The sequence below is a fragment of the Streptomyces sp. NPDC054932 genome (assembly GCF_053610205.1).
The window spans coordinates 1-54,808 of sequence record NZ_JBSGXU010000005.1 but is presented as its reverse complement, the minus strand read 5'-3'; the positions used below and the strand labels follow the sequence as shown (position 1 = coordinate 54,808).

Annotated in this window: 56 protein-coding genes and 1 tRNA gene (1 of these 57 cut by a window edge); 25 read left to right on the top strand and 32 right to left on the bottom strand. The window is 69.9% G+C overall.

Annotated features, from left to right (window positions below):
- The 4 genes from ACWGE1_RS02585 to ACWGE1_RS02570 form a co-directional block, all read left to right on the top strand.
- Positions 1 to 916: the 3' portion of a 3-oxoacyl-ACP synthase III family protein gene (locus ACWGE1_RS02585; RefSeq protein WP_453418725.1), read on the top strand. Its footprint begins 110 nt before the window's first position; only the last 916 of its 1,026 coding nucleotides appear in the window; its start codon lies beyond the left edge, outside the window; the stop codon is at positions 914 to 916.
- Positions 917 to 1,079: 163 nt separating this feature from the next.
- A complete protein-coding gene (locus ACWGE1_RS02580) occupies positions 1,080 to 1,775 on the top strand; it encodes an alpha/beta fold hydrolase (RefSeq protein ID WP_453418724.1) in 696 nt (231 codons plus the stop codon).
- A gap of 11 nt (positions 1,776 to 1,786) precedes the next feature.
- Positions 1,787 to 2,551 carry a CPBP family intramembrane glutamic endopeptidase gene (locus ACWGE1_RS02575; protein WP_453418723.1) on the top strand — a complete coding sequence of 255 codons (765 nt, stop codon included), beginning with the start codon at positions 1,787 to 1,789 and terminating at the stop codon, positions 2,549 to 2,551.
- 245 nt (positions 2,552 to 2,796) lie between these two features.
- Positions 2,797 to 3,510, top strand: coding sequence for an FkbM family methyltransferase (locus ACWGE1_RS02570; RefSeq protein ID WP_453418722.1), 714 nt, complete (start codon positions 2,797 to 2,799; stop codon positions 3,508 to 3,510).
- Here ACWGE1_RS02570 and ACWGE1_RS02565 read toward each other — a convergent pair.
- Positions 3,479 to 4,969 carry a glycosyltransferase gene (locus tag ACWGE1_RS02565; protein ID WP_453418721.1) on the bottom strand — a complete coding sequence of 497 codons (1,491 nt, stop codon included), beginning with the start codon at positions 4,967 to 4,969 and terminating at the stop codon, positions 3,479 to 3,481. The genes ACWGE1_RS02570 and ACWGE1_RS02565 overlap by 32 nt on opposite strands.
- A gap of 198 nt (positions 4,970 to 5,167) precedes the next feature.
- Here ACWGE1_RS02565 and ACWGE1_RS02560 point away from each other — a divergent pair, with 198 nt between their 5' ends.
- Positions 5,168 to 6,070, top strand: a complete 903-nt coding sequence (locus ACWGE1_RS02560) for an SDR family NAD(P)-dependent oxidoreductase (protein WP_453418720.1) — start codon at positions 5,168 to 5,170, stop codon at positions 6,068 to 6,070.
- Positions 6,071 to 6,097: 27 nt separating this feature from the next.
- On the opposite strand, the gene ACWGE1_RS02555 is transcribed toward ACWGE1_RS02560, so the two are convergent.
- Entirely contained in the window at positions 6,098 to 7,090 is a 993-nt protein-coding gene (locus tag ACWGE1_RS02555; RefSeq protein ID WP_453418719.1) for a pyridoxal-phosphate dependent enzyme, read from the bottom strand.
- Positions 7,091 to 7,100: 10 nt separating this feature from the next.
- A complete protein-coding gene (locus ACWGE1_RS02550) occupies positions 7,101 to 7,523 on the bottom strand; it encodes a nitroreductase/quinone reductase family protein (protein ID WP_453418718.1) in 423 nt (140 codons plus the stop codon).
- Between the two features lie 632 nt (positions 7,524 to 8,155).
- On the opposite strand from ACWGE1_RS02550, the gene ACWGE1_RS02545 reads away from it, so the two are divergent.
- Positions 8,156 to 8,605 carry an SCO4225 family membrane protein gene (locus ACWGE1_RS02545; protein WP_453418717.1) on the top strand — a complete coding sequence of 150 codons (450 nt, stop codon included), beginning with the start codon at positions 8,156 to 8,158 and terminating at the stop codon, positions 8,603 to 8,605.
- 55 nt (positions 8,606 to 8,660) lie between these two features.
- Here the strand turns inward: ACWGE1_RS02545 and ACWGE1_RS02540 are convergent, their stop codons facing one another.
- On the bottom strand, positions 8,661 to 9,335 hold the full coding sequence (locus ACWGE1_RS02540; RefSeq protein ID WP_453418783.1) for a hypothetical protein: 675 nt from the start codon (positions 9,333 to 9,335) through the stop codon (positions 8,661 to 8,663).
- Between ACWGE1_RS02540 and ACWGE1_RS02535 the strand changes: the two genes are divergently transcribed.
- On the top strand, positions 9,241 to 9,867 hold the full coding sequence (locus ACWGE1_RS02535) for a DUF6193 family natural product biosynthesis protein (RefSeq protein WP_453418780.1): 627 nt from the start codon (positions 9,241 to 9,243) through the stop codon (positions 9,865 to 9,867). The two genes, ACWGE1_RS02540 and ACWGE1_RS02535, sit on opposite strands and share 95 nt — an antisense overlap.
- 21 nt (positions 9,868 to 9,888) lie before the next feature.
- On the opposite strand, the gene ACWGE1_RS02530 is transcribed toward ACWGE1_RS02535, so the two are convergent.
- A complete protein-coding gene (locus tag ACWGE1_RS02530) occupies positions 9,889 to 12,336 on the bottom strand; it encodes a hypothetical protein (protein WP_453418716.1) in 2,448 nt (815 codons plus the stop codon).
- Positions 12,337 to 12,709: 373 nt separating this feature from the next.
- Entirely contained in the window at positions 12,710 to 13,009 is a 300-nt protein-coding gene (locus ACWGE1_RS02525; RefSeq protein WP_453418715.1) for a hypothetical protein, read from the bottom strand.
- Between the two features lie 255 nt (positions 13,010 to 13,264).
- Here ACWGE1_RS02525 and ACWGE1_RS02520 point away from each other — a divergent pair, with 255 nt between their 5' ends.
- A complete protein-coding gene (locus ACWGE1_RS02520) occupies positions 13,265 to 14,494 on the top strand; it encodes a GNAT family N-acetyltransferase (protein ID WP_453418779.1) in 1,230 nt (409 codons plus the stop codon).
- Positions 14,495 to 14,670: 176 nt separating this feature from the next.
- On the opposite strand, the gene ACWGE1_RS02515 is transcribed toward ACWGE1_RS02520, so the two are convergent.
- Positions 14,671 to 15,417, bottom strand: a complete 747-nt coding sequence (locus tag ACWGE1_RS02515) for an AraC family transcriptional regulator (protein WP_453418714.1) — start codon at positions 15,415 to 15,417, stop codon at positions 14,671 to 14,673.
- Between the two features lie 54 nt (positions 15,418 to 15,471).
- On the opposite strand from ACWGE1_RS02515, the gene ACWGE1_RS02510 reads away from it, so the two are divergent.
- The gene (locus tag ACWGE1_RS02510) at positions 15,472 to 16,728 is read left to right on the top strand and encodes an MFS transporter (RefSeq protein WP_453418713.1); all 1,257 of its coding nucleotides are present in this window, start codon (positions 15,472 to 15,474) and stop codon (positions 16,726 to 16,728) included.
- 261 nt (positions 16,729 to 16,989) lie between these two features.
- Here the strand turns inward: ACWGE1_RS02510 and ACWGE1_RS02505 are convergent, their stop codons facing one another.
- A complete protein-coding gene (locus tag ACWGE1_RS02505; RefSeq protein ID WP_453418712.1) occupies positions 16,990 to 18,291 on the bottom strand; it encodes a hypothetical protein in 1,302 nt (433 codons plus the stop codon).
- 490 nt (positions 18,292 to 18,781) lie between these two features.
- Here ACWGE1_RS02505 and ACWGE1_RS02500 point away from each other — a divergent pair, with 490 nt between their 5' ends.
- On the top strand, positions 18,782 to 19,300 hold the full coding sequence (locus ACWGE1_RS02500; RefSeq protein WP_453418711.1) for a protease inhibitor I42 family protein: 519 nt from the start codon (positions 18,782 to 18,784) through the stop codon (positions 19,298 to 19,300).
- Positions 19,301 to 19,333: 33 nt separating this feature from the next.
- On the opposite strand, the gene ACWGE1_RS02495 is transcribed toward ACWGE1_RS02500, so the two are convergent.
- The 3 genes from ACWGE1_RS02495 to ACWGE1_RS02485 form a co-directional block, all read right to left on the bottom strand.
- Positions 19,334 to 20,977, bottom strand: coding sequence for a sensor histidine kinase (locus tag ACWGE1_RS02495; protein ID WP_453418710.1), 1,644 nt, complete (start codon positions 20,975 to 20,977; stop codon positions 19,334 to 19,336).
- Between the two features lie 144 nt (positions 20,978 to 21,121).
- The gene (locus tag ACWGE1_RS02490; RefSeq protein ID WP_453418709.1) at positions 21,122 to 21,913 is read right to left on the bottom strand and encodes an ABC transporter permease; all 792 of its coding nucleotides are present in this window, start codon (positions 21,911 to 21,913) and stop codon (positions 21,122 to 21,124) included.
- A 26-nt stretch (positions 21,914 to 21,939) separates the two neighbouring features.
- Positions 21,940 to 22,878: an ABC transporter ATP-binding protein gene (locus ACWGE1_RS02485; protein ID WP_453418708.1), complete on the bottom strand. Its 939-nt coding sequence runs from the start codon at positions 22,876 to 22,878 to the stop codon at positions 21,940 to 21,942.
- A 235-nt stretch (positions 22,879 to 23,113) separates the two neighbouring features.
- Between ACWGE1_RS02485 and ACWGE1_RS02480 the strand changes: the two genes are divergently transcribed.
- Both ACWGE1_RS02480 and lepB read left to right on the top strand, forming a co-directional pair.
- Positions 23,114 to 23,794 (top strand): response regulator, encoded by a 681-nt coding sequence (locus ACWGE1_RS02480; protein WP_453418707.1) that lies wholly within the window; start codon positions 23,114 to 23,116, stop codon positions 23,792 to 23,794.
- Positions 23,795 to 24,054: 260 nt separating this feature from the next.
- On the top strand, positions 24,055 to 24,636 hold the full coding sequence (lepB, locus tag ACWGE1_RS02475; RefSeq protein ID WP_453418706.1) for a signal peptidase I: 582 nt from the start codon (positions 24,055 to 24,057) through the stop codon (positions 24,634 to 24,636).
- A 135-nt stretch (positions 24,637 to 24,771) separates the two neighbouring features.
- Here the strand turns inward: lepB and pip are convergent, their stop codons facing one another.
- Positions 24,772 to 25,734 carry a prolyl aminopeptidase gene (pip, locus tag ACWGE1_RS02470; protein ID WP_453418705.1) on the bottom strand — a complete coding sequence of 321 codons (963 nt, stop codon included), beginning with the start codon at positions 25,732 to 25,734 and terminating at the stop codon, positions 24,772 to 24,774.
- A gap of 184 nt (positions 25,735 to 25,918) precedes the next feature.
- Positions 25,919 to 26,419, bottom strand: coding sequence for an SRPBCC family protein (locus tag ACWGE1_RS02465; RefSeq protein WP_453418704.1), 501 nt, complete (start codon positions 26,417 to 26,419; stop codon positions 25,919 to 25,921).
- A 140-nt stretch (positions 26,420 to 26,559) separates the two neighbouring features.
- Between ACWGE1_RS02465 and ACWGE1_RS02460 the strand changes: the two genes are divergently transcribed.
- The gene (locus tag ACWGE1_RS02460; protein ID WP_453418703.1) at positions 26,560 to 27,447 is read left to right on the top strand and encodes a helix-turn-helix domain-containing protein; all 888 of its coding nucleotides are present in this window, start codon (positions 26,560 to 26,562) and stop codon (positions 27,445 to 27,447) included.
- Between the two features lie 225 nt (positions 27,448 to 27,672).
- Positions 27,673 to 28,353 (top strand): 2-phosphosulfolactate phosphatase, encoded by a 681-nt coding sequence (locus ACWGE1_RS02455; RefSeq protein ID WP_453418702.1) that lies wholly within the window; start codon positions 27,673 to 27,675, stop codon positions 28,351 to 28,353.
- A 235-nt stretch (positions 28,354 to 28,588) separates the two neighbouring features.
- Here ACWGE1_RS02455 and ACWGE1_RS02450 read toward each other — a convergent pair whose 3' ends face one another.
- The 4 genes from ACWGE1_RS02450 to ACWGE1_RS02435 form a co-directional block, all read right to left on the bottom strand.
- Positions 28,589 to 29,116, bottom strand: coding sequence for a 2'-5' RNA ligase family protein (locus ACWGE1_RS02450; RefSeq protein ID WP_453418701.1), 528 nt, complete (start codon positions 29,114 to 29,116; stop codon positions 28,589 to 28,591).
- A 253-nt stretch (positions 29,117 to 29,369) separates the two neighbouring features.
- Positions 29,370 to 30,215 (bottom strand): hypothetical protein, encoded by an 846-nt coding sequence (locus ACWGE1_RS02445; protein WP_453418700.1) that lies wholly within the window; start codon positions 30,213 to 30,215, stop codon positions 29,370 to 29,372.
- A complete protein-coding gene (locus tag ACWGE1_RS02440; protein ID WP_453418778.1) occupies positions 30,212 to 30,580 on the bottom strand; it encodes a TraR/DksA family transcriptional regulator in 369 nt (122 codons plus the stop codon). The genes ACWGE1_RS02445 and ACWGE1_RS02440 overlap by 4 nt, the downstream gene beginning before the upstream one ends.
- Before the next feature lie 43 nt (positions 30,581 to 30,623).
- Positions 30,624 to 30,953: a TraR/DksA family transcriptional regulator gene (locus ACWGE1_RS02435; protein ID WP_453418699.1), complete on the bottom strand. Its 330-nt coding sequence runs from the start codon at positions 30,951 to 30,953 to the stop codon at positions 30,624 to 30,626.
- 291 nt (positions 30,954 to 31,244) lie between these two features.
- On the opposite strand from ACWGE1_RS02435, the gene ACWGE1_RS02430 reads away from it, so the two are divergent.
- Positions 31,245 to 32,210 (top strand): HAMP domain-containing sensor histidine kinase, encoded by a 966-nt coding sequence (locus ACWGE1_RS02430; protein ID WP_453418698.1) that lies wholly within the window; start codon positions 31,245 to 31,247, stop codon positions 32,208 to 32,210.
- Positions 32,211 to 32,212: 2 nt separating this feature from the next.
- Positions 32,213 to 32,932 carry a response regulator gene (locus ACWGE1_RS02425; RefSeq protein WP_453418697.1) on the top strand — a complete coding sequence of 240 codons (720 nt, stop codon included), beginning with the start codon at positions 32,213 to 32,215 and terminating at the stop codon, positions 32,930 to 32,932.
- 722 nt (positions 32,933 to 33,654) lie between these two features.
- On the opposite strand, the gene ACWGE1_RS02420 is transcribed toward ACWGE1_RS02425, so the two are convergent.
- Together ACWGE1_RS02420 and ACWGE1_RS02415 are read right to left on the bottom strand one after the other, a co-directional pair.
- On the bottom strand, positions 33,655 to 33,954 hold the full coding sequence (locus ACWGE1_RS02420) for a hypothetical protein (RefSeq protein ID WP_453418696.1): 300 nt from the start codon (positions 33,952 to 33,954) through the stop codon (positions 33,655 to 33,657).
- A gap of 404 nt (positions 33,955 to 34,358) precedes the next feature.
- Positions 34,359 to 34,730, bottom strand: a complete 372-nt coding sequence (locus tag ACWGE1_RS02415) for a winged helix-turn-helix transcriptional regulator (protein ID WP_453418695.1) — start codon at positions 34,728 to 34,730, stop codon at positions 34,359 to 34,361.
- 84 nt (positions 34,731 to 34,814) lie between these two features.
- Between ACWGE1_RS02415 and ACWGE1_RS02410 the strand changes: the two genes are divergently transcribed.
- Positions 34,815 to 35,726, top strand: a complete 912-nt coding sequence (locus tag ACWGE1_RS02410) for an NAD(P)-dependent oxidoreductase (protein ID WP_453418694.1) — start codon at positions 34,815 to 34,817, stop codon at positions 35,724 to 35,726.
- 251 nt (positions 35,727 to 35,977) lie between these two features.
- Here the strand turns inward: ACWGE1_RS02410 and ACWGE1_RS02405 are convergent, their stop codons facing one another.
- Positions 35,978 to 37,108: an NADH:flavin oxidoreductase gene (locus ACWGE1_RS02405; protein WP_453418693.1), complete on the bottom strand. Its 1,131-nt coding sequence runs from the start codon at positions 37,106 to 37,108 to the stop codon at positions 35,978 to 35,980.
- Between the two features lie 221 nt (positions 37,109 to 37,329).
- Here ACWGE1_RS02405 and ACWGE1_RS02400 point away from each other — a divergent pair, with 221 nt between their 5' ends.
- The 6 genes from ACWGE1_RS02400 (at position 37,330) to ACWGE1_RS02375 (ending at position 41,129) form a co-directional block, all read left to right on the top strand.
- Positions 37,330 to 37,833: a MarR family winged helix-turn-helix transcriptional regulator gene (locus ACWGE1_RS02400; protein WP_453418777.1), complete on the top strand. Its 504-nt coding sequence runs from the start codon at positions 37,330 to 37,332 to the stop codon at positions 37,831 to 37,833.
- Entirely contained in the window at positions 37,736 to 38,080 is a 345-nt protein-coding gene (locus ACWGE1_RS02395) for a cold shock domain-containing protein (RefSeq protein ID WP_453418692.1), read from the top strand. The genes ACWGE1_RS02400 and ACWGE1_RS02395 overlap by 98 nt, the downstream gene beginning before the upstream one ends.
- A gap of 58 nt (positions 38,081 to 38,138) precedes the next feature.
- Positions 38,139 to 39,095: a D-alanine--D-alanine ligase family protein gene (locus ACWGE1_RS02390; protein WP_453418691.1), complete on the top strand. Its 957-nt coding sequence runs from the start codon at positions 38,139 to 38,141 to the stop codon at positions 39,093 to 39,095.
- 177 nt (positions 39,096 to 39,272) lie between these two features.
- A complete protein-coding gene (locus ACWGE1_RS02385) occupies positions 39,273 to 39,842 on the top strand; it encodes a hypothetical protein (protein WP_453418690.1) in 570 nt (189 codons plus the stop codon).
- Between the two features lie 190 nt (positions 39,843 to 40,032).
- Positions 40,033 to 40,599, top strand: coding sequence for a DUF6461 domain-containing protein (locus ACWGE1_RS02380; RefSeq protein WP_453418689.1), 567 nt, complete (start codon positions 40,033 to 40,035; stop codon positions 40,597 to 40,599).
- Positions 40,596 to 41,129 (top strand): hypothetical protein, encoded by a 534-nt coding sequence (locus ACWGE1_RS02375; protein WP_453418688.1) that lies wholly within the window; start codon positions 40,596 to 40,598, stop codon positions 41,127 to 41,129. Before ACWGE1_RS02380 ends, ACWGE1_RS02375 begins: the two co-directional genes overlap by 4 nt.
- Positions 41,130 to 41,260: 131 nt before the next feature.
- Here the strand turns inward: ACWGE1_RS02375 and ACWGE1_RS02370 are convergent, their stop codons facing one another.
- Positions 41,261 to 41,512, bottom strand: coding sequence for a hypothetical protein (locus ACWGE1_RS02370; protein WP_453418687.1), 252 nt, complete (start codon positions 41,510 to 41,512; stop codon positions 41,261 to 41,263).
- Positions 41,512 to 41,733, bottom strand: a complete 222-nt coding sequence (locus ACWGE1_RS02365; RefSeq protein ID WP_453418686.1) for a hypothetical protein — start codon at positions 41,731 to 41,733, stop codon at positions 41,512 to 41,514. Before ACWGE1_RS02365 ends, ACWGE1_RS02370 begins: the two co-directional genes overlap by 1 nt.
- A 149-nt stretch (positions 41,734 to 41,882) precedes the next feature.
- Here ACWGE1_RS02365 and ACWGE1_RS02360 point away from each other — a divergent pair, with 149 nt between their 5' ends.
- Positions 41,883 to 42,914 carry a hypothetical protein gene (locus ACWGE1_RS02360; protein WP_453418685.1) on the top strand — a complete coding sequence of 344 codons (1,032 nt, stop codon included), beginning with the start codon at positions 41,883 to 41,885 and terminating at the stop codon, positions 42,912 to 42,914.
- Between the two features lie 289 nt (positions 42,915 to 43,203).
- Here the strand turns inward: ACWGE1_RS02360 and ACWGE1_RS02355 are convergent, their stop codons facing one another.
- The 3 genes from ACWGE1_RS02355 to ACWGE1_RS02345 all read right to left on the bottom strand — a co-directional run bounded on the left by ACWGE1_RS02355 (position 43,204) and on the right by ACWGE1_RS02345 (position 48,139).
- A complete protein-coding gene (locus ACWGE1_RS02355; protein WP_453418684.1) occupies positions 43,204 to 43,602 on the bottom strand; it encodes a hypothetical protein in 399 nt (132 codons plus the stop codon).
- A gap of 185 nt (positions 43,603 to 43,787) precedes the next feature.
- Positions 43,788 to 44,384 carry a DUF6529 family protein gene (locus ACWGE1_RS02350; protein ID WP_453418683.1) on the bottom strand — a complete coding sequence of 199 codons (597 nt, stop codon included), beginning with the start codon at positions 44,382 to 44,384 and terminating at the stop codon, positions 43,788 to 43,790.
- 281 nt (positions 44,385 to 44,665) lie between these two features.
- On the bottom strand, positions 44,666 to 48,139 hold the full coding sequence (locus ACWGE1_RS02345) for a M28 family peptidase (protein WP_453418776.1): 3,474 nt from the start codon (positions 48,137 to 48,139) through the stop codon (positions 44,666 to 44,668).
- 184 nt (positions 48,140 to 48,323) lie between these two features.
- Between ACWGE1_RS02345 and ACWGE1_RS02340 the strand changes: the two genes are divergently transcribed.
- Positions 48,324 to 49,283, top strand: a complete 960-nt coding sequence (locus ACWGE1_RS02340) for a LysR family transcriptional regulator (protein ID WP_453418682.1) — start codon at positions 48,324 to 48,326, stop codon at positions 49,281 to 49,283.
- A 38-nt stretch (positions 49,284 to 49,321) separates the two neighbouring features.
- On the opposite strand, the gene ACWGE1_RS02335 is transcribed toward ACWGE1_RS02340, so the two are convergent.
- The 7 genes from ACWGE1_RS02335 to ACWGE1_RS02305 form a co-directional block, all read right to left on the bottom strand.
- Entirely contained in the window at positions 49,322 to 50,152 is an 831-nt protein-coding gene (locus ACWGE1_RS02335) for a class I SAM-dependent methyltransferase (RefSeq protein ID WP_453418681.1), read from the bottom strand.
- Positions 50,153 to 50,282: 130 nt separating this feature from the next.
- Positions 50,283 to 50,513 carry an antitoxin MazE7 gene (locus tag ACWGE1_RS02330; RefSeq protein ID WP_453418680.1) on the bottom strand — a complete coding sequence of 77 codons (231 nt, stop codon included), beginning with the start codon at positions 50,511 to 50,513 and terminating at the stop codon, positions 50,283 to 50,285.
- 99 nt (positions 50,514 to 50,612) lie between these two features.
- Positions 50,613 to 51,857, bottom strand: a complete 1,245-nt coding sequence (locus ACWGE1_RS02325; protein ID WP_453418679.1) for a serine hydrolase domain-containing protein — start codon at positions 51,855 to 51,857, stop codon at positions 50,613 to 50,615.
- A 140-nt stretch (positions 51,858 to 51,997) separates the two neighbouring features.
- Entirely contained in the window at positions 51,998 to 53,254 is a 1,257-nt protein-coding gene (locus ACWGE1_RS02320) for a mannosyltransferase family protein (protein ID WP_453418678.1), read from the bottom strand.
- A 145-nt stretch (positions 53,255 to 53,399) separates the two neighbouring features.
- Positions 53,400 to 53,840, bottom strand: coding sequence for a hypothetical protein (locus tag ACWGE1_RS02315; RefSeq protein WP_453418677.1), 441 nt, complete (start codon positions 53,838 to 53,840; stop codon positions 53,400 to 53,402).
- Positions 53,833 to 54,369, bottom strand: a complete 537-nt coding sequence (locus ACWGE1_RS02310; RefSeq protein WP_453418676.1) for a SigE family RNA polymerase sigma factor — start codon at positions 54,367 to 54,369, stop codon at positions 53,833 to 53,835. Before ACWGE1_RS02310 ends, ACWGE1_RS02315 begins: the two co-directional genes overlap by 8 nt.
- 348 nt (positions 54,370 to 54,717) lie before the next feature.
- Positions 54,718 to 54,791: transfer RNA gene (locus ACWGE1_RS02305), tRNA-Met, on the bottom strand.
- Positions 54,792 to 54,808: the final 17 nt, after the last annotated feature.

Sequence of the window (54,808 nt, the reverse complement as noted above, 5' to 3'; positions counted from 1 at the left end):
GCGAACAGGGATTGATGAACGACGGGTCTGCGGAGAAGGAGAGGACGTACTCACGCTGGCGGTGTCCGCTGTCGAGTCGGCTCTCCAGTCGAGTGGGCTGAAACCTGACATGTTGGGCCCCGAAACAGTTCTCCTTCACATCCAGAACGGCCTGACGGCCTTCACCCCGCCGTCCGGGATCATCTTGGCGAATGCGCTGGGGCTCAAGGGTCTACGAGTGCTCTCCGTTGACGGAGTGTGCGCTGAACCTGTGGCCATGTTCGAGATGGCTGCGCTCATGTTGTCGAGCAATCGTTGCAGTCGGGCCGTCATCTCGTCGAGTGTGGATTTCCTGCCGATCATCAGCTCGGAGGACAGGGGCACGGTCGGGCTCTTCGGCGCTGGTGCGGGCGCGGTCGTGATCGAGCGGCACACCACGTCACAGGGCATGTCGGCGAAGGTTATGAGCATCCAGTGGGTGACTCACGCCGACCATGCGGCCCTCGGGAGCATCCCGGTACTGGGCTACAACGCCGGCCCCGAAGGGGTCAGCGTGCAAGCGGGTTTCTACGACATGGACGGCTCCGGCCTGGTTCGTACGGGGGTACGCGTCATCCCTCCCCTGGTTTCCCGTGTACTCGAAGAAGCCGGGTGGTGCCACGACGACGTCCACCTCGTCATCTCCCATCAGCCGAACGTTCGCATGCTGAACGTTCTCATCGAGGCTCTGGGCTTCCGGCCGGAGATCTTTCCGATGCCTGCCAGCCGGCTGGGGAACATGGGCCCGGCCAGCCTGTTGGTGAATCTCTCCCTGGCCAGAGACGAAGGCCTACTCCGTCCAGGGCAAAGGCTGTTGCTTCTCGCCTTCGGCCTCGGGTTCTCCTGCGGCGCAGCGGCCATCGAGCTCCTGCCCAGTGAGGCGGGGTGCAATGACTGACGCGCGCACATGGGTGCGACCTCCCGTCTCGGACTCACTTCGCACGAGGATGACCGAGGACCAAAGAGCGATCGCGGCGGCCATGCGTCCCGTCACGCTTCCCGACGGCAGAACACTCCGCGTACTCGACTGCGGAGAGGGGGACGCCGTTGTACTCCTGCCCATGGTCACCGAACTGAACTTCGTCTACGCACCTCAAATCGCAGAGTTCCAGCGCGACCACCGCGTCGTGCTCCATGAACCGCTGCTCAGCACGAACACGCGAGTCGGCATCAAGGACAGGGCCCACGAGGTCCGCTGCCTGCTTTCCGCCCTCGGAATCAGCCGCGCGCACTTCGTCGTGTGGGGCGACACGGGTGCGGCAGCCTATTATCTGGCCAAGCATCACCCCGAGTTGTGTCGCTCGATGGTCTTCGTCGGGCTGGCCGATCGTTACCGGTTCCCGCAACCCTACGGCTTCTGGCTGAAGATGCTGGAACACCTTCCCATCGAGCGAGTGGTGTCATCGCGTGTGTTTGCGACACTCCTTGGGCGCTTCGTCGGAGGGACCCAGATCAAACCGGAGTGGATCGTCCAGGAGGCGCTGGTCGTCCTTCGGTTGACGGCGCTGTTCAAGCACAGCATTCTTCCCAACCTGACCGAGCATCGCCCGACTCCGGGCGAGGTTCACGTGCCGAGCCTCGTCATCTCCGGCGACAACGACCACATTGTCTCGGTCGCCCAGGCCCGCCGCATGGCCGCGCTGCTTCCCAACGCGGGTGCAGCGGTCATCAAGCCAGGTGGTGAGCACTTCATCACCTACGTAGACGACTCATTCGTCAACGAGATCGTTCGCCGCTTCATCTCAAGCGTGGAGTAGCTGATGAGACCATGGCGAACGTAAGGAGACCCGCGGTTCCGGACGCGCAAGCCGCCGACCCCACCGCACCCGTCGGCGGACTCCACCCGCTCACCGTTCTCTGCATCGGTGTACTGGTCACCGCGCTCGCCCTTCCGGAGTCATGGCAAGGCTGGCCCTACGCGCCGTTTCCTGTCTTTCACGCGTGCCTCGCCATTGCCGTCCCGCTTTGGTTCCGGGTTCGCCCCACCGGTCGACCCTGGCCTGAGATTCGGGCGCACCTTCCGAAGCAGGGCCGGCCGTTTGCTGCCGCCATCGCGTTCATCGGCGGCTTCATCCTTCTCTACAGCCTCGCTATGACCGTCCTCGGCAAGACGCGGGATCCCGCATGGAACCTGCTTGCGACCTATGGGAAGTTCGCGGATCTGTACGCCGCGCGCTATGGAAGCTGGTGCGCGCTGATCATCGCGTACGTCTTCCTGGGACTGTGGCCCATGTTCGGAGAGGAACTCTTCTACCGGGGATTCCTCCAAGGCTCGCTGTTGGGGCGCTACTCGCTGCCGATCGCTTCGGTCGTCACGTCCACCCTGTTCGGACTCCGCCACTCGGCCCAACTGGTCTACCTTTTGCCTGCATACCCCTATGTGGCCGGCGCAGCATATTTTGTATGGGCTTTCGGCGTGAGCATGATCTGGTGCTGGGTGCACGCACGGACGGGCTCTCTGTGGCTCTGCATGGCGACACACGGGGTGAACATCGTCCTCGCCCCCATTGTCGTTGCCCTCGTGGTTAGGTAGGTCCGCTCGTGCCACGTCCCGCATCACCGCTGCGCGCATTCACTCTGCGCGGCGCACGCGCTGTTCATCGAGCCGGAGCCTGGGGGTTCGACCGTTCCGGTCCCCTTGCGCCACTCCTTGCCGAACTCGGCGCACCCCTGCATCGGTGGCTGTTTCCCCACTCGCTTCTGACGGATCCGGGGATCCCCGTCGAGGTCGACGGCTTTCGGCTCTACCACGAAGGGCGCCCCTCGTATCACCTGCAGATGCTGGCGATGGGGATGCACGACCGCGACGTCGCGGCACTCGTCCGGCACCTCGTCAGGCCGAACATGTCGGTCGTGGATGTCGGTGCGCACCTCGGCTACTTCACGCTGCTGTGCGCGCGCCTCGGCGGAGCGGCGAGCACGGTCTGGGCGTTCGAGCCGTCGTCGGCACTGCTCCCCATCCTGCGGAGAAACGTGGCGGAGAACGACGTCGGCGGCGAGATCCACGTGGTGCCGAGTGCCGTGGGAGATTCGGTCGGTGCAGCGACGCTGTTCGCGGGCGCGCCCGACAGCATGCTGTCCAGCATCCACCGGGCCGCGGCGGCCGGCGATGGTCCGGGGCCGGGGGAGACCGTTGCGTGCACCACCTTGGACGCATGGGCCGAACGGAGTCTGTGGCCCCGAGTGGATCTGGTCAAGATCGACATTGAAGGGCATGAAGTCGCGGCGTTGGCCGGTATGCGGGAGCTGAGCCGTCGAAATCCCGGTCTGGTTCTGATCATCGAGCTCAACGAGCGGACATTGGCCGCTGCAGGTGAGTCGATCGACTCGTTCTGGGCGGCCCTGGCATCATGCGGATTCGACGACGTCTCCCTGGCGGGGCCCCCTCCTCGACCGGTGACGTTCCCCCAGGACCGGGACGCCATCCGGCGGGAGATCCGTCGCCAGGGAAACGGGCGGGTCAATCTGATGTGCCTGCGGGGGCTGGGGTAGCCGGCCGGTGACCGGCTCGTCGGATCTCCGATCCGCTCCTCGCACTCGCGACCAGGAAAGCCCCTGCCAGGGACGCGAGCAGGAAACACGATTCGGCGTACCCGCGCACGACGGACAGCAGCCCGGCCGAGAGGAACACGAGACCCAGGCCCAGTTCACACCATGCGATCCGCGAGGCGGTTCCGACCCACTTCGCTTCGCTCTTCCGGATAATGCCCGACGACCCTTCCTTGGGGGTTCTCACGAACTCCGGCTCGTCTCGCTTGATCGTGTCCCGGAAGCCGGCCAGGATGGAGACCGATACGCCGATGGCGAGCGGCAGCGACAGTGGGAGACGCAGACACCGCCGCGCCCAGTCGGCGTAGAGAATTCTCTGCGAGATCGCGCATTCCTGCAGCGTCGGGAACAGTACGAGAAACGCGCTGAGACCGACTTGGGTGATCGCCCAGTACGGAGTGCGTGGGAGTTCGAGAACGACGTACGCACTGGAGAGCACTCCGGTCAGGACGAGTACCGGTGTACTCAGAACCAGGTGCAAGGAAGAAAGCTCAAGAAATCGTCGTCTCTTGCCCTGTGGCGGACTGAGCGCCTTCTTCCCGTAGTCGAGGAAGAGCCGGAATGCCGCGCGCGCCCAGCGGCGTTGCTGGTTTTTGTAGCTGAGGTAGGTGTCGGGAAGGTCGCTGCTGGCCAATGCCTCGTTGACGAAGACGACCGACCATCCCGCCAGCTGGGCACGGAAGCTGAGGTCGATGCCGTCGTCGGTGAACGGTGCTTCGCGCCACCCGCCGAGCTCTTCGATCGCGTGCTTCCGCCAGACCCCACTGGTCCCCAGATATATGGTGGACTCCCCCCTGGCCTGGCGGATCCCGCTCGAAAAGCAGAACAGGCTGTCGATGACCGCCGCTTGGAACAGCGTCAGAGTGGACGAAAGACCGTTGCGGTGCCGCCACCGCGTATGGACTGCAGCGACGCGAGCATCCTCGAACAGGGGCACGGTTTTGATGAGGAAGTCACGATCAGGTGTGAAGTCCGCGTCGAAAATCGCCACGAGGTCGCAATCGACCATCCGTGTACCGTGGTTGAGCGCCCCTGACTTGTACCCGTCGCGGTTCGTCCTGTGGACGTATTCGATCGGGACGGAGCCTCCGCGATGTGTGTCGACGACGGCCTTGGCCAGCGCGGCCTCTTCCCCTTCGGAGTCGTCCAGGACTTGCACCGCGAGTCGGCCATCCGCATAGTCGAGGTTCGTTACCGCCGTGAGGAGTCGGTCAAGAACTTTGTGCTCTCGATAAATGGGGAGTTGCACCACGACCGTCGGCCAGGAGTAACTGGTCGGCCGGGTGGGTTCGATGGCCTGCCCTCCGGCACCCTTCATCTGGGAATATGCATGAATGACCAGTATCCGCAGTTGAGCTATGGCGAAGAACGCCAGCATGGCGGAAAGGGCTATCACCAGCATGCCATCAGTCTAGCCCGAATTCCGTATAGCGGCTCGTCGGCTTGACTGACGCGACAGTGGTGCGTTCGGGTGATGAGCCGACGAGCTCCCGGTGGAGACAGGGGGGCAAAGCCGGGTTCTCACTCATCATGGTGACGTAATTGCTCGCAACCGTTTCGCTCCGCTTCTTTGTTCATGAACGGTCGAGGAGGCCGCCGCGTGAGGCGTCACTCACTTTTTGGTCGGCACCTCGAGGAAACCGGAGACGAAGCAGTCTTCGTCACCGGTGCATCCAGCGGGATCGGCAGGGCAATCGCTCTGGACCTCGCCGGGCGAAGTGTGACCGTATTCGCCGGTGTGCGCAGGGCCGGGGACGCGCCGAAGGGCGACGGACTGCCAGGTGCGGTGCACGAGATCCTCTTGGACGTCACCAGTGGCAGCCAGATCATGGAGGCGGCCGATTCGATCCGCCGGCTCCTGGGCCGGCGGCGCCTCCGCGGAGTGGTGAACAACGCCGGCGCCGCGACAGGCGGCCCCCTGGAATACGTGACCATCGATGAGATGAGACACCAGTTCGAGGTCAACGTCTTCGGCCAGCTGGCCGTGACTCAGGCGGTTCTTGACCTGATCCGCGATCACGGGGACGGACGCGTACTCTTCACGAGCTCTGTCGCAGGACACATCGCCGCACCCTGCTTCGGACCCTACGCCGCGTCGAAGCACGCACTGAACGGGATGGCGGAGTCGATGCGACGCGAGCTGCGGCCATGGAACATCCGCGTGTCCGTCCTCGTGCCCGGAGCGGTGGCGACCCCGATCTGGAGCAAGGCGGACCATTCCGTGCAGGGCTTGACGGACCGACTGCCGACGAGGGCGAAGGAGTTGTACGGCGGCACACTGGAGAACATGCGGCGATACGTGGCTTCCGCCGCGGCGGGACGGAGCCTCTCACCGTCGGTGGTCGCCCGTGCCGCCCGTCATGCGCTCTATGCGCGACATCCCAAGGCCGTCTATCTCATGGGCGCGGAGGCACGCGCGGGGGTGGCCCTGTCCACCGCTCTGCCCACACGTGTCTTCGACGCGCTGCTTGCCAGGCAGCTGAGCAGATCTCCGTCGAGATAGACCTTCAGTGAGGCAGGCCGGCCCACCTCAACAAGCCGCGGGCACGACCTCCCAGTCCGGCGTGTAGCCGCAGTGCCAATACAACACGGAACCTTTGCTGCGCCCCTGGGCTATACAGGACTCCATGACCGACCAGGTCTTGCCTCCGAATACCGGGTCGAGTTTCAGTCCTGTCTCGTCCTTCACGGATGTGCACAGCTCGACCAATTCGGTCGGGTAGCGTCCGAATTCGCGATAGATCCTGGTCGTCCTCAGGTCGATGCGTCCACTGGGCATCCGGTCGGACACCGACAAGTAGTGCTCGGTCCACCGGACGAGTCCGTGGATCCACCAGCGTGCCGGGCCCGGGTAAACCTGAACGCCGACGACATGGATCGGACGATGTCCTTGCAGGCGCAGGAGGTTCTCCGCCAGCACGAAACCCGCGAACGCCGTGCCCGACGCGGCCGTGATGAACACCGTCTGCAGCGGCGGCACCCCCATGGCCTCGACCTGACCCACCATTTCCAGGAAACCGCGCGCAGCAGCGATCACCGCTGCGGGATGTGCGAGGCTCGGCGGGGCGAAGAACGGCCGCCGTCCCGCTCTGCGGCTCCGGTGATAGGCACCGGCCAGCGCACCGGCCGCCTCGATGTGGCCCGGACCGATCAGACGCACGTTGCTTCCGAGGCCGCCGAACATCCTCCGTCGTTCACCGAGAGGAAGAGGCGGAACGTCAGCGACGACGATTTCACATGCGATGTCGAACCGTCGAAGTACCGGGAGGATGTCGTGTACGAGGTTGGTCACGTTGCCCACCGGGGTGACGAGGCTGCCGTACCCCTTCTCCAGCATGTGCCCGACCAGATGCTCGATCTTACGTGTCTTGACGCCTCCGCGGCCGTGACCGGAGAGGTCGTCACGCTTGACCAGGACATCCACCCCGTTTGATCGGGAGATTGCCGAGATAGGAGTCGGCCACTGTCCCAGAGGGACGAACGGGGCCTCCAGAATGCGCTGGATTCCGTTGTGGTCGTGCATACCGGGTCCCTCAACCTGCTGTCACGGCCGGTCCGGGCACGGGATGGAGAATCACAATGGGAAGCTCTCGGGCTGTGCGCTGCCGGTAATCCTCGTACCCGGGGAAAGCCTTGACGAACCGGAGCCACAGTTCCGCACGTTTCCGTTGGTCAGCCTGCTCGGCTTTGACATGGCAGGTGCGACCTCGGATCTCGACCGTCGCGAAGGGATCTTCTCCGAGGTTCAGCCACCAGCCCGGTGGCTGGTCCAGGCCCCCATGAGAGGCGATGACCGCGAGGTCTTCGCCGTCCTCGACAGCGAGGAGGGGAACCGTCCGCGGCTCGCCGGTCCTACGGCCCGTCGTCGTGATGATCACGATCTTGCCGTGCTTCAGACCCAGTCGTCCCAGCAGACCACCCGTTCGTCGATAGACGCCGAGATGCAGCACGCTCATGACGACGATGAATCTGCGGAGGGCAGGACTGGACCTCTGTCCGATCCGGAGCATGACCTCGCGCAGAAGGGCCACCCCGAGTCTGTGCATAGGGACTCCCAATGGCAGACGATCTCGTGTTCCAAGTTACGTCGGACTGCCTACGTCCGCATGACGGCGGATTGGTGCCTGCACAGCAGTCGTGAGCCATGGCATCCGAGAGCGTTCAACCGCCATTTCCGTCTGTGGGTGGTGTGGAGCGGATCCGCTTCTTCGCCCCGGCCTTCTTCTCCGCAATCACTCCGGGGCCAGCGGCCTTGCCTCCGGTGACCTTGGGGCTCCTGGCCCGCTCGACACCACCAGGTACCGCCGGCCTGCGGAAGCCGCCACAGGAACGTCCCCGGGCGCTTGCGGGGTTACTCGTCCGGGTCGGCGAAGGCGCTGGGTACGGTGGCAGCAGGCGCTGGGGATTTGTGCCGACGGGCGGCACCGGACCCTTGTGGTTGCCGCTGAACAGCAGCGGTCGGGGGCGCCCTCCGACTTTCGGCTGCGACCAGGTATGCGGGGCGGAGCAGGATGAGTAGGCGTACTCAGGTGACGGGCCCCGGCCGTTTCCATACTGGCTGCACAACGAACACAACGGAGCGGGGGACGTGGTGGAACGGCGCTGGTCGAAGGCTGAGATGTGGGTGCCCGGCGGATACCTGGTCCTGGTGCTCGGGATGCTGGTCTGGGTGGCAGTGGTCAGCCGGACCGGGGACATCGGGTTCGGCGCGATGTGGCCGGTTCTGGCCACGGCGCCGGTCAGCCTCCTGCTCCTGATCCCCTTCGGGCCCTCGCCGGCCGACGCCCTGGAATCGGCCCCGGTCGTGGAGCCGTACCACGGCGACCAGCCGCCCACCCCGCTGCCCGCGGAGTATCCGTCGGAGTCGGCCCCGCTCCCCGCTGACTGGGCACCGGACACCTCCCTCGCCGCACAGCCTGAAATCTGGACCGAATTCGGCTTCTACGCCGCGGTCCTGGTCGGCGCCCTGATCAACGCAACCGTGCTCTGGGCGCTGCTCCACCACTGGGCACGGCGACGCCGCAGCGCCGGCCTCTGAAGGGCAGCGAGTCGCATCGGCACGGCCCTCGCGAGAGCCGGCAGTTCGGTATCCGTCAGCCCCGGCGGGCGACCCGGGCGCGGCGTGCTTGCCGGCGAGGCAGGTCGAGGCCGGCGATGGTGAGGCCGTCGGGCGGAGGGGTGGCGCCATCGCCGAAGATTCGCGCAAAGGTGATTTTCAGGTAGCTGGCCTGTGGCCCGGCCCGCTCTCGGGTCTGAACGACCCCTGTGAATGATCCGTGGGGCGCAAGACTGCCCGGCCACCGGGTGTGGGCGGGGTCGTTCGACGGGGTGTAGATCTGCCCCTGGTCGTCCTTGGCGGTGATGCCGGAGAGGGGCAGCACCCGCTCCTGCGCGGAGCCGTTGGCGACTTGTACGTGCAGGCGGAGGGCGCCCTCCGGGGACTTCGTCACTTTCGTGACCGTGACGGTGAGGTCCCCGCCCTCGACCGACCAGCCGCCGGGGACGGGCGGCGTCGCCACGCCGTCCTCCCTGGACAGTGGGGGGCCGGAAGGGTCGTGTGTCCCGGCGGAGGTGGAGGCGGAGGTGGAGGTCGTCGGCGGGGAAACTCCGGGTTGGTCCCTGTCACCGTAGAGGATGACCGCGATGGTGACACCGAGAGCGAGCACGCCCACGATGCCGCTGATGCCGGTCCAGCCGGGGTGGCTCAGAAAGCGGCCCAGCGATCGACGGCGGGGCGGCTGGGGTTCGGCACGGTCGGTGGGCTGCATCGGTCACATCGTGGCGAGTCCGGGCAGAGGAGTCGACGACGTTGCGCCAGGGCGGCGTGTCGCTGAGGGGTGGTCGCCCTGCCTCGCAGCGTGCGTCCCAGCGCTGCTGATTCCCCGACAGGGGCTGCAGGTTGCTCCGCCAGGCGCCACTGCGCATGATCGACGGCATGGGTACGGAGACCGTGGTCGAGTGGACCTGGCGTATGCCGCTGGCTGCGCCGAACTCCTCGGTGAGGCGGCCACACCCCAGGAGGCCGCCGCTCTCGTCGTCGCGTACCTCCCCAGTGACTGCGGCACCGCCGTGGCGGGTCCGTGGCCGGAGTGGAGCGATAGTCCGCACCGGACGGAAATGCGACGGCAGAACACCCTCTCAGGCGTTGACCGGGTTCGTGCTGCGCAGGGCGGGGTGGGTAGTCGGTGGGGACGGGTCGGTGCGGTGAAGGTCGTGCCACGGGGCGAGTCGTCCTGGCCGGCGGGACGCGGTGCAGCGCCACCACCCCCTCCCGGATGGTTCCGGGAGGGGGTGGGGTGAATCCGCCGGGCGCGGCGGCCGTTACTGACCGCCGCCGCCGCTGGCGGCGAGCTGCTGCTCCAGCTTGCGGACTCGCTTGACCACACCTGGTTTGACCCGGCGGCTGTCCAGGGTCCGGGCGAGACCGCTCACCAGCCGCGTGGCGGGCTCGCCTTCGCCCTGTTGGTCGAGCGACCGGGCGATGTGCTCGATGTTGCGGGTCAGACGGATGTGGCCGAACGTCTCGGCGGCGGCGTTCAAGTCCCCGTACGCCTGCTCGGCGTGCTGCCAACCCGACGCGGTGTCGGACGTCGTGAGCTCCAGGCGCGGACCCGTGCCGTCGCCACCACCCTGCATGACCTTGCCCGGGACGGTCTCCGCCAGCGCCAGGCAGGCTGCGGCGTGTTTGGCGACGCCCTCGTCGGGGATCCGTTCCACGACCTCGCGCAGTACGTCGTTGGCTTCGTGCAGCACCCGGCTTCCGCCCAGCGCCAGCACGCGTCCCACGGTGTCCGTGCAGACGTCGTCCGCCAGCCGCTCCTGCTCACGGCTGGCCGGACGCTCCACGCGGAGCATGAGCGGCGCGGCCATGACCTGCCCGGCCGTGGCACCCGCCACGGAGGTCGCTGTACCGCCGACGGCCGTACGCAGCGCTGCGTACACGCGGTACGTACCGGGCTCGGCGATCTGCCAGCCGCCCAGCCCGGAGCTGAGCACGATCTGCCCGTAGAGTGCCTCGCCGGGCTGCAGCACCACGGGTTCGGGGCGCATGCAGTACCGCAGATACGGCCGGTGCATCCGGGCCTCGGTCTCGCCCTCACGCTGGATGACGATGCCGAGGTCGTCGCCCATCAGCTTGTTGCGGTCGACCATCACCGGGTCGGTGGAGGTGTTGGCCAGCTTCAGCTCACCGATCACCGGCTCGAGCATGCCGTAGCGGTACGCGCCCTGGTGGTCGGGGTTGCGGCTGACGCGGAGCGAGAGCGCCAGCGTGCCGGGGGCGGAGTAGTGACGGACCTGCTCGAAGGCGTGGTGGTCGAACCAGGGGATGTTGCCCATCTGCACGAACCGCTCGGGTGCGTGCCGCAGGAAGCGCAGCTCGTTCTCCGAGAAGAAGTACCGGAAGTCACGGAAGAACGCCTGCTCCCCGCCGTTGACCAGGAACGGATAGTTCATGAAGCTCCGGGACTCGGGCTCGTCGACGAGCGGGATCCACGAAGGCTGCGCCGACTTGTCCCAGGCGTGTGCGAGGTTGAAGCAGTGCCCGATCTCGTGCACGGCCGTCCAGAAGCGCATCCGGCGGGCGAACGCGTCCGGCGCGGGGTCGTTCGGCGGGCGCTCGGAGATGAACGAGTCGGAGAAGATCGCGCAGCCCTGCCGCTGGGCGGTGCCGATGTCGTCGAACATGATGCCGCCGAGCGTTCGTCCCCGGTCGTGCAGGCCCGCGAACAGGGTCCACACCTGCCACTGGGCGACACCCTGCCCACCGGGCCCCGGCCTCCACTCGGACCAGTGCTGTTGCATCGCGTCGTGCATCTCGATGTCGGACCACTTGTCGTCGACGGAGGCCGAGCGCGGGATCACGTTGCTGCCGCGGGTGCGGGTGACCTTGATCCCCTGGCGGGCGTAGGCGTCCTCCACCGTGAGGGTGATGTCGGGGAGGCCGGCGGGCCGCACGGGGTGGTCGTGCAGTGCGTACGCATCCGTCTGATCTGCCCCCTCGACGCGGTCGAACTCGATCCCGACCTCACGGAACGCCGACCGCGCGAAGGTGTAGCCGAGGACCAGGTCGGCTGCGCCCGGTCGGCTGAAGGTCACCACCGCGGCGAGCGGCTGCAGCGGTGGGCGGCCGGTGAGCTGCACGCGGATCTTGGTGGCGGGGCGCAGAGAGACATTGCCGTCCCGGTAGCTGATCGGGCCGGTGTACGAGCCGTCCGGCTGCTTGGTCACTTTGGCGATCCAGGTGAGACCGCCGGTGATGAGCCGCCAGATGCGGCCCGAAACGGTCATCGTGGGGGCCGGCCCGTCCACGTCCACACGGAGTTCCTCGAACAGGCCGAGGGCGGCGCCGGGCGGGATCGTCTCGGCCGGCGGCTGACCGGTCTGGGGCTGCTCGGCCGCGATCGCGTTCTCGTCGGGAAGGGAGCCCGCCCGCATTGCGGCACCGGTCGGCCGCAGCTCGGGCGCGACCATGCCGGGCATCGTCATCACGTTCTGGACGACCTGCCCGCCGTCGTGGTCGGGGGTGGGAACCATGGGCAGGTCGGTGCGGATGTACACGCCGCTGCGCTGGACCAGGAGGGCCGCGGCCGGCGCTGCCGGCTGGTTGCCGGCCGCCGTGTCCCAGCGGTCCTGGACATGCTCGGCGTACGGGCCCGAGCCGTTCCCGTCTCGTGCCCGGCCGTCACCGGCAACGCGGGTGATCTCCTCGACGACGGCGCGGACGAGCTCATCGAGCCCACTCGGCGGACGGTGCTTCTGCGTGGTCATGCCGGCCTCTCCTCAGCCCGGGCTCCGTCGCCCGTGCGTGGTGGTGCAGCGGAAGGGGTGGGTGTCCGGCTGCTTCCGGGCGTGGCACGCTGGCGTGTGGCGCGCGGGCTTGTGGCCTGTCGACATGCTCTGCCACATCAGTGCAGGGCGCTGCGACGGTTGGGACACCTGAGCGCGATGCGGATGGCTGCCACGGCTGCCACGGCTGCCGAACCGGCCGGGAGCGTGCGCTCCGTCCGGTTGTGCCGCCGAGCGCACACCCCTGCCCTTGGAAGGCCGGTCCCCTCAAGTGGAAGTGCAACCACCCTGGCTCGCAATCCGACCGCGTCCGATCGAGCCCGTCCGTGGAGCGCCTCGCCCGGCGGGGTGCCGGTTACGCGAAACGGGGGAGGTCCCCGCTCGCGCGGACGGTGAGGCCGCCGTCGGCGTCGAGGTCGACCAGCACCGCCTTGGTGACGGTCGTGTCGATCTCCACACTCTGGTGTGGCCCTCCCTGGACCGAGACCTCCACCGTGACCGCGCCGTCCCGTACCGGAACCTCGAGGGAGCGGGCCAGGCCGATCTGCCGTCTGGTGTGCACCGAGGGGTCGTCCAGGACGACGGTTCCGTCCACGGAGACCACGACGTGCTCGCCCCGGAAGTCCTCCTGCAGCGCGATCTGAAGCACGCTCATGGCATCCGCCTCACTTCGTCGGCCCGCGACAGGCTTCTGACGCCCTGACGATACGGCGGCCGGCCTCCCACGGCCTCCCGCGGCCTTCCGACGCCGCGTTACTGAAGGCGCTGGTCAGTGTGGTGGCGTCGGCCGGATCCGCGAGCAGACGTGAGCCGGCGTGGTGGGCCACCCGCTGCCCGTCGGCGCTGACGACGAGCTGCGAAAAACTTGTTGGCCGGGATGGCCGGGCGATGCCACAGTCTGGCTGTGACCATGATCAAAGACTGTTCCGGAACTGTTTCGTTGGCCGACGGCCTCGCCCTGCGACCGGCGGGGCCCGCAGATCTTGACCAGATCGGCGCGCTCCTGTCCGAGCGCGGTGAGCCGGACGACGCCATCGACCACCGGCTGGTGGTCACCGACCCCGACGCGGGCTTGTCCGCCTGTGCCGTGGTCGTCGACGGCGACCGGGTCGTGTCCACCGCGACGCTCCTCGACGAGGAGGTGCGCATCGGAGGCGTTCGCCTGCCCGCCGGTCAGGTGGAACTGGTCGCCACCGACAGTGAGTACGAGGGACGGGGGCTCGTAAGGGCGCTGATGCACTGGGCTCACGAGCGTTCTGCCGCCCGTGGCCACGTCGTCCAGGCGATGATCGGAATCCCGTACTTCTACCGGCTGTTCGGCTATGAGTACGCCATCGACATACCGCAGGCGCTGAACGTGAACGCCTTGCCGCCCGGCGACGGAACGGGCACGCTCCGTGCCGCCCGGCCCTCCGACATCCCTTCCATGGCTGCCCTGCAGGCTTCGGCCCAGAGCGGATTCGATGTGACCATGCCGCACTCGGCGGCGTGCTGGCGATGGCTCCTGGACCACGAGTCGAGCAACCTCTGGGTTCTCGAGCATGCCGACACCGTCATTGCCGCCGCGCGCACCACGCCTCCCGGCGAGGAGATGCTCCTGGCCGAGGCCGCGGCCCGCGACGAGGCGGCGGCACGGGACCTCCTGAGCGGCGTTGCCGCCCTGGCGCCCGGCGGCCGGATACAGGTCGTCCATCGGGCGGGCACCGTGACGGGCAACGCGTGGCAGGAGTTTATCGACCACGAACCGCGACGGAATGCAGAGCAGTACTACATCCGCATACCGGATGTCGCAGCGCTGCTCGACAGGCTCCGTCCGCTGTTCTGGCAGCGTCTTACCGCGGCCGGGATCGACCGCGCCGGCCGAGACATCGTCATCTCCACCTTCGGCGCCCACTACCGGATTCCCGTTCTCGCCAACGGGCTCGGTGAGGTCGTCACCGGCGGCCCGATACAGTCGCCAGGAGCTGTGGGAGGCGCCGGTGTGGCGCCCGACCATCTGGCCGCCCTGCTGTTCGGCCCGCACGGGATCGAGGGGCTGACCCGGATCCGCCCCGACGTCTACGCCGCGGACGAGGAGCTGTTCCAGGTGCTCTTCCCTCCGCTCACTGCCGATGTACTCAGCTACTACCTCCCGTACTGAACGTTGTTGCAGAAGCGGGGTGGGGACGGGCCTGCGCCGCTCGCTGCGAGCGGACTGCCGCGGGGTGCGCGCCCTCGCCCCCGCCCGGCCGGGTGGCCGGTGGTGGACGGCGCCGTGGACGACCGTCACCGCGCGGCGGTGGCGGACGCCGAATACCCCGCCTGAATCGGCCGGGGTCAGGTCACGGAGCGGTGCCTGCCCGGCGTATGGCCGAAGACGTTGCGGAACGCGTCGATGAACGCCCCGGGCGTGGACCAGCCGCACCGATGGGCCACGGCCGTCACGGTCTGCCCCTCCGCCAGCAGGATCAGGGCCTGGTGCAGGCGCAGTTGGGTGCGCCACTGCGAGAAGGGCATGCCCATGTCGGAGGCGAACAGGCGGGTCAGGGTCCGCGCGCTCGCCCCGACCTCCCGCCCCAGCGCGTCCAGGGTTCGGCTGTCGGCGGGGTCGGCGGTCAGGATCTCGCAGAGCCGGCGCAGCCGCGGCTCGGTCGGGGAGGCCAGGTGCAGGGGTTGCTCCGGTGAGAGGACCAGCCGATCGAGGAGGACGCCGAGCAGGCGCCGACGCTCGGGTCCCCGTGATTCCGGTTCCCGCGTGTAGGCCAGGATCAACTCCCGCAGCAGGCCGTCCACGTTGAGGACCATGGGCCGGTCCGATGGCAGTACCGTGCGGGAGGCCGGGAGACCGATCAGGTGCAGGTCGATCGTGCCGTGCGCGCGGTGCGCGTGGACCGTGTCGGCCGGCACCCAGATGGCCCGGTTGGCGGGAGCCACCCATGTGCCGAGTCCGGTGGTCACGGTGAGGACGCCCCGGGCCGCGTAGACGATCTGGTGGTCGTCGTGCCGGTGCGGGTCGATGTCCGCTCCGGAGGCCATCCACTGGACCCGGGTCGGGGCGATCGGCTCATGGCGGATTTCACGCATTGATTGGCACTTTATCGGAAGTGCGACATGGCGTGGGGTTGTGACGATGGCACGGTGCCCACGAAAACGTCCCAGAACCTCCGCACGTCCACCCGCCCGCCTCGCAACCGCGCCATCACCCTCCTCGCCGTCGGACACGCCTGCGTCGATGTCTACCAGGGCGCTGTCGCAGCGCTCGTCCCCTTCTTCGTGGCCGAACGGGCCTACACCTACGCCGCCGCCTCCGGCATCGTGCTCGCCGCCTCCCTGCTCTCCTCCGTGGCCCAACCCCTCTTCGGCGCCTTCACCGACCGCAAGCCCCTGCCCTGGCTGCTGCCCGTCAGTACGCTCGTCGGCGGCCTCGGCATCGCCCTCAGCGGCCTCGGCGACTCCTACGCCCTGACCCTGCTCTTCGTGGCGGTCTCGGGCGTCGGCGTCGCCGCCTACCACCCTGAATCCGCCCGCATCGCACGCGTGGCCTCGGGGGGCGGCCACACCGCCATGAGCTGGTTCTCCCTCGGCGGCAACCTCGGCTTCGCGTTCTCACCCGCGCTGATCGCCCTCGTCGTCGGCTTCGGCGGCCTGACCATGTCCCCGCTGCTCCTGCTGCCCGCGCTCGCCGGAAGCGTGCTGTGCCTGCCCGCCCTGCGGATCGTCCGACACGGACAGGACACCACCTCCGGCACCGCGCACCGCACCCGGGCCCTCACCCCAGCCGCTGACGACCGCCGGTCCTTCCTCCGCCTCACCCTCGGCGTGGTCTGCCGCTCCGTGGTCTTCATAGGACTCAGCACCTTCATCTCCTTCCACATGGCCCGGAGCACCGGGTGGGGGCCGACCGCCGGCACCGCGGCCCTCGTGGTCCTCTACCTCGGCGGTGCCGTCGGCACCGTCCTGGGCGGCCGGCTCGCCGAACGATGGGACCGGGTCACGGTCGTCCGCCGCTCCTACCTCCTGACCGTCCTCGCCGTCGCGGGCGTCGTCCTGGTCCCCGGCCCGCTCGGTTACCTCTTCGTCGCCCTCGCCTCCGCCGGCCTCTACGTGCCCTTCTCGCTCCAGGTCACCCTCGCCCAGGACTACCTGCCCAACCGCGTCGGAACGGCCGGCGGCATCACCCTCGGCCTCACCGTCAGCGTCGGCGGCATCGCCGCACCGGCCATCGGCCTCCTCGCCGACGCCACCAGCCTGCGTACCGCCCTCATCCCCCTCATCGCGATGCCCGCCCTGAGCTGGCTCGCCGTCCGGGGCCTGCCGGAACCGGCCGCCGCCATCGGGCCGGCCCGCCGCACCACCCCCGTCGACCCTGCCTCGGAGAAAGCGGTGTCACCGTGACCTGACCCCGACGCCGCCCCCGGGACGCGACGTGCGCGTCCGGTGCATTGCTGGAGGCTTCCAGACCGGCCCTTCTGGAAGGCTGTACCGCCGCTGTCGGCCGGACGTCGGGCCCGCCTGGCCCAAGGCGTGACCGACGTCCGCCAGGCCTTCCCTCCGCTGGTCGGTGTCGAAATGGGCGCCCAGGTCGTGGCCGTAGAGCTCGGCCGATCCGCTTGTGCGGGGTGTGGATGGCTCGGCCGTGTCCTGCGGCAATGGTGATCAGGAAGCGGTGTCGGCGAGGATCGCGCGACGGGCTTTGATCGCGGCGGCGAGCAGAATCTCGTCCAGCATCGTCTCGCCGTCCCGTGTGGAATCGTTGACCGGTATACGGGTACGCCGGTCGATCAGTGCCGTCAGCGACGGCAGCGAGGGAAGTGCGTGTCGGCCCATTCGTGCCAGGCCTTCCGAGTAGTACTCGCCAATCCCGTAGTCACCGAGGTGCGGGGTCATGAGAGCGAGAAGGCGGGGCAGAGCGGTGGGGCCGGCGTGCCGCAGCCATAGCGGAGCGCACATCGCCTGCATGCGTCCAGGCCGTTCGAAGGTGAGGTTGTACAGCTGGGCAGCCTGCCGGAAGGTCAGCGGACCCGCATCCAGCAGGGCCCCGAAGAGCTCAGGGGCCCGGTGAAGTCGCCCGGTGTCCACGGGCTTGGCCTGGAGGACCGCGGCGGCGGTGATGCTGTCGTACGACGGCGGCGGACTGACGGAAGGCCGACGGGCCCTGGGATACGGAGTGAAGGGGACCTCGGCGACCAGCGCGCCATGTGTGTGCATCGCAGCCTCCGAGATGGAGGCGGTGGTGAGGGCTTTGGCCATGGCCGAGCTGATTCCTCGTCCGCAGTGACGGACGAGCAGGGGCAGGAGTTCGACCGGGGCCGCCCGCCAGCCATGACAGGCATCCCGGGCCAAGCCGGCGCCGATGTCCCGGGTGGCGGAGTCGGCAAGGAGCCGCGCCACCAGGGCGTAGACGTGGCGCTCGCGCCCCAGCCCGTACAGGACCCGGCCCCAGCGCCACCCGACGCCGTCCAGGTGGCGCGAGGCCTCCCGGGCATCGGCGAGCAGTGCCCTGTCGAGCGGGAGCCACTGCTGCGGAGGTGCGACGCTCAGGGTCTCCAGTCGGGCAAGGAAGCGGACGGAGGCCAAGGAGTCGTCCTGCAGGTGCGCGACCGAGCCGCGGAGCCACTCGGCAAGGGCAGTACGCACCACGGGCTCGGTGAGTTCACCGAGAGCCCTGAGCGCAACATCGTTGCCTCCGGCGTGCACGACGAGATACGCGGCCCGGCGCCGTACCTCTTCATCAGGGTCGGTGAGTCGAGCGAGCGCGGCCTCGGCGGCATCGGGCCAAGGATGCCCGGCCCCGGTGGATGACAGGAGGTCCATGACCTCACGACGTACGAACGCGTCGTCGGCCCGGGAGAGCTGAAGCAGCCGGACGGGCACGGGGCCGGTGCGGTCGGCGCGTATCGCGTCGAGGACCGCGATGCGGGCGGAGTGGGCGGCAGTCGTGGTGTGTCCCGCAGACACGGCCCTGTCCAGCCACTTCATCGGACGGGGCGGTGGCCGCCCTTCCGTGCAGAGAATTCGTTCATGCGGCTGATCATGTCACGCGCAGCAACTGCCGGGCCACGACATTTGTCCTCCGAGGCAGTCCTCTCGGCCGCGGCCGCCGGCTGCGCTTCGGCGTGCTCGCTTGCTGGAGGGCCGCGCGCGTACCGGATGGCGTTTCTCCCCACGGGCGTTGGGGCATGCGCCGCGCAAGTGGAAGCCGCTTCGGGGGTCAACGGGCCTGTTCGGCGGCCCTGCGCCGTGCGCGAAGCTCCGTACCGCGCGCATGCCGTTCGCCGACCCGTCGGGCAGCTGGTGGCGTGCCTGTCGACGTCTCGGGCGAGGAAGACGCCCACGCGATGACGATCACCGCGCAGGAGGGTGACATGCTCAGGTACAACCTCTGGGCTCGACCACTTGGGTCAGCCAGGACGACTTCATCAGCAGCTACACAGGCAAGGCTTGCAACATGACCTCCCCGACGCGCACAGCGCGCATCTTCCGCGGCAGCAGGGGCGGCGCGGCGATCGCGGCGGCCGCGCTCCTCGCGCTCGCCACGGGCTGCGGCTCCGGCACCGACGAACCGGCCGGCCCCACAAGCCGCCCGGTGAAGGACACCAGCATCACTGCCGAGCCGGGCGAGCGCTTCACGCTCACCGTCGACCAGAACGCCTCCACGCGCGAGTACTGGTACCTGGTCGACCCCAAGCCCGACAGCTCCGTGCTCGTCAGCCGCGGCCAGGTCTACGCATCGGACTCCGGCGACGAAGCGATGCCCGGCGCCGGCGGCCGGCTCACCTTCACCTTCGAGGCCAAGGGCAAGGGGACCACTCGGTTCACGCTGCTGCACTGCACTTTCACCACCTGCCAGGGCAACACCTCCACCCTGCCCCCCGAGACGACCGGGCCCTCCGCCACCCCGACCACGGGGGCGACCACCCCCTCCCCGGCGCCGGAGCGCATCACCTACACCGTCACCGTCGACTGAGCCACAGCGGACACGACCCGAAGGGTGGGCCGGTCAGATCCGGTTCGCCTCCAGGGTGTCTTTGGCCACGAGCGCGCCGTGGGACCAGCAGAGCCGGTAGAGGTCGACCTGGTCGAGCAGGTCGCGGCCCGAGCGGTAGAACTCGCAGGTGGTGCCCGGCGGCCGGGGCGCGGAACGGGCGTGGTCGGGCGGATACGGGAAGGCGCGGGCCGGGAGCAGATGGCTGAGCTCGGCGCGGGGGCGGCCTGGCTCCAGTGCGTCGAACCGGGACGGCGGGAGTACGCCCGTCGTCAGCTGCCAGGCCAGATAGGCGGCAGCCGGGACGAAGAAGGCTGCTGCCGCGACGGGCGCCGCGAATGCGGCAGCGGTACGGTGCCGCGCGGCGCGCCGCACCGCGGCGAGCCGTTCCGCGGATTCCGGAGCTGCCGCGCGGTGGTTGGCGTGCCCGCCGCTCCCGGTGGCGGCTTCCTGTCCCAGGGTGCGGGTCGTGGCCTGGTGGGGGAGGACGGCGGTTACGTGGAAGCCGCCCTGGTGCGGGCCGGTGCGCAAGGTGCCGCCGAGCACCGTCACCCGTTCCCGAAGCCCTGTCAGTCCCCGGCATCCGGTGGTGGGAACCTGCTCGTCGCCCGGCTCAGCCCGCCCGCCTTCCCGCGCGGCGGCGTTCACGATGCTTACGCGGGTGTGGTCGCTTGCGTGGTTGATTCCTACCCTGATCGCGCGGCCCGGGGCGTGCTTGACGGCGTTGGTGAGGGCTTCCTGCACCACCCGGTACATCCCGCGTTCGACCAGGGGTGGCAGGACGGGCACCGCTCCGCGCTGTTCCCAGCTCACCGGCACCCCGGAAGCGGCCGCCCGGCCGAGGAGGTCGGAGACCGTGTCCTTGACGGGCAGCCCGACTGCGCCCGTCACGGTCCCGGTACCTGCCTCCCGAGGTTCGTGCAGGACGGCGACGGTCTGGCGCAGCTGCTCGACGGCGTCGGCGATCGTGCCGCGCAGCTCGGCGAGGTCGGCGCGATCGCGGTCGGTGAGGTCGGGGGAGAGTTCCAGGGCGCCGGCGCGCAGGGCGACCAGGCTCAGGACATGGCCGAGTGAGTCGTGCATGTCGGCTGCGATGTCCGCGCGTTCGGTCAGCCGGGCCTGCTCCGCGACGAGGTGCTGGCGCTCCTCCAGGCTCTGGGCCAGCCTCCATCCGTCCCGTACGAGTTCACGCCGACCGCGCCAGTGGCGTCCTGCCAGCCACGGCAGCAGGAGGGCGGTGGGTATCACCGCCAGGGTGTAGAACCACCACACGGCCGGCACCTGCAGCACGGCGCAGACCGCGACGTCGACGCCCAGGCACGCCGCGAGCACCAGCAGTGGTCCCCGGGCCCGGGTGACCCGCACACCGAGCAGACAGCTCAGCGCGGCCAACGACAGGACATGTGCGTTGGCCGGGGTCGCGGAATCGGCCAGGCCCAGTGCGCACAACCCGTTGACGACGAGCACCGCCACCGCCGGCCGGCTGCGGGACAGCGGTACGGCCACCGCCAGCACGGCCAGGGGGAGCAGCAGGTCCACCGAAGGCGAGGCGACCCCACCCGCGTCGCGGAACCCGTACCCGGTGGCGGCGGCGAGCACGGCCCACAGCGCCCCGTCGGCGAGGACGAGCCTGGTCGGGGGGATGCGCGGGTGCGGCATGGCGCGTGGAGTCCTTCCGGTCCGGTGTCGGGACGTGCTTCGCGTCGATTCTCCGGGACGTGCACGGGGTACCCGCCCGCGTCGGCCGCCGACAGGTGCCCGCCACGGCGCCGATCCCGCTGTCGGGCGTCCCTGCGGCCCAGGTCAGGCATCCCTGCGGCGCAGCAGGTACAGGCCGGTCACGTGCGCGGCCGCGGTCCACGCGGCGACGATGAGGACGGCTGTCCCCGTGGAGTACGGGCCGTCGCCGCCGGCGCGCATGAGGTGGTCGCCCGCTCCGTACGGCAGGGCGTCGTTCACGGCCGCGAGGGTGTCGCTGCCGAGCCCCAGGAGCACGCTCGGCAGCGCCCACAGCAGGGCGACGAGGATCGACAGCGCGCCGGCCGGGTGCCGTGCGGAGAAGGCCACACCGACGGTGAGTACGGCGACGAGCGCCTGATAGACCCCGATCGCGAGGATCTGACCGACGACCGTGCCGGCATCGAACGAGGCCCGCCCGTCGAACGCCATCCAGGCGACGACCGTGCCCACCACGGCGAACACGGCACCGCTGAGGAATGCGACCGTGCCCGTCACCAGCGCCTTCGCCGCCTGGACCCGCTGCCGCCGCGGCACCCACAGCAGGGAGGACCGCATGGTCCCCGTCGTATATTCCGAAGTCACCGCGACCGTGGCCAGGATGACGACGGCGAACTGGGTGACGACGGCGGAGGCGGCCGCGGCCTTTCCCACGGGCTGGACCGGCTGTTCGTTGATGCGGGCGATCGAGGCGTAGTAGTAAGTGAACACGGTCGTGACCGCTAGCCCGGCCAGAAGACAGAGGCAGGCGGCCCGGACGGACCAGAGCTTCGTCCACTCGCATGCCAGTGCCCCGGCGAGTCCACCGGGCGTGCTCCGCCCTGGAGCCTCGTGCTCCTCCTGCGGCGGCGCAGGCATCGGCCCTCCGGATGACGTCGCGGTGATCACTGCTGTCCCCTCTCCTCAGCGGCGCCGGACGCGTACTCGACGCTCCGCGCGGTCAGGTTCATGTACGCCCGCTCCAGCGAAACCCTCACGTCGCTCAGCGCGTGCAGCCGAACGCCGCAGTGGTGGGCGAGGTCACCGACCTCGGCCGCGCTCATGCCACCCACGGCGAGCTCCCCCGACGCGGACATCTCCACGGTGACGCCGTCGGCCGCCGTCAGACAGCGGACCAGCGTGGACCGCCCTTCCGCGTCGGGCACCGAGACCTGCGCCGCGGCAGGCGACGCGGCGGCCAGGAACTCCACCAGGGAGGAGTCGCTCAGCAGCCGTCCCCGCCCGATGACGACGAGGTGATCGGCCGTCACCTCCATCTCGCTCATCAGATGGCTGGAGAGGAACACGGTGCGCCCCTCCGCCGCCCGGTCCCGCACGAGCCGGCGGATCCACTGCACACCGTCGGGGTCGAGGCCGTTCACCGGTTCGTCCAGGATCAGCACCGGAGGGTCGCCGAGCAGGGCGCCCGCCACGCCGAGCCGCCCGCTCATGCCCAGCGAGTACGTTCCGGCCGGCCTGCGGGCCGCCTTGGCCAGGCCGACCGCCTCCAGTACCTCGTCCACCCGGCGTGCCGGAATGGCGTTGGCCCTGGCCTGGGCGAGCAAGTGGGCACGGCCGGAGCGGGCCGGGTGGACCGCGCGGGCGTCCAGCACGGCCCCGACGGCCCGCAGGGGCCGGCGCAGGTCCGCATAGGGTCGTCCGGCGATCAGGGCCCGGCCGCGCGTGGGGTGGTCGAGACCCAGGATCATGCGCATCGTGGTGGACTTCCCGGCCCCGTTGGGGCCGAGGAAGCCGGTCACCCGGCCGGCCTGGACGGTGAGCGTCAGATCGTCCACGGCCAGCGTGTCGCCGTAGCGTTTGGTCAGTCCTCGGAGGCTGATCACAGGGTTTCCTCTGCTGTCGGTCAGAAGGCTCGGCGCACGGGACGCAGAACGAGGCGCGAGGAGCGCGGAAGTTCGCTGCGATGCCGTACGGCAGGACGCTACGAGCGCCCACTGTCGACGCCCATGGGCCGAAAGGAAGGCGCGTCCTGCCTTTCGTCGGGGGAGCACCCCACCCCGGGTCGGAACTCCGGTGCTTGCCGTCGGCACGGCCGTGAGCCGGCCGTAGGCTCCTCGCGTGGAAGAGACGACACCGAACAGCCGGCCCGTACGCGTCCTGGTGGCCGACGACGAGGCGATGGTCCGGGCCGGCGTACGCGCCATCCTGGCCCGGGACCCGCACATCGATGTGGTCGCCGAGGCGGGCGACGGCAATCAGGCCCTCGCACTCACCCGCCGACACCGGCCCGACGTGGTCCTGTTGGACATCCAGATGCCGGGCCTCGACGGACTGACGACGGTGGCCCGGCTCCGCCAGGAACCGACGGCCGTCGGTGTGATCATGCTGACGACCTTCGGCCAGGACGACTACATCACCCGAGCACTGGAGGAAGGGGCCGACGGTTTCCTGCTCAAGGCGGACGACCCCAGGGAACTCCTCAACGGCGTACGGGCGGTCGGCGCCGGCGGCGCCTATCTCTCTCCCCGGGTAGCCGGCCGGGTCATCGCCGGAATGCGCGCCCACCGCACGGCACACCCCCACCGCTCCCTGGACCGGCTCACGCAACGGGAGCGCGACGTCCTGGCAGGGCTCGCCACAGGACTGTCCAACGCGGAGATAGCGGGCCGACTGCACCTCGTCGAGGGCACGGTGAAAGCACACGTCAGCGCCGTCCTGACGAAACTGGGCGCTCGCAACCGAGTGGAGGCGGCCGTCGCCGCCCACGAGGCGGGCCTGACCGGGCCGCACCCCGGCTGACTTGCGCCCCTGCCCGGACGGTCACGACGAAGAACACCGTGCTGCCACGGCATGCACGCTTCCACGCTACGGGACCCCGTCGGCGTTCCTCGCGCCGGGGCCCCGTACAGTTCGGGCGCACATCGGAGCGAGGAGAGCAGGGCGTGATCGTGGGAACGCAGGGCCGGGGGCCGGGACGTCGTCTCGGGGTGGCAGCGGTGGCACTGCTGGTGTTGGGCGGGGCTCTGAGCTGTGTCGGGGGCCTCGGAGGGTATTTCTTCATGCCGACCAAGGTCATGCCGTCGGACCACATGAGGCCGTCCCATCCGGCAGGCGGATCGATGGTCTTCAACCTGTTGATCACCGGTGTGGACCGCGGCGACGTGGTGCTTTGCGACGCCGCAGCCTGGGGTGAGCGATACCTGGCCGTGGAGCGGGTGGTCGCAGTGGGCGGCGACCTCATCGCCTACACCCCCGGGGACCGGACACTGACCTTGAACGGGAGGCCGCTGGAGGAGCCGTACGTCCTGAACGGCGACCCGGTGGCAGGGTCGCCCGGGGCGTTCAGCGTCAAGGTGCCCGAGGGACGGCTGTTCCTGCTGGGCGACAACCGCGGCAACTCCGCCGACTCCCGCTACCGGTTCAAGGAGGCGGAGGGCGGCACCGTGCCCCTGTCGGCGGTGAAGGGCGCGCTCATCGACGAGGACGACCCGCTGGTCGTCAGCCTGCGGTCGGCCGTGCCCGCCGGCGGTGGGTTGCTGTTCCTGGGCGCGCTGTCCGGCGTTGCCGCGCTGGGGTTGCGCCGACGAGCGGTGACGGCCGCGGCACCGACGGTGGACACGGTGCAGGTGCCGGGAGTCTGAGGGCCCGGGCACGGTGTTCTTCCGGCTGGGCGGCGTCGGTGAAACGCTGGACGGGTGGTGAAGGTGTCGGGCGACAGGGGAGTGTCAGCGGTCGGCGACGTGTGAGGTGCCAGTGACTCGCTGGGCGGTCCGATCTCATTCCCGGCGAGCGAATCGGTCGAGTGCCCCGAGTACATGGGCGCGGGTCGTGTCGTTGCCCAGATGGCCTGCGTTGTCGACGACGGTCAGCTCGGCATCGGGCCAGGCGCGGGCGAGTTCCCATGCGGTGTCCAGTGGGCCGGCCAGGTCGAGCCTGCCGTGGACCAGCACCCCCGGAATGCCGGTCAGGCGGTGCGCATCGCGCAGGAGCGCGCCTTCTTCCAGCCAGGCGCCGTGGGCGAAGTAGCGGGAGCAGATGCGGACCAGGGCCAGTTGCGCGGCCGGCGGGCGGTCGCCGTAGGGGTTGGAGGCGCCGTTCGTTTCCCCGGACAGGACCGCGTCCTCCCAGGCGCACCAGTCGGCCGTGGCCTTCTCCCGTACTGCGGCGTCCGGGTGTTCCATCAGGCGGGCGTAGGCCGCGACGATGTCGCCGTCCCGCGGTGTGCCACCGGATCCCGCGAGGAAGCGTTCCCATTGCTCGGGGAAGAAGCGGCCCGCTCCGCGGTAGAGCCAGTCGATCTCGGAGCGCCGGGTGGTGGTGACGGCGGGGATGACGATCTGCGACACCCGCTCCGGGTAGGTCTCGGCGTAGGCCAGGATCAGCGTGGATCCCCACGAGCCTCCGTGGAGCAGCCAGCGGTCGATACCCAGGTGATTCCGAAGCCGCTCCATGTCGGCGATCAGGTGCTGGGTGGTGTTGTGCCGCATGTCGGTCGTGGGTTCGCTTGCGTGGGGGGTGCTGCGGCCACAGCCGCGTTGGTCGAACAGGACGACCCGGTAGCGGTCCGGGTCGAAGTACTGGCGTGCCGCGGTCCCGCATCCTGATCCCGGTCCGCCGTGGACGACGAGGGCGGGCTTGCCGTCCGGGTTGCCGCAGACCTCCCAGTACACGAGGTTGCCGTCGCCGACGTCGAGCATCCCCTTCTCGTACGGCTCAACCGGCGGGTACAACTCGCCCATCTCCCAGACCTCCTGGTAACTGAATGCAACACGAACAAGGCTCCCAGACTCTCCAGCAGCGGCTTGCCCCGCGCACGGAGCCGGGCTCCGGTGGCCCCTCCCTGTGCACGGAATGATGCGCCGGAGGGGACCGGGTTGCGTTGCTGAGGAGGAGGACGAGACCGGCGAAGCCCCGGTCGGCACCTCACACTTCGGCAACCCATTGGGCGAGCGCGATCAGCGTGGTCTCAACACTGTTCGCCATGTAGTCGCGGAGTGCAACGAGGTCGCCGCGGGTGGTGCCGAGCAGGGGGTCGAGACGCAGGAGTTGCCAGGACTGTTCGACGACGGTTCCGCGTCCCTGGGGGTGGCAGGTCCAGCTCCATTGCACGATGCCGTCCTCGGCGCCGCCGACGATGAAGGCGAAGGCGGCGCCGGGGTCCGCTCGTACAACCTGGGAGCGTGTGGTCCACTGCCTGCCGTCTTTGTGATTGCGGCCGCTGAACCAGGCCCCGACCCGGGGCCCGGCGCCTTGGTCGAAGGTGACGTCGGTGGCGTTGGGGCTCCAGCGGCTGATCCCCGACACGTCACTGACGAGGTCATAGACACGGGCGGGTTCGGCATCGACCCATGCGCGCCGGGTGAAGGCGAATGCGGATGCGTCCAGAACCTCGAAGAGGTCGTGCTCGCCGGTGATCGCGCTCAAGGCGTCCTCCTGGATGTGTGGGGTGGTGCCTGGTCGGCTCCGCCTACGTCATCACCGGTCCTGGCGGCGAGCCAGACCCGATGGTGCCTATCCCCGCCAGGGGCAGGCTGTGCGGTGGGCCTCGACCCATACTCGGATCCATGAACGGAAAAGTGGGGCTCGGGGACTTCCTGCAGATACGGCGCTCCCAACTGCTACCTGAGGAGATCGGGTTGCTCACCTACGGGGAGCGGCGGCGCGTGCCAGGTCTTCGGCGCGAGGAGCTGGCGCTGCTGGCAGGGGTGAGCGTCTCCTACTACACCCGGCTGGAACAGGGGCAGTCCCGGAACGCGTCGCCGCAGGTGCTGGACTCGATCGCCGGGGCTCTGAGGCTGGAGGAGACCGAGCGCCTGCACCTGCACGACCTGGCCCGGTCCGCCAAGGGCCCCGACCGTGGCCGGCGGCCTGCCCCGGAGCGGGTGACGGAGGCGACCGGCCAGCTGCTGGACGCGCTGGCCCACGTTCCGGCGATCGTGACAGGCCGCCGCAGTGACGTCCTGGCGTGGAACCGGCTGGGGCATGCGCTGTTCGCCGGACACCTGGACCCGGGCGTCCCGGACCGGCCGGCGGAGCGACCCAACATGGCCCGGCTGGTGTTCCTCGACGCGCATACCCGCGACCTGTACGCGGACTGGCCGACCAAGGCCCGGGCCGTGGTGGGGAATCTACGTCTGGTGGCAGGTCAACATCCGGACGACACCGCCCTTCACGCTCTGGTGGGTGAACTGAGCGCGAAGAGCACGGATTTCGCCTCGATGTGGGCCGACCATCGCGTCAAGGCCTGCGCCGTCGCCACCTACGAGATGCGGCATCCGCTGCTCGGCCCACTGACCGTCACTCAGCAGACCTTGAGCCAGGGCCCGGGCCAGAACATCGTGGTCGCCACCACGGAGGCCGGCTCGCCCGCGCGGACCGCGCTGGCCCTCCTCGGCCAGGTCACCTCGCAGGATGTCCCGGCGCGACCCGGAACCCTGGCCGACGCCGGCTGAGACACACCACCGGTCGCCGGGCCGACTTCCGGGCCGGCGCCTGCCCATCCACCTGGGCACTGGCGGCCGCCGGCCGCCGGCCACCGGCGTCGCGTCGGCCGTCTCCGCCCCCGTTGAGCTGTGCGCGCATCGCCGCGCACTTCGACCCGGCGTCTCACCGGATGTTGCCGGTCATTCGTCCTCGACTCCGGGTGCCTCGGGTCGGGCATGCACGATCATGACAGCATGGACACTCGATTCCTTGGCATAGCAGATCTGTGTGAAGTCCCGTCCGTGGCGGTCGTGGTCGACGTCATGCGTGCTTTCACCGTGGCTGCCTGGGCTTTCGCTCAGGGGGCAGAAGAGATCGTTCTTGCTGAGTCGCTGGACGAAGCCCTGGCGCTCAAGGCCCGTCACCCGGATTGGGTGGCGCTCAAGGACGGTCCGCCCGCGCCCGGGTTCGATCTGGTCAACTCGCCGGGCCTGCTGCGGTCTGTTGACCTCGGCGGACGGACCGTCGTGCAGAAGACGACGGCAGGAACGGTCGGCGCCCTTGCGGTCAAGGAGGCGTCGCTGGTGCTGTGCGCCAGCTTCGTGGTGGCGGAAGCGACAGCTCGGCTCCTGCGGACGCGCATGAGTGGCAGTGTCACGTTCGTGGTCACTGGCGAAGATGGGCATGCCGAAGAAGATCTGGCGTGCGCTCAATACATCGCCCGGAGGGCCACCGGGGCTGGGACGGATGCAGCTGACTTCCTCCGCCGCGCTGCCGAATCCCGCGCCGCCGCCGAGCTGGCGGAGGGCGTGCGGCAGGGAGTCCATCCTGACGACGTTGCGCTCTGCCTTGAGGTGGACCGGTTCCCCTTTGCCATGGTGGCGACCTCGGAAGGCTCGCTCATGGTCCTGCGTCCGTGGGGCGGATCCGGCTGAGAGCTCCTGTCGCGCTTCTGCGTATGAACTGTCCGGGGGCGAGTTCGGGCATTGCATCGAAGAACTTCAGTCCGGCCATCGTCAGAGCATCGAGGAGATCTTTCAGAGGGGCGCCACGGAGCCTTCGGCTTGGGCGGTTCCGGGTAGACGCGCGGGCGGCGGCTCGGCGGCTCGGCGGCTCGGCGGCCGCGGCCGTCCCGCCTGCGCAGATCGTCAGGGGGCTGTCGGGCGGGGGTCAGCGTCCGTGCGGGCCGCCGAGCGGCGCGGTGAACCGCGGCCGCCAGCCTTCCTCCGTCAGCACCACCAGCTGGACAGCGGCCGCACGGGTGCGCAGAGGCAGCAGGTTGCCGACCGCAGTGCGGAGATGGGCGGAGGCTGTCGGGTTGTCTGCACCCATGGCGACCGTGACATGGGCGGCGGGCCGTGCCCCGAAGCGGCCGCTGTACGGGCGCAATCCGGGCCACCGGTCGCGGAACGCATCAACGAGCGGCTGGAGTTCCGGAACGGTGACGGCGACGAAGCCGGACGCCGTCACGAGCTCCTCCAGGAGCAGATCAGCGGCCGGAAAGCTCGCCGCCAGGGAACGTACGCCCTCCTCGTCCTGATCTGTGAGCGTTGATTCCGGCACGAACGGGTAGAGGAGCGAGACGTGCGCCGGCACCCCACGACGCACCAGAGACGGGTCGATGCACGACGCCGCATCGAGGAGCGGGGCGGCATCGGGCAGAACGATCACGACGGCAGTGGTCCCTGGATCTGGCACTCCATCATCATCGCAGGCCAGGTACGGGACCCGAGAACGTCGGGCTGGGGTTGCGGAGCGGTTGCGGGTGTGGCCCAAGCTGCCTGACGTGGTGTCACGGAGCGCCGGGCCGGAAGGACACGCTCGCCTTCTGGACCACCCCGAGTGGTGCGCCGGTGGGTTCCTTCGATCTGGTGTCACCCCTCTGAGGGCGACTTCAACGGGTTCCGTGCCGGATGGTGCTCCGCGCTCTCATCGGCGAAGACGGCCGTGCTCAGCTGAACGTCGGACCGAATCCGGTCCCGGACGTGGCCCGGACCGCAGGATGGGCGTGCGCGGACCGAAGGAGTCCGGCGGCGCCGCGGAGCGCGGCGGTGTCCGGCGCACGCACTGCCGTCAGCGGCGCCCGGAGACCGGCCATGAGCCGAGGGGCGAGGTCGGGGCGCAGCGCACCGCAGCCGGCCAGGAGCGCGCCCCGTTTCAGGGCGGTGGCGGTCAGTGCGGTGCGGTCCTGGCGGAGCATGGAGGTGACCATGGCGACGACCGTGCCACTGAGCTCCTCGGAAGCGTCGGCGCCGACCGGATCGCCGGTACCCAGGGCGGTACTACGTGCATCGACGACGGCGCCGTCGACCAGGAGGACGACCTCGCTGAGGTGGGCGCCGATGTCCGCCACCAACAGAGGCTGGCTGAGATCGGCGTCCGCTGCGAGAGCGATGGCGCGCGCGGTGGGTACGGTCAGGACCGCTCGCGGGAGCAGACCCCGTACGACGGCGCGGGCCTGCTCCCGGTATGCGGGGCCGTGCAACACAGGTGTGGCGACCACGACCAGGGGGCGAGCGCCGGGCGGCATGTGGCGGCCGAGCAGTCGGCCGAGCAGTCGGTCGAGCGTCCGGGCTCTTTCGGGTACGTCCCCGAATGCGCCCCGCTGGGTCGGGTGCACGACCCTGGCTTCGGGCAGGGCGATGGTGGGCACGTCGAGGACCACTCCACGTCCAGTGATCCAGGCCCGCGTACGGGCACTGCCCAGGTCGAGGGCGAGGCCGGGGCATCGTGGGCACAGGGGCCGAGGCCGGTGCCCGCTGGCCGGGGCAACGCCGGGTCGGCGGGCGGCGCTCATCGCCCGGCCTCCCGTACTTGCTGGCAGCGTGCGCAGTAGCGGGCCTGCGGCACGACGGTCAAGCGTCCCCGGTCGATCGGGCGCTGACACAGGTGGCAGGTGCCGTAGCGGCCTTCGGCGATGCGGTGCAGCGCTGCCTGGACATCGGCGAGGACCATACGGGCCGAGGCGGCGAGTTTGACCTCCACCTCGATCCGTGCCGGGGAACGGCGCTGGCGCAGCTCCTCCGTCCGGGATGCAGTGGTGATCCTGCGCAGCTGTTCCTGGCGGAACAGGAGCTGTTCGTGCAGGTTCTCCTGCATGGCGGCGAGGTCCTCGAGCGACAAGTGCGCGCTCGGGCCGCTGATGGTCTGGTGGTTCACGATTTCACCCCTTGTGAGCAGGGCGGGACATACGGACTGGCCGGGGTCAGGTGGCGGCGCGGTGCTGGCAGCTGACGCAGTACCGGGTGTGGGGGAGGATCTCCAGGCGTTCTTCGGGGACGGGTCTGGAGCAGCTCGAACACGTGCCGTAGGAACCGTCGTCGATGCGGGCGAATGCCTCCTCGATCTCCTTGAGCACCTGCCTGTTGGCTGCGGCCTGCACGGACATCAGGTGCCCCTCCTCGCTCTGCCCGCCTCCGAGGAGGGCCTGGAGTTGAGCCGTCCGGCTGCTGCGGGCGTCTTCGAGGCGCCGGCGGGCGTCGTGGGTGTTCAGCCGGTCGGATCGGGGGCTGGTCCGGGAAGTGTCGAGAGGCACGGGAAGAGTCCCTTCGGGTCGTCGGCTCCGGGTGCAGCGGTGGCGCCCGGTCCGTGGGCAGCGTGCGGTGGATGGGCGGATACCGACCGCACCGGCGGTTCGGTCCTTCGACTCTGCCCGTCCCCCCGTCGGAAGGACATGGGGGCCAGACCCCATTTCGCACGCCCCGTGATGACCACGTGGCTGCGTGAGGCGTCTGAGATATGGGGGTCAAGACCCATCGACAGACCGCAGAAACGAAGCCAGAGTGGTGCTGATCAGGTCTAAATCGCAGGAAGAGAGGTTTCCCCGGTGTCGTTGTTCTGGCGGATCTTCGGGCTCAACGGTGTGGTGCTGGGCGCCGCGACGGCGCTGCTGCTGTGGGCGCCGGTGACCGTTTCGGTACCGGTACTGCTGACCGAGGCGGTCATCCTGGTGGGCGGCCTGGTCGTCATGCTGGTCGCCAATGCGGCCCTGCTGCGCTGGGGCCTGGCACCGCTGGACCGACTGAAGGGGCTGATGGGTACCGTCGACCTGCTGCGCCCCGGGCAACGTCTGCCCATGCCGGGCACCGGCGGAGGCGCAGACGGCGAGATGGGCCAGTTGATCTGCGCGTTCAACGCCATGCTGGAGCGGCTGGAGCACGAAAGGGCCACGTCCAGTGCACGGGTGCTGCTCGCCCAGGAGGCGGAGCGCCGACGGATCGCCCAGGAACTGCACGACGAGGTCGGGCAGAGCATGACCGCGATCCTGCTGGTGCTGGGCCGCGCCGCGGACACCGCGGACGCACCCCTGCGCGAGGAGCTCGAACAGGCCCGGGAGATCACCCGCGACAGCTTGGACGAGGTCCGCCGCCTGGTACGCCGTCTGCGCCCGGGTGTCCTGGACGACCTGGGCCTGGTCAGCGCCCTGATCTCGCTCACGCAGGGCTTCTCCACCCACAGTGGTCTGCACGTGGTGCGCCACTTCGAGACCGGTCTCCCCGCCCTGGAGCCGGAGACCGAACTCGTTCTGTACCGGGTGGCGCAGGAGAGCCTGACGAACGCGGCCCGCCACGCGGACGCGCGCCGCGTCGGGGTGAGCCTGCACCGTGCCGGTGAGGCGGTGGTGCTGGAGATCGCCGACGACGGCCGCGGCATCGGGGCCGCCTGCGAAGGTGCCGGGATCCGCGGCATGCGCGAACGCGCCCTGCTCGCCGGCGCCACTCTGCACCTCACCTCGGCGCCCGGTTCCGGTACCCGGATCCGCCTCGCCGCCCCCGCTGCCAAGGAACCGTGACCATGCCCGAGCCCGCGCTTCCTCCTGGGACCGACACGACCAACACGGCCTCCGCGCCCGCCGCACCCACCCCGGGGCCGATCCGCATCCTGCTCGCCGACGACCACGCCCTGGTACGGCGAGGAATTCGCCTGATCCTCGACCGTGAGGTCGACCTCCAGGTCGTCGCCGAAGCCGGGAACGGGGCGGAGGCCATCGAGGCGGCCCGGGTCACGGACATCGACCTGGCCGTCCTCGACATCACCATGCCACGCCTCACCGGCCTGCAAGCCGCCCGCGAGCTGGCTGCGCTCCGGCCGGACCTGCAGATCCTGATGCTCACCATGCACGACAACGAGCAATACCTGTTCCAGGCCCTCAAGGCCGGAGCTTGCGGATACGTACTGAAATCGGTCGCGGACCGCGACCTGGTCAGCGCCTGCCGGGCCGCGATGCGCAACGAGCCGTTCCTCCACCCCGGCGCGGTCACCGCCCTGATCCGCAACTACGTGGACCAGGGACTTCACGGCGAAGTCGACCGCGGCCGTCTCCTCACTCCGCGCGAGGAGGAAGTCCTCAAACTCGTGGCCGAGGGGCACTCCTCACAGCAGATGGCCGAGCTCTTGTTCATCAGCATCAAGACCGTGCACCGTCACCGGGCCAACCTGCTGCACAAGCTCGGTCTGCGCGACCGGCTGGAGCTGACCAGGTACGCCATCCGCGCCGGGCTCATCGAACCCTGACCCCGCGGCTCCCTGCGTCTGCTCCCGCAGCCCGGGGCGCCGACCGTCCGCTCCACCCCCGGCCCGGTCCCACCCCCGGCCCGGACCCACCCGCGCCCGCACCCGGACACCCAGAAAGGGGACGGTGCATGCACTCCGCACTCCGCACCGTCCCGACCACCAAGCACCGGCTCGCCGCGACACTCTGCGTGCTCCTCGCCCTCCTGACGGCGACGGTCGCCGGCTCTGCCGCACGGGTCCTGCCCGGCCAACCACCCCTACCCGCCGTGGCAGGGGCAGGGGCAGGGACGGGAAGCGCGGAGCGGGTCCACACCGGTCTCCGCGCCGCCGACCCGCACACGGACAGCGGCCCCGTCCAGGCCACGGCCAGGTACGCGCACCTCGGCGAACGTCCTTCCGTCCCGGACCACCACGCCACCGGTCCCCGCGCCACTGCCGCTGCCCCGGCCGCCCGTACTGGTGCGTCGGAGTTCACTTACGCAGCTGCCTCACCCGGCGCCCCGCTCCGCTCCGCCCCGAACACCTGTCGCCGGAGGCGACAGGGTCGTGAGTCAGCGAGCAGGCCCCGGCCGGTGATGGGCGCGTCCATGGAGCGCGTTCGCCGCATGGTCCTCGTCACCCACTCAGGTTCTGACCGCCCTGCTGGAGGCGCGGCTCGTGGTCGGGCCGGGGGCGACGCGGCGTCGGTCCGGGCCGCGAACACCAGCAGGCCCGCGCCCGCGTCAGTCGATTATCGGGCCGGCAGCCGACCAGCGCTGGCCACGGGGTCTCTGATGTCCGGAGTCCAGCCGAGTGCCGCTCGCGTCGACGACTGCGTAGTCGGCAACGATCTTGTGCGGATCGCCGTCCTCATAGAGCCACAGGGTGACGCAACCCTTCGAGACATAGGTGTCGAACCAGACATCGATGCCCTCCGCCTCCGAACGGACGGTGAGTGCCTCTCCTGGTTTCATCCAGTAGTCGTCGCAGTACGGCTCGATGAAGAGGCAGAGCTCGGTGTCGCCCTGGTTCTCCACCGGCATACTGTTGCGACCCACTGGTCCCCCCAAGATCAACGCCCCTCGGCACCTTGCCACACTAGCCGCCGGTGCCGGCGCTACTGAGGCGGGGGACGTCACTCTCGCGTGACGGGACACGTCTCAGCTCGGGCGAAGTGGGCCAGGGCCGGGCAGCGTTCGGGGTCGGCGCCCGCGCCGCCACGCGAACCGCTCCATGACCAGCCGGGAACCGGTGCCGCTCGATGCGTAGCGTCCTCAGACCGCGGCGAGTTGGGCCCTGGTGCGCGAAGGCCCTCGCGCACAGGGCCAGGGACGTGATGCGCTGCTTCCAGCCGACCTCTGGCTCGTAGCCGTCCATCGCGGCTACGAGAATCCGGTCGGCGACCGCGCTCGGGCCGAACGCCGGCGGAAGCCACCGCTACGACGTCTCAGCCGTGTGAGGCCTCGGCTACGTCGACCGCTTCGGAGCCTTCGCGACGCATCCGCTCAACCCCCCAGGCGCCGAGTGGCCCGAGCGCCTGATTGAGCGTGTGCCCGTGCTCGGTCAGGGAGTACTCCACCCGCGGCGGCACCTCGGCATAGACCTCCCGGTGCACGAGACCGTCCTCCTCCATCTCACGCAGGTGCTGCGTCAGCATCTTCTCGCTCACTCCCGGCAGACCGCGACGAAGCTCGGCGAAGCGGCGTACGCGATGGGCGTCGAGTTCCCAGAGGATCAGTCCCTTCCACTTGCCGCTCACCACGTCGAGCGCAGCATCGATGCCGCAGATGTAAGGCCCTCGTCTCGGCGCCTTGGCCATCACTGATCCCCCTTACTAAAAGGTAAGTACCGCAGAAAATAGTGGGTACTTCCGAGAGTAGTCGGGCTCTCCGAGCATGGAGGAGTGAACGAACAACAGAAGAACCACACCACCAGGCAGGGCAGCGCTGTCACCGTGATCGGGCTCGGCCCGATGGGTCAGGCGATGACCCGCACCCTCCTCACCGCCGGCCACCCGGTCACCGTCTGGAACCGCACCGCGGCCCGGGCCGACGGAGTCGTCGCCGACGGAGCGACGCTCGCGGCAACACCTGGCGAGGCGGTCGAAGCGAGTGACCTCGTGATTCTCAGCCTCACCGACTACCAGGCGATGTACGACATCCTCGACGGTGCCACCGCATCACTCGCCGGCCGTACGCTGGTCAACCTGAGCTCGGACACGCCCGACCGTACGCGCGAGGCGGCGACCTGGGCGGCCGGCCACGGCGCCGCCTTCCTCACCGGTGGTGTCATGGTCCCGGCGCCGATGGTCGGCACGGAAGCGGCCCATGTCTACTACAGCGGCCCCGACGAGGTGATGGCGAACCACCGGGCGGTGCTGGCACCGCTCGGCACGCCAAAGCATCTGGGTGCGGATCCGGGGCTCGCCCAGATGATGTATCAAGCCCAGCTCACGGTGTTCCTCACCACCCTGTCCGCACTGATGCATGCCACCGCGATGCTGGGTACTGCAGGACTGAACGCCAAGGAAACACTGCCGGAGTTGCTCTCCTCCGCCGACTCGATCGGCGCCATCCTGAGGGCCGGCGAAGAGATCCCCGGCGCCGCGCTGGATGCCGGCGAGCACCCCGGCGACCTCAGCACGGTCACCATGATGGGCGCGACCGCCGACCACATCGTCGAGACCAGCATGTCACTCGGCCTCGACCTCGCTCTCCCCTTGGCCGTGCAGGCCCATTACCGGCGCGCCATCGAGAAAGGACACGGCGGCGACAACTGGACCCGCATCGTCGACAGCATCCGAGAGCCGCGCTGACCGAACGCGGGACTGATGAGCATCGCTACGAACGCCACTCCCGCAACTACCCGGCCCACCTCGGCCTCGCCGCAGCTGTCCGCTGCTAGGAACGGCGTCTCCGCCTCGCCACATGGGACACGGTCCAATGGGCCGGGCGAGGCTCGGCAATCCTCGACCGGACTGCGAACGCCCCGTGACCTCGGCGGACCGATGTCACGGGGCGTCTTCGGACCGGCCGGCTGACCGTCCTTCCGGCTTCCGGCTTCCGGCTACCGGCTGAGCGACCTGAGCGCCGCCGCGTCGTACGGCTTCAGCTCGTCGAAGCGGTTGCCGAGCACCTTCGCCGCCCACTGCGGGTCCTGGAGCAGTGCCCGGCCGACGGCGACCATGTCGAACTCGTCGCGTTCCATGCGGTCCAGGAGGTTGTCGATGTCGCCGAGCGCCGCACCCTCGCCGACGAAGGCGCGGATGAAGTCGCCGTCGAGGCCGACCGAGCCGACGGTGATGGTCGGCCGGCCGGTGAGCTTCTTGGTCCAGCCCGCCAGGTTCAGATCCGAGCCCTCGAACTCCGGGAGCCAGTAGCGGCGGGTGGAGGCGTGGAACGCGTCGACGCCCGCCGCCGCCAGCGGGGCCAGGATCGCCTCCAGCTCCTCCGGGGTCTGCGCGAGCCGTGCGTCGTAGGCCTCCTGCTTCCACTGCGAGTAGCGGAAGATCACCGGGAAGTCGGCCGATACGCGCTCGCGGACCGCGGCCACGATCTCCGCGGCGAACTTCGTACGGGCCACCGCGTCGCCACCGTAGGTGTCGGTGCGGCGGTTGGTCCGCTCCCACAGGAACTGGTCGAGCAGGTATCCGTGCGCGCCGTGCAGTTCGATGCCGTCGAAGCCGATCCGCTCGGCCTCCGCGGCGGCGTCGGCGAACGCGCCGATGACATCGTCGAGGTCGGCTCGGGTCATCGCCCGGCCGGTCCCCTCGGTGCCGTCGACGCGGATGCCGGAGGGGCCGACGGCGGGGGCGTCGGGATACGGCGCCTCGCCCTGCTTGCGCACCATGCCTATGTGCCACAGCTGAGGCACGATCGTGCCGCCCGCCTCGTGCACGGCCGCGGCGACCTTCGCCCACCCGGCCAGCTGGTCCTCGCCGTGGAACCGCGGCACCCGGTCGCTCTGCCCGGCGGAGTCGTGACCGACGTAGGTGCCCTCGGTGACGATCAAACCCACACCCGCGGCGGCGCGGCTGGCGTAGTACGCCTGCACGTCCTCTCCGGGCACGCCGCCGGGGGAGAACATCCGCGTCATCGGCGCCATCGCGATGCGGTTGGGGACGGTCAGGCCGTTCAGCTTGACGGGCCGGGACAAGATCTCGGCCGCGCGGGAGGCGGTGGACGTGGTGACGGTCATACAGGTCCTCCGGGGTGAGGCTGTGCCTCGGCGGGATGACAACGGGAAGTGCATACTACACATGCTATGTATCATGCATATTGCAGCGTCGGCCGTCGTGCGGTGCCGCCCGCCGACCGAGCCGTGCAGGGGTCCGCCGGTCCGCGGGTTCACAGGTCCGCGATAATGGAGCGCCGGAAGGAGCGGGAGGCATAGTGCTGGAGAAACTGGAGCGGGAGCTGATGCTGCTCTCGCGGCACCAGGTGCTTGCCCGGCGCGAGCGCGACCCCGAACGCCTGGAGCGTTCGGCGTACCTGCTGCTCAGTCGGATCGAGACGCAAGGCCCCATGTCCATCGGACAGTTGGCGGAGGCCTTCGGGCTCGATACCTCCACCGTGAACCGTCAGACGGCTGCCCTGCTGCGCTGCGGCCTGGCCGAGCGCGTCGCGGACCCGGACGGCGGCATGGCCCGCAAGCTGCGCATCACCGTCGAAGGCGGGCGCCGGCTCGCCGAAGATCGTGAGGTCAACCAGTCCTGCCTGGCCCGGGTGGTCGCCGACTGGTCCCCTGAGGAAGTACGGGAGCTGGAGGACGTCCTGGTCCGGCTCAACCGCAGCGCCGAGGCCCTCGAAGGACGGTACTGGCCGCGTGCGGAGGAAAGCGCCACCCGCGCCGCATGCCATCCACCGGTCCCGCACGAATCCCCGACGCCTGCTCCGCAGACACCCGCGACTCCCGCCCCGTAGGAAGGCCCATCGGGCGGCGCCCAGACCCTCGCGCGATGGCGAAGCCACGGACGTCTTCGTTCGCTTCAGCGCGATTCAGGCATCCGGGTTCAGGGACCTGGAGGAGAACCAGCGGGAGGATTTCGAGATCACCGACGGGCAGGCCGGCGTGGTCTTGCGGGCGGCGTGTTTGCGCTCCGGTGCGGACGATGGCGCGATCCGTACAGGTCAGGGCGGTTGCACGGGCCCTTGGGCTGGGCAGGGATGAGGTTCGGGATCGGGTGGTTGGGGCTGGGGGTTCGGTGCGGATAGCGGTCGCTCACAACGTGAGGTCGTCCGAAGGGCTGGAGCAGCGGGGGTTCACCTCCCGCGCGGAGCTCGAGGACCTGATGGCCTCGGTGGCCCGTCTCGGGCATACCGTCGAACCCTTGGAGGTGTCCGGGCCGCTGGCGGATGTCGCCCGGGCCCTGGGGGAAATGCGGCCGGACCTGGTGTTCAACCTGGCGGAGGGGTGGAGCGGCCCCTGGCGGCAGTCCGCCTTTCCCGAGCTGTACGAACAGCTCGGCCTGTCCTATACCGGCTCCGGGCCGCGGGCGCTGGCGCTGGCCCTGGACAAGTACCGCACCAAGCTCGTCCTGCGCGAGGCCGGCGTGCCGACACCGCCCGCCGTGTTCCTGACGCCGGGCGCACCGGCGGCAGGGCTGTGCTCTCTGTCGTTTCCGGTCATCGTCAAGCCGAACTTCGAGTCCTGCTCGAAGGGCATCACCGGTACGTCCCTGGCCCACACCGCGCAGGAAGCCGCCGCCCTGGCGGCGGCCCTGCTCGAGGAGTATCCGGACGGGGTGCTCGTAGAGGAGTACGTGCCCGGCCGCGACATCACCGTCCCCTACCTGACGGCCGCGGGCGGCCCGCTCCCGGTCGCGGAGACCACCATGCCCGCCACGGTCGCAGACGGCGGGGTCTTCGACTACGACCTCAAGCAGGATCCGGCCCGCTGGCAGCATCTGAAAGTCCCCGCCCCCGTCCCCGAGACCCTCGCTCGCCAGGCACGCCACCTCACGAGCCTGGCTTTCGATGCCCTGGGCCTCCTGGACATGGCCCGAGCCGACTTCCGCCTCGACCCCGAGGGGGCCCTCCACCTCCTGGAGGTCAACGGCCTGCCAGGCCTTCCCCGCGACGGCGCCACCCACCGAGCGACCGTCCTGGCGGGCCTCGACCCGCAGGACGGCATGGCCGCCGCCGTCATCACCTCTGCGCTGAACCGTTCCGCACCGGGCGCCTGACCGTCTGTTCCCCTCCCCAGGACATGCACTGAACCGGCCCAGGGCGAGAGGCTGATCGGGCGGACAATGCGCCCGTGTTGATCTCGCCCGTGCTGATCGTTGAATCGCCTACTACTCACGTCGATATGAGTAGCCGCCCCGATGTGACGCACACACCCCGCCATTACCTTCTCAACCATGAGCTCTGTTCAGACCCCTGCCGGCGCTGTTGCGCCCCGCTCGAGTGCGCGCCTCCCTCGTACGGCGCTGGTGCTCGGCGGCGTCACACTCCTGTTGTTCCTGTCCTGGGGCGGGTACCGGTTGTGGAACGGCGCACCGTACCCGGAGGTCGACCCGAACGCGGTTGCCGTGCGGCTCCGGGAGGAAGCCGGGCGCGTAGAGGAAGACCTGGACGGACGGTCCCGCTTCGAAGCCCATCACGTGGACACGGGTGCCTGCTACTACCGCGGACTCCGGTCTGTCGCTCACATCGACGAGGCTCGCCGGGATGTACGCAGCTTCGTACTCGACTGGAGTACTGCGGACGTTCCCCGGACCACGGCTCGTGCCGGCCAGGAACGCGTCCGCAGCCGGCTCTCGGAACAGGGCTGGAAGCTCATCAGTGAGGACATCTCCGACATGGGATTCCGCTTCGAGGATCCGGTCACCGGCGACAAGGTCGATATGGACTGGTACGAGCCGACGGGGACACTCGCTGTCAGAATCCACGCGCCCTGCGGGAAGGTCCCCGACGGTTTCGACGGGTAGCTCTGCCCTGTGCGGCCCCTGTGCACCACTGCTTCCAGCAGGACCGGCGATACGACGGGGGAGAGCAGTCAGGTGAGGGGGGTTGGTGCACGGCGCGATCCAGTCGGACGTGACCGTCGCGCGACTGCCGCACAACGCACACGCGTTGATCCATCGGTGGTTGTCAGTGCCCTCTCATAGGCTGTCGGGCATGATCGAATGGATGAACGAGTCCTTCCCCGGCCACGAGGTGAACATCGTCTTCGCCCGCGGCACGTCCCTCGACGTGCTCACCGAGCGGCTGGCCGCCCTGAGGCGGGAGCCACTTGCCGCCGGCGAGGACGGCGGGTGGGCTTGGGCCGTGCACGACATGGCCAATTGGGAGATCGAGGACTACGACCCGGTCGACTACCGCAGCGTCTGCTCCGCGGGCACGGAGCTCGTGGTGTTCGTGACCGAGCCGTGCAGCGCGAAGGCACATGGGCCGTGGTTCGAGTACTACCGGGACGGCCGCACGGTGCTCGCCTTCAGCTTCGAGGACGTCGGCTCGCGGGTGGGCGACGACCCCGACCACCTCTCGCCCGAACTGCTGGCCGCCGGCCTGATCGGCCCGGACGCGTACTGTCCGCTGGAGGAGGACGACGAGCACGACTGCTTCGACAACCACTTCTACGACGACCGCAAACTCATCATCAAGACGATCGCGCGCTATTTCGACCTGACCTCGCCACCGCTGTCGGCAGAACTGACGGGCGCGCCGGGGGTGGTGGCCCCGTGACCAGGCTTGCCCCGAACACCTACCTCACCTTCGGCCGGGGCGTGCCCCTGGCCGCCCTCGTCGGCTTCCTCGCGGGGACGGGACACCCCGTCCTCGCCTCCGGCGAAGAGGCGGGCTGGGCCTGGGTGAAGCAGGACGCCTATAGCGCTCCGCAGGACAGCGGCGCCTGGGAGGTCGCACGCTCGGCCACCCATCTGGCTGCCGGGGTGGAGACCGTGTTCGTGGCCTCCACGCCCCCGTGCGCGTGCCCGCACGGCCAGAACTACATGGTGCCGCACTGCCCCGACCACCCGTTCCAGTTCGCGTACTGCCGAGGCGGCTTCGAGCAGCTCTACCTGAACCTCGGCGGACGCCGAGAGTCGCGCCGCGCGGGATCCCGCGCCGACCTGCTGGTGAGGGAACTGCTGGATGCCGGGATCGTTGGCCGGGACACCTCCCGGTACGACGCCGACCCCACCTTCAACGCCGACGGCTCCCACACCCTGCGGATCATCAAAGGGCACTTCGGGCTGCCGTTGGACCTCGGCTAGGCGGTCTCTTTCGGATCCTGTAGGTCGAGGCCGCGCCGACCGTCGTACAGGACGTACTGCGGCCCCTTCGCCCGAGCCTGCCCCACAGCAGCACCGACCACCGGGCCGAGGCCCGGACTCAGCCCCCGCAGTCAGTCTGTCTCGACGTATGCGACCAGGATCAGGGTGCCCAGGGCCGTTGGCACGTACAGCACCCGGACGCCGTCCTCGCGGTGTTCACGGACCGCACCGTGCTTCGACAAGATGCCGAGCTCGGGATTCCTGGACACGGCCACCAGCACGGGGTCCAGCCGCTCGCGTTCGGCCGCCGTCATCCTCTCGATCTGTTCCAGCGCCACGTCGTAGAAGACGATCCGGGCGCGCTTGGGACCTTGCCGCCCCATCAGGCGACGTTCGGGATGGGAGCGGAGTCGCCGAGCGGGAGCCGGCCCGGGATCTTGCGCGGGTCTTCCCGGGCGGTGACGTGGTCCAGGGCGACACCTTCGCCGGCCAGCCGCTCCAGCACGTGGGCGACCTGCGGGTCACTGTCTGCCGTTTCCCGCGCGTCGGCCCGCAGAGCCCCCTGCTCGGCCGGGTCGAAGACGGCCCGCATCACAACCTCCAAGTGAAAGATGGTGCAACGAGGCTAGCGCAGGAGCAGCCAGCCGGAAGTATGAAGGCGAGTCAGCCGTGCGAACGCAGCGCGTTGGCACCGAAGTCGGTCCGATCGGGCATGATCGGCTCCGATCGGACTCAGCGGTGGGACGGTGTGACGTGGGTGAGTGGCGGACGGATCCGACCTTCGCGATGTGCCGGGCGTTGGTGGACGGGGCGGAGCTCGCCTCGTTCGCGGGCGGGACGTTCGACGTGCGGGCGGTGGTGGCCGCCATGCGGCCCGAGGCCAAGGACGGATTCCTGCTCGACGAAGTCCCCTGGGAGCACTTTCCACAGGGGGATCGTGTCAGGGAGGCCATGCAACTGATGCGTACCGGCGACTCACCCGTTCGCGCCGGAACGGGCGTTGTGGGCGGCATGTGCGCCAACGACATGCGGGCCGCCGCCGTGCTCGCCGTACCGTTCCTGATCCGGATCGCCGCCGACACCCGCCACCCGTACCGTGCCGACGCGCTCGCCGAGGCCTCCTCCCCGGCCCGCGCCTGCTACTTCGGCGTCGCCTCCCGCGAGGAACTGCTGCTCCACCGCGCCGACACCGGGTACGACGACCTCTACGACGACTACGGCGTCGAGGTGACCGGCTACCCGGCGGGCTGGTCGGTCGCCGCTGCCAGGGCCGCGATCACGGCCGACACCGCCCTCCTGCAGCCCCTTCTCGACGACCCCGCCCCCGCGATCCGTATCGACGCCGCCTACGCTCTGGCCACCGCAACCGACCCCGAGCACGCGGTCCGTGCCGCCTTCCACGCCCGGCTCGCCGCCGAGCAGGACCCGATCGTCCGTGCTGCCCTGGTCCTCGCCACCGCCGAAGCCACCCGCGCCCACCCCCACCCGCCGACCACCGCCCGGATGCGGGATCGGTGGCGGGACCGGACACAGTCGCCCGAGGTCCGGCTGGCCGCCGCAATCGGCTGGCTCTGCCTCACCGGCGAAACCGCCCCCGAAGACCTGCGCGCCGTCGTCGACGACCTCGCCACCGACGAGCGCGCCCACGCCATGGACGCCCTGCCCTGGATGGCTTTCGCCGGCGGATCCGGTGAGACGGGACTGCAGCGCTGCGTCCGAAAGATGCTCCGTCCCGAACAGTCCGATCCGGCGGAGAACGACGACCCGTGGGCCCTGCGTCGTTGACGGCGACCGCCCGCCACCATTGTGCTCCGGCCCGCCGCCTGCGGACCTGCGGCCCTGCACGTGGTGGGGCACGAGTCCGGGCGCCGTCCTGCCCCCTGCCACTCTCCCCGCGCAGTCTTGGCCTGCCGACGGCGCCGAGTACCTCCTCACGGAGGCGACTACGTCACCTGAATCGCCACAACGGACTGGACCACCTACACGGAGGGTCGCGGCGATGCGGGCACGAACGGCATGGGGTTTCGCTCGGTCCGCAGCACAGCAGCCGGCGTGAGGACCTGCCCAGCGCGGTTCAGTTGTCCGGGCCGCAGACGGCGCCGTCGGGCTGCTGACGGGAGTACCGGACGATGGCTTCCTGCGAGGTCGATGGCGCGCTGCCGTCAGCGGGAGTGTGCGTGTAGAAGGCGATGATCGAACCTTCGACGACGGCGTCCAGGACGCCGTCCCAGGGGATGGTGTAGCCGGCCGAGGTGGTGTCAGCGGCGATGTTCGCGACACCCTGGATCTCCACGGCCGGAGTGTGCCCGGCGATGTCGCTGCAGACCGTGATGTGGAAGGTGACCTTGTCGCCGGTCTTGAAAGGTATTTGGTCCACCATGACGAGGACGCCGTTCCAGGGTTTCTGCCAGCAGGTGATGCCGCTGGGGGGTTCCTCATAGGGAAATTCAGGGAAGTCGAGCTCGATGGACATGAGGGCTCCTGGTCGTCGAAGAGCGGGGCGGGAGGTCGGACTCCCGCTCCGTGATCATGTACCAAACGCCAGGCAGCGAGGCCGGATCCGTGAAGATGACCACTTCTTGGGATCTGCGCCTCCCGCCCTGCGACCTCCGCTTCTGCCTTCCACCCTGATGCCGGACCTACGCCGGCCCAGCACCGTTACCCAGGCTGATCCGGGCCGAGGGACAGCACCGGCACGCTGTTTCCGTTGAAGTACCACAGCGCACTCGTGTACCAGAGGAGCACCACCACGACCACCAGCGCGCCCCCGGCCAGAGGCAGGGCCCAGCCCGGCAGGCGGCGGCTCCGCACCAGCAGGACCTTGGCGGCGAACGCCCCGTAGAAGAAGCAGCCCGCGAGCGAGTGCACTGCCGCACGCGAGCCGGTCAGCTGCACGCCGTACGCCCGGATGCAGTGCACCGTGATGGGGACGGTGAGGGCGAACAGGACCACACCGACGATCCGGTGGGTGATCGGAACCGGGCCCGGCACCCGGCGCACCCCGGGCAGTCGGCCGTACATCCACAGCGCCAGCAGCAGCTGGAGAGCGGCCAGCCCCAGGACGCCGGTGGCGAGCTGTGCCTTGAGACGCATGGCATCGGTGTCCGACTGGCCGAACAGTGTCGCGGTGTAGTCCGGCGTGTTCGCCCGGCCGATCAGGAAGACGGCGACGAAGACCGCGGCGCCGGCCGCGAACGCGAGTGCGAGAGCGAGCCCGGCTTCCGGGCGGCGCAGAGCGGGCCGGGCGTGCGACATGGTGCTCCTCGTCTCGGAACGCTGAGGGTTGGCGGTTCGCCATCCCCTTGTACTCGCCCGGTGCGGCAGATGGCGGCCGACGCGGCCGTCGGGACGACGGCAAGCACCGGATGGTGCCGGGCCGGCCCCATCCGGTCGTGACCGCGCTGGAGGCCGACCGCTCGGCCGGAGGCCGGCGTGGACGTCGCCGTGGTGGCAGCCGTGACGGGCGGAGGCCCGGCCCGGTCCCCGGGGGGCGGGGGCCGGGCCGGGCCGTTGTCGGGCGGGAGGCCAGGTGGGCGTCAGCTCACCTGGAGGGTGACGTCGTCCACGACGAAGGAGGTCTGCAGGGACTGGTCCTCCGTGCCGTTGAACTTCAGGGTGACGCTCTGGCCGGCGAACTGCGAGAGGTCGTAGGACTTCTCCACGTAGCCCGAGTTCGCGTTCAGGTTGGACAGGGTCTCCAACGTCTGGCCGCCCACCGAGACCGTGAAGCGGTCGTAGACCACGTTCTCGTTCTCGTCGGTGTCGATGTGGAGGAAGAAGCCGAGCCGGTACGTGGAGCAGCCCGACGGGATCGCCAGCGTCTGGGAGGCGCTGTCCGTGTGGGTGGATCCGTACCCGTTCAGCCACGCCTTGTAGCTTCCGCCGTGCGGGGTCTGGCCGGACTGGTTGGTGATGACGCCCGCGGTCGCGCTCCAGGGACTGGCGCCGTTCTCGAAGCCGCCGTTGACCACGAGCTGGCGCGGGGTGCAGGTGCCGCCCCCGGTGACCGTGAGCGTGTAGGTGGTGGTGTGGCTGACGGTGCCGGAGCCGGTGATCGTCAGCGTGTAGGTGCCGGGCGCGGTGCTCGCGCCGACCTGGACGGACAGGGCCGAGGAGCTGCCGGACTGGACGGACGTCGGGCTGAGCGTCGCGGTCACCCCGGCCGGCGCGCCGGAGACGGAGAGCGCGACGGTCTGGGCGGCGCCGCTCAAGGTGGCGGTGTTGACCGTGGCGGAGGTGGAACCGCCGGGAGCCGCGCTGCCCGCGGACGGACTGACACCGATGGAGAAGTCCTGCGCGGGGGTCTCACCGCCGACCGCCTGCTTCCAGACGGCGTAGGCGACACCGTCGGCACTGCGGTTCAGCACCGTGGCGTTGATGTTGTTCGTGGTGTCGCAGGAGCTGTGGTAGCAGGGGTCGTAGGCGGCGTTGGCCGTGCCGCCCCACTTGGTGGCCTGCGCCGAGGTCTTGCGGGCGCTGGCGCCGGCCGCGTATCCGGAGGTGGGGATGCCGGCCTGCTGGAAGGAGTAGTCGTCGCTGCGGCCCTGGCCCTCGGTGTTCTCCTCGGGCGCCAGGTTCAGCGAGGTCCAGTACGCCTTCAGCGGGGCGGCGGTGGCGGAGTTGACGTTGTTGATGAAGTAGCCGCCGTTGGTGGAACCGACCATGTCGAAGTTGTAGTAGCCCTTGATGGCGCTGCGCTGCGCGCTGGTCAGCTGGTTGACGTAGAACTCGGAGCCGTTGAGGCCCTGCTCCTCGTCGGTCCACCAGGCGAAGCGCACATGCTTGGTCATCGTCGGGTTCTTCTGGGCGAGGACGAGGGCGTTCTCCAGCAGGGTCGCGGAGCCCGAGCCGTTGTCGTTGATGCCCGGGCCGGCCGAGACGCCGTCGAGGTGGGCGCCGAACATGACGGTCTGGTCGGCGGGGCCGCCCGGCCAGTCAGCGATCAGGTTGTTCGACGGGTAGGTGCAGGAGGAGCAGTTCTGCTCGGTGACGGTGTAACCGGCCGCCTGCAGCTTGCCCTTCACATACGCCAGCGACTGGGTGTAGCCGGCGCTGCCCGCACGGCGGTGGCCGCCGTTCTGGCTCGCGATCGTGTTGAACTGGGTCAGGTGCGCCTGCACGTTGGCGACGTTGATGTCCGGCGGGTCGTTGCCGGGCTGGGTGCCGCCCACGTTGAGCGAGTAGTCGACCGTGTGGGAGAGGGCCGAGCCCTGGCCCTTGACGACGACGGTGGACGCACCGGGCGCCGCGTTGGCGGTGGCGGTCAGGGTCAGCACCGAGGACTGACCGGACTGCACGGTGGCCGGGTTGAAGGAGGCGCTCACTCCGGCCGGCAGGCCGGAGGCGGTCAGCGTCACCGACTGGGCGTTGCCGGTGGTGACCGTGGTGCCGACCGTCGTGGTGACGGAAGCGCCCTGCTGGACGGTGCCCGACGACGGGTTCAGCGACATCGAGAAGTCGTTGTTCTGGCCGCTCGGGGTGCAGGTCGGGTCGGCGGACTGGGCGGGCACGCTGATGGCGTCCCAGGCGCCCTTGGTCTTGTTGAAGAGGTCACAGGTGGTGTCCAGCGACTTGGCCGAACTCAGCGTCGCCGTACGGTACTTCTTGTAGGACATGCTGCTCGTCTTGAGCAGCATGCCGCCGTAGAAGATCTTGCCTGCGTTCTGCACGCCGACACCGGTCAGCGTGGTCCCGTTGCAGGTGCTGCTGTTGGGCTTGCCGCCGCCCGGGCTGGTGCCCTCGGCCAGCAGGTAGAACCAGTGGTTCAGGGGGCCGGCCGCCGCGTGCACCTCCGTGCCGGGTATCGCGGAGCTGTAGCAGGACGGGTCGTTGTTGATCGCCGACGGGTTGTACATGTTCCGGATCGGTCCCCGGCCCTGGAGGTTGATCACCTCGCCGACCGTGTAGTCCGGAGTGTCGTACGGGGCCGGCTGGTTGATGAACGCCTCGGTCAGCGCGCCGAAGATGTCACCGGTGGCCTCGCCGAGCCCGGACTCCTGGCCACTGGTGCCGCCGGGCGTGTTCGAGTCGATGGCGTGCCCGTACTCGTGGGCCACCACGTCCACACCGGCGATCCACTCGTTGGCGCTGTTGCGCCCGATGGTGACCGAGCTGCCGTCCCAGTAGGCGTTGAGGTCGTTCAGGCCGACCTTGGCCGGGAAGCTGCGGCCGTTGCCGCTGACGCCGTTGCGGCCCAGCCACTGGGAGAGCATGTCCCACTGCTTCTGCGCGGCGAACATCAGGTCCACGCAGCCGGTCTCCTTGCTCGTGGGGTTGCCGGTGCCCCAGGAGTCGGAGGACTTCGTGAAGACTGTGCCGGTGCTGTAGTCGGCGCAGCTGAGGCCGGTCCGGTTCGGGTCGCGCAGGGTGTACGAGGAGCCCGAGTTGGTGGTGTCGATGGTGATCGGGCCCGGCCCGTTCCACTTGCTGTTGCCGGTGCCCGCGACCACCTCGTCGTAGCTGTCGACGATGGTGCCGGTCCGCGCGTCCACGAAGACGTGCAGCCTGCTGGGCGCGGTCTTCGTACGGCCGCTCAGTACTGTCTCCCAGGCCAGCACCGGCTTGTCGTCCTTGAGCCGGACGACGAGACGGCTGCTCTCGACCTTCTCGACCGAGGCCAGCCTGGCCCGGGAGGCGGACTCGGCGTCCTTGGCCGAGACCGATGCCCGGGTGGAGACGTCGATGCGTACGGAGGAGGCGGACTGGAGGGCGCGCACCTTGCCGGTGCCGTCCGCGAGCACGACCGCGTCGCCGCCGACGACCGGCAGACCGCGGTAACTGCGCTCGTACGAGACGGAGTACAGGTCCTTGACCCAGGGGGTGACGAGGCGTCGCTCGTACTGTTCCTGCGAGGAGTTGACCAGGGAGTCCAGGCCGCTGTCGACGGCCTGGTCGGCGGCCGCGACCGCGCGTGCGGCCGGTGTGTCCTTCTGGGACGGGGAGGGCTGCGCCTGCTGCGCCGCCGATGCCGTCCCGGCGAGGGCGCCGGCAAGGCTCGCGGTCAGGGCCATCGCTGCCACGGCCGCCGTCCATCTGCTGGGATGCAACGTCCACTCCGATCGTGGGGGGTGGGGGGTGGGGATGAGTGCTCGTTCGCGGCCGAGTATGAGCGTGAACATGACGAGATTGGGACATCCCGGCAGGCATAAGGTCCGCGTTATGGTGCCGCGGCGGCCCGACTCGTACGCTGCCCGGATGCAGCTGGAGTTGAGGCATCTGCAAGCCGTCTGCCGGATCGCGGAGGCGGGCAGCCTGGGGGGCGCGGCGAGGCGGCTCGGAGTGTCCCAGCCCGCACTCTCCGCCCAGCTGCGCCGGATCGAACGGGTCACCGGGGGCGAGCTGTTCGTGCGGGGCCGCAGCGGGGTGGAACCCACGGCGCTGGGCCAGTTCGTGCTGGCCAAGGCACGTCGGGTGCTCAGTGAGATGGACGCTCTGGGAGCGGAGGCGCGCGCCATCTCGACCGGCAGTCCGCTACGGCTGGGCTGCATCCTGCTCGTGCTGCTCGACGGGCTCCTCGCCCAGACTGACCTGTCCATGTCAGGCCGGGAGATAGCCGTGGACCTGGAGGACTCGGTCACCGTGCTGGCGCGGATGCTCGGCGCCGGGCGCTACGACGCCATCGTGTACGGGGAGGTCAACGACCACGAGGTTCCGCTGCCGGAAGGAACCCTGGCCAGGACGCTGATACCGAGGGAGCCGTTCTGCATCCGGCTCTCCGCCGGGCATCCGCTCGCGGGCCTGGACCGCATAGAACTGGCCGACCTGGCCGGGGAGTCGTGGATGACCCTGGTGGAGGACGACGACGGCGGCCCCGAAGCCCTCGTCGCCGCCTGCGCGAAGGCCGGATTCAGCCCGTCACTGCGCTACCGGATCACCGACCGCAAGATGCAGCACGACCTGATCGCGGCGGGCCGCGCGGTCGCGCTCAGTCAGCCGACCGCCCCGTCGGGGGAGGGCACGGTGATGCGCCCGCTGGTCGGCAACCCCATCATCGGCCGCATCCGACTCGCCTGGAGCCGCGCGGCGCTCTCGGCCGGGCAGGCGGAACTGCTGTACCGGGCCGCGGCCCGGGCCTATCTGGCCAATGTGGACAACAACGCCTTCCACAAGGAGTGGTGGGACGCGCACCCCGAGGTGCATCCGGTCCTCGACTGACCGGTGGGGCGCAGAGCGCTGGGGCCGGAGAACGCGGGTCAGCTCCGGCGGTGGGCCGTGAGCAGCAGGTACTCCCACTCCATGACCCCGTCCACGGTGTGCTCGGCGGCGAGGGCATCGAGCGCCGCGTCCAGCTCGGCGACCCGCTGCGGATCGTCGGCGACGGCGCGGTAGACGGCGATGGTGGGCCCGTAGCAGGCCTTGAAGAACTCGCGGAAGTCCGTGGGCCCCGTGAAGCGGTCCACGCGAACGGTCCGGCGGCGGGAGTCCACGTCGGTGACCGCGTCACCGAGCAGCTCGTGCACGTGTTCCTCGTCCCCCCACAGCGGCGGCGGCTGGGCACCGGGCGGCGGCGGGGGAGCGTACGGCTTCATCGCGGCGAACAGCCGGCCCACGAAGCCCTCCGGGGTCCAGTTGATCAGCCCGACGGTGCCGCCGGAACGGCAGACGCGCAGCATCTCCTCGGCGGCGGGCCGGTGGTGCGGCGCGAACATGATGCCGACGCAGGACATCACGACGTCGAATTCGCCGTCCGCGAAGGGCAGGGCCTCGGCGTCCGCCTCCCGCCACTCCAGCTCGGCCCCGCGGACCGCGGCCAGGTGCCGGCCGATCTCCAGCAGCTCGGGGGTGAGGTCGGACGCCACCACGTCGGCCCCGGCCAGGGCGGCCGGGATGGCGGCGTTGCCCGAACCGGCCGCGATGTCGAGCACCCGGTCACCGCGCTGGACGCCGCACTCCTTCACGAGTACGGCTCCGAGCTGCGGAATGACGTGGGAGGCCACGGACTGGTAGTCGCCCAGCGCCCACATCGCGCGGTGCCGGGCCTTCAGGGTGCGGTCCGCCTGGGCCGTATCGCTCGCCTCGGTCATGACAGCCGTCCTCCAGCGCTCGGGGCTGCCCCTTCTCCGAGCATAGGTACGTTTGGCGGACCCGGCCCGTCGGCGCCGATACGGCCCGGACAGGCCGGGCCGGACGCGCCGGAGCGCCCCGCCGTTCCGATCAGTCGCGGGACCCCGGACGGCCGAAGTCGCGCGCGAACCCCTCACGGAAGCCGGGCCGCTCCAGAGCCCTCTCGAAGGCGAGTGCGGCGCGGGCGCGCGCGGCCTCGTTCTCCTGAGCGGCGGCGAGTTCGGCGAGGTACGCGCGCAGGCTCAGTCCGCGGTCCGCGGCGAGCGCGGCGAGGCGGTCGCGCACATCGGTGTCGACCTCGACGGTGGTGGTGTCGGCCATGCTCCGAGTATGGCGCGCCCGGTGACCGGGCGGGGGCCCGTTCGACGCAGGCGTCCTACCCGCGGGAAACGTCCCCCGGTACACCCCCCGGCACACCTCCTAGGAGCCGCCCGGGGCCAGGGAGTTGTCGGGCGCGAGAACCGCGGCTATGCGTCCCGCGATGGTCTGTGCCGTATTGCCCTCGGGGGCCTTGGCGCCGACCGTGGTGGAGACCGCAATGGCCAGGCCCTCGCCAGGGAGGTAGGCATGGATGGCCGCGTATCCCGCGAACGACGGGTTCGACTGGATCCAGCCGTTCTGGACGATCACGCCGAAGCCGAAGTGCCGCTCAGGGAGCTGGCGGAAGCAGTCCCTGGGCGCGCAGCCGGGGATGTTGCCGCCGAGGCCCACGGTGCCCGGGTCGAGCTGGACCTTGAAACTCGAGGGCGAGAGGAGCTCGCCCTTGCCGACGGCCTCGGCCGAGCGGGCCAGGTCGCAGATGTGGGTGGCCAGGACCGCGCCGGGGGCGGTGGTCCAGGAGGGATTCCAGAAGGTGGACTCCTCGTACTTGCCGCGCTCCGCGTCGAAGGAGTGCAGGACGGGCGTCTGGATCTCGGGCGTGAAGCTGTTGCGGGTGTTGTCCAGGCCGGAGGGTCCGGTGATCTGCTGCTCCAATACCTCGGCCAGGGGCTTGCCGGAGATCTTCTCCAGGGCCTCGCCGAGGAGCACGAAGTTCGCGTGCGAGTAGCTCCAGCTCGTCCCCGGCTTGTACAGGAGGGGGTGGGCGGCGGAGATGGCCACGAGCTCGTCGGCCGTCCACTGGCGGAACGGGTCGGCGTACAGCGCGGCCAGGAACTTCGGATCGGGCACGTAGTCGCGCAGGCCCGAGGTGGAGCTGCCGAGCATGCGCAGGGTGATCTCGTCGGCGTGCGGCGCGTCGGGGAGCCAGCGCGCGATCGGATCGTCCAGTCCGGCCTTGCCGTCCTCGACGAGCTGCAGCAGGGCGATGCCCATGTAGACGATGGCCACCGAACCGGCGCGGAAGTGCATGTCCGCCGTGGCCGGGACACCCGTCATCGACTCGCCGAGTGCGCCCGTGACGACCTCCCGCCCGTCGCGCGTGACCCGCAGGACGACGGCGTTCAGGTCCAGCTCCTTCTGCGCCGCCCTGGCGATGTCCATGATCTGCTTCGCCTCACCGCCCGACGGCGCGGGGGACGCCGCGCACGACGCGGGCGCGGACCCCGCAGCGGCCACGGACCCCGGGGCGGCACTGGCCCACGTACCGCCGGCCGGCAGGACCGTGCCGAGCAGCGCGGCGGTGCACACCAGCACCGTCCGGGCGCGCCCCCGGTGCACGGTCATGGCTCGGGCAGGCCGGTGGGGCCTGGCACAGGGGTTGCGAGGACCCATGGCGATCTCCTGCCGTGAAGAGCCCCTCGGACAAGGCCCACCCTTCGATGGAACGCCCACCGTGCGGGATGGGCCACCCGGCGGAAAGGGGGCTATCCCGCCCAGCGTCCCGTGAGGAACGTGATGGCGACCGCGGCGGAGAGGGGACCCGCGACGTACAGGTACGCGCTCTGGATCCGGGGGTGCTTCAGGCTCCAGGAGGCCAGGGCGATCCACAGCGGCCACCACAGCAGGGTGGAGCGGGGTATGGAGGTGTACCAGAAGGAGGTGCCCAGGGCCCACAGGGTGAGGCCGATGTAGAGGGCCTCGGGCCAGCGGCGGGCCCTCACCAGGATCGCCAGGAGGACGACGCCGACCAGCATGGCCAGGAGTTCGGCCTGCCACATCAGCGCGTACCCGGTGGCCTGGGTGTGGTGGAAGGCGGCCTCCCACGTGTTGGCCCAGGCCTCCCACGGGGCGTGGAAGTCCCGGTACCAGCCACGTTCCTGGGCGTGCTTCCAGGCCATCCAGTCCCCGGTCCGCGTCTGCAGGTACCAGCTGTAGAGGCCCGGGGCGAGGGCGGGCAGGCACAGCCAGGGGGCGGCGCGCCAGGCGCGGCGGTTGCGGGCGGTGAGGACGAAGTGGAGGGCGAGCGCGGCCGCGAGGAACAGCCCCGTGACGCGCACCGAGCAGGCCAGGCAGGCCAGCACCGCGGCCGTCGGCCAGTTCTGGCGCTGCGCCGCCAGCCAGGCGGGCAGGGCCAGCGCGAGGAAGAGCGACTCGGTGTAGCCCGCGGCGAGGAACACGGCGCAGGGCGAGAGCAGGAGGAACGCCACCGCGCGGCGGCCCGCGTCGAGGTCGGGCAGGTGATGGCGGGCGATGCGGGCGAGAGCCAGGACGGCAACGCCTCCCGAGACGAACGAGATCAGCGCTCCGGCGGCTGCCCAGTCGGGAACCACCGCGTGGACGGCGCGCAGGGCGAGGGGGAAGCCGGGCAGGAAGGCCTCCCGGTTGTCCCAGCCGGCCGTCCAGGGTCCGGCCTGGCCCGGGAAGTAGCCGTCCTGGGCTATGTGGAGGTAGTGCCACCAGTCCCATTGCTGCCAGGCCGAGAGCAGTGGGGTGGGGCGGCGGGCATTGCCGTCGCCCGGGAACAGCCAGCCGACGGCGCCCGCGGTGGCCCAGATGCCGATGCGGGTCAGCAGGTAGAGCCACAGCACCTCGCGGTCACCCGGGTCGAGCCGCGCGAACGCGGTGCGCACGCGACCGGGACGGCGACCTGTGTCGGGTACGGACACGGGCACGGGCACGGGCGCCAGGGCGGTGGTCTCGCCGGACACCTCGGCCGATCGACGCGGGGCGGAAACGGGCATATGGGGATCTCCTGACCGTCTGAAGGCGTGCGGAGTCACCGGCCGGGGTCGGGCCGGTGCGAGCGGGCGGTGTGGTGCGGGGAGGGGGAAGGGAGAGGGAGGAGGGAAGAGGGAAGAGGGAGGCGGGAAGAGAGGCGGGGAGGAGCTACCGGGGAGTCTGCGTGGGAGTGGAGGACATCCCCGGGATTGCCGTCCCGCTCCTTGGGGGAGTGGGGGACATTCCGGGGAGCGTCGTCCCGGTGGGGCTGGCCGGCGGCATCGAGGTGTTGCGCGGCTCCATGGTGTTGCGCGGTTCCGTGGTGTTGCGCGGTGGGGGCGGTGCGGAGGTCGGGGACGGCGCCACGGGAGAGGGAGGAGTGGTCGCCGGGAGGGTCGGGCCGGGGTCACCCGGCAGGAGCGTGGACAGGGCGGCACCGGATCCGGCGATGACGAGGAAGCAGGCGGCGGCGATACCGGCGATCCGGCGCCGACGGACGCGTTCGCCGCGCCGCGCGATGACGGAGACGGGCGGAGTCGTGGTGGCGGACTGTCCGGCGGAAGCCGCTTCCCGGAACAGTGACCGCAACGGGTCGTGGGAGTCAGGCATCGGGAGCCTCCTCAATGCGGGGGTCCTGCAGATGACGGGAGAGCGTGACCCGGCCCCGGGACAGGTGGGTCTTGACCGTGCTCGCGGACAGTGAGGTCTCTGCGGCGATCTGCTCGACTGTCAGATCGCACAGGTAGTGCAGTGCCATCGTCCGGCGCTGTTTGAGGGGCAGTTGTCGCAGCGCGTCGACGAGCGCCACCGCCTCCGGCCCGGGTCCCTCCACGTGACCGGCGGGGGCGGTGCGCTGCCAGGCATCGGCGCTGCGCCGCCGCCCGCGCCAGCGGCTGACGGCGAGCCGCCAGGCGACCGTACGGATCCACGCGTCGGGCCGGCCGTCGCGGTCCAGCTGGCGGCGGCGTCCCCACGCTCTGACGAAGGCCTCCTGCACCACGTCCTGGGCCTCGTGGTGGTCACCGAGCATCACGTAGAGCTGTCCTGTGAGCCGTCCCGCCGCTTGCGCGTAGAACTCCTCGAACTCCTCGATGGTCAAAAATCGCTCCCGAATCCATGTATCCCTCTCAACGGGCATACGTCTGCCGCGCCGCATCCGGTCTACATCGGACGACAGTTCGTGGTGTGAGTGCCGTCACACGGTGGGCGGGGGTGTCCATCGTCGCGGCGGTCACGGCGCGGAAGGGCGGTGGCGCCACGTGCCGGCGGGTGATGTGGATCCGGGCAGCGGGTGTTCCGGGTCCGAACCCGAACCGGATCTCGAGCCCGACCCGAACCCGGCCCGACCCGAACCCGGCCCGGCCCGCCGCGACCCGGACCCCAGCCGGGCCCGGGCCCGGCTCCGGTCGGTCCGTTGGCGTGCCGGGAACGGCCCGGACACAGCGAAAGGGCCCGGATCCATCAGGATCCGGGCCCTTCCGAGCAGTAGCGGGGACAGGATTTGAACCTGCGACCTCTGGGTTATGAGCCCAGCGAGCTACCGAGCTGCTCCACCCCGCGTCGGTAACCCCACCCTA

Excerpts from the sequence above, each read along its gene's own strand:
- ACWGE1_RS02380 (WP_453418689.1), top strand. The coding sequence starts at position 40,033 with ATGATCGAATGGATGAACGAGTCCTTCCCCGGCCACGAGGTGAACATC.
- ACWGE1_RS02415 (WP_453418695.1), bottom strand. The coding sequence starts at position 34,730 with ATGGCCAAGGCGCCGAGACGAGGGCCTTACATCTGCGGCATCGATGCT.
- ACWGE1_RS02540 (WP_453418783.1), bottom strand. The coding sequence starts at position 9,335 with ATGCAGCCCACCGACCGTGCCGAACCCCAGCCGCCCCGCCGTCGATCG.
- ACWGE1_RS02400 (WP_453418777.1), top strand. The coding sequence starts at position 37,330 with ATGCTGCTCTCGCGGCACCAGGTGCTTGCCCGGCGCGAGCGCGACCCC.
- ACWGE1_RS02530 (WP_453418716.1), bottom strand. The coding sequence starts at position 12,336 with ATGACCACGCAGAAGCACCGTCCGCCGAGTGGGCTCGATGAGCTCGTC.
- ACWGE1_RS02310 (WP_453418676.1), bottom strand. The coding sequence starts at position 54,369 with ATGCCCGTTGAGAGGGATACATGGATTCGGGAGCGATTTTTGACCATC.
- ACWGE1_RS02320 (WP_453418678.1), bottom strand. The coding sequence starts at position 53,254 with ATGCCCGTTTCCGCCCCGCGTCGATCGGCCGAGGTGTCCGGCGAGACC.
- ACWGE1_RS02535 (WP_453418780.1), top strand. The coding sequence starts at position 9,241 with ATGCCGCTGATGCCGGTCCAGCCGGGGTGGCTCAGAAAGCGGCCCAGC.
- ACWGE1_RS02370 (WP_453418687.1), bottom strand. The coding sequence starts at position 41,512 with ATGGGGCGGCAAGGTCCCAAGCGCGCCCGGATCGTCTTCTACGACGTG.
- ACWGE1_RS02515 (WP_453418714.1), bottom strand. The coding sequence starts at position 15,417 with ATGCGTGAAATCCGCCATGAGCCGATCGCCCCGACCCGGGTCCAGTGG.
- ACWGE1_RS02355 (WP_453418684.1), bottom strand. The coding sequence starts at position 43,602 with ATGTCCATCGAGCTCGACTTCCCTGAATTTCCCTATGAGGAACCCCCC.
- pip (WP_453418705.1), bottom strand. The coding sequence starts at position 25,734 with ATGGGCGAGTTGTACCCGCCGGTTGAGCCGTACGAGAAGGGGATGCTC.
- ACWGE1_RS02520 (WP_453418779.1), top strand. The coding sequence starts at position 13,265 with ATGATCAAAGACTGTTCCGGAACTGTTTCGTTGGCCGACGGCCTCGCC.
- ACWGE1_RS02405 (WP_453418693.1), bottom strand. The coding sequence starts at position 37,108 with ATGACCGTCACCACGTCCACCGCCTCCCGCGCGGCCGAGATCTTGTCC.
- ACWGE1_RS02495 (WP_453418710.1), bottom strand. The coding sequence starts at position 20,977 with ATGCCGCACCCGCGCATCCCCCCGACCAGGCTCGTCCTCGCCGACGGG.
- ACWGE1_RS02325 (WP_453418679.1), bottom strand. The coding sequence starts at position 51,857 with ATGACCGTGCACCGGGGGCGCGCCCGGACGGTGCTGGTGTGCACCGCC.
- ACWGE1_RS02335 (WP_453418681.1), bottom strand. The coding sequence starts at position 50,152 with ATGACCGAGGCGAGCGATACGGCCCAGGCGGACCGCACCCTGAAGGCC.
- ACWGE1_RS02460 (WP_453418703.1), top strand. The coding sequence starts at position 26,560 with ATGAACGGAAAAGTGGGGCTCGGGGACTTCCTGCAGATACGGCGCTCC.
- ACWGE1_RS02455 (WP_453418702.1), top strand. The coding sequence starts at position 27,673 with ATGGACACTCGATTCCTTGGCATAGCAGATCTGTGTGAAGTCCCGTCC.
- ACWGE1_RS02445 (WP_453418700.1), bottom strand. The coding sequence starts at position 30,215 with ATGAGCGCCGCCCGCCGACCCGGCGTTGCCCCGGCCAGCGGGCACCGG.
- ACWGE1_RS02490 (WP_453418709.1), bottom strand. The coding sequence starts at position 21,913 with ATGCCTGCGCCGCCGCAGGAGGAGCACGAGGCTCCAGGGCGGAGCACG.
- ACWGE1_RS02500 (WP_453418711.1), top strand. The coding sequence starts at position 18,782 with ATGACCTCCCCGACGCGCACAGCGCGCATCTTCCGCGGCAGCAGGGGC.
- ACWGE1_RS02575 (WP_453418723.1), top strand. The coding sequence starts at position 1,787 with ATGGCGAACGTAAGGAGACCCGCGGTTCCGGACGCGCAAGCCGCCGAC.
- ACWGE1_RS02525 (WP_453418715.1), bottom strand. The coding sequence starts at position 13,009 with ATGAGCGTGCTTCAGATCGCGCTGCAGGAGGACTTCCGGGGCGAGCAC.
- ACWGE1_RS02385 (WP_453418690.1), top strand. The coding sequence starts at position 39,273 with ATGAGCTCTGTTCAGACCCCTGCCGGCGCTGTTGCGCCCCGCTCGAGT.
- ACWGE1_RS02565 (WP_453418721.1), bottom strand. The coding sequence starts at position 4,969 with ATGCTGGTGATAGCCCTTTCCGCCATGCTGGCGTTCTTCGCCATAGCT.
- ACWGE1_RS02580 (WP_453418724.1), top strand. The coding sequence starts at position 1,080 with ATGGTCACCGAACTGAACTTCGTCTACGCACCTCAAATCGCAGAGTTC.
- ACWGE1_RS02555 (WP_453418719.1), bottom strand. The coding sequence starts at position 7,090 with ATGCACGACCACAACGGAATCCAGCGCATTCTGGAGGCCCCGTTCGTC.
- ACWGE1_RS02340 (WP_453418682.1), top strand. The coding sequence starts at position 48,324 with ATGCAGCTGGAGTTGAGGCATCTGCAAGCCGTCTGCCGGATCGCGGAG.
- lepB (WP_453418706.1), top strand. The coding sequence starts at position 24,055 with ATGCCGACCAAGGTCATGCCGTCGGACCACATGAGGCCGTCCCATCCG.
- ACWGE1_RS02425 (WP_453418697.1), top strand. The coding sequence starts at position 32,213 with ATGCCCGAGCCCGCGCTTCCTCCTGGGACCGACACGACCAACACGGCC.
- ACWGE1_RS02315 (WP_453418677.1), bottom strand. The coding sequence starts at position 53,840 with ATGCCTGACTCCCACGACCCGTTGCGGTCACTGTTCCGGGAAGCGGCT.
- ACWGE1_RS02350 (WP_453418683.1), bottom strand. The coding sequence starts at position 44,384 with ATGTCGCACGCCCGGCCCGCTCTGCGCCGCCCGGAAGCCGGGCTCGCT.
- ACWGE1_RS02420 (WP_453418696.1), bottom strand. The coding sequence starts at position 33,954 with ATGCCGGTGGAGAACCAGGGCGACACCGAGCTCTGCCTCTTCATCGAG.
- ACWGE1_RS02570 (WP_453418722.1), top strand. The coding sequence starts at position 2,797 with ATGCTGGCGATGGGGATGCACGACCGCGACGTCGCGGCACTCGTCCGG.
- ACWGE1_RS02330 (WP_453418680.1), bottom strand. The coding sequence starts at position 50,513 with ATGGCCGACACCACCACCGTCGAGGTCGACACCGATGTGCGCGACCGC.
- ACWGE1_RS02550 (WP_453418718.1), bottom strand. The coding sequence starts at position 7,523 with ATGAGCGTGCTGCATCTCGGCGTCTATCGACGAACGGGTGGTCTGCTG.
- ACWGE1_RS02345 (WP_453418776.1), bottom strand. The coding sequence starts at position 48,139 with ATGGCCCTGACCGCGAGCCTTGCCGGCGCCCTCGCCGGGACGGCATCG.